At 67.3% G+C, this 55,791-nt stretch carries 56 protein-coding genes (2 of these 56 cut by a window edge); 23 read left to right on the plus strand and 33 right to left on the minus strand.

What is annotated here, in order from left to right:
- From metG to rnfB, 3 genes are all read left to right on the plus strand, one after another.
- On the plus strand, positions 1–1,434 hold the 3' portion of the coding sequence (metG, locus tag EZ304_RS05515) for a methionine--tRNA ligase (RefSeq protein WP_142806504.1). The gene continues 645 nt to the left of window position 1, outside the view; the window shows 1,434 of its 2,079 coding nt (coding positions 646–2,079); its start codon lies off the left edge, out of view; the stop codon is at positions 1,432–1,434.
- A gap of 76 nt (positions 1,435–1,510) precedes the next feature.
- A complete protein-coding gene (locus EZ304_RS05520) occupies positions 1,511–2,101 on the plus strand; it encodes an HAD family hydrolase (protein ID WP_099552090.1) in 591 nt (196 codons plus the stop codon).
- Between the two features lie 25 nt (positions 2,102–2,126).
- Positions 2,127–2,540: an Rnf electron transport complex subunit RnfB gene (gene rnfB / locus EZ304_RS05525; protein WP_099552091.1), complete on the plus strand. Its 414-nt coding sequence runs from the start codon at positions 2,127–2,129 to the stop codon at positions 2,538–2,540.
- Positions 2,541–2,590: 50 nt separating this feature from the next.
- On the opposite strand, the gene EZ304_RS05530 is transcribed toward rnfB, so the two are convergent.
- The gene (locus EZ304_RS05530) at positions 2,591–2,938 is read right to left on the minus strand and encodes a RidA family protein (protein WP_142806505.1); all 348 of its coding nucleotides are present in this window, start codon (positions 2,936–2,938) and stop codon (positions 2,591–2,593) included.
- A 192-nt stretch (positions 2,939–3,130) separates the two neighbouring features.
- On the opposite strand from EZ304_RS05530, the gene mprF reads away from it, so the two are divergent.
- Positions 3,131–5,695, plus strand: coding sequence for a bifunctional lysylphosphatidylglycerol flippase/synthetase MprF (gene mprF, locus EZ304_RS05535; RefSeq protein WP_142806506.1), 2,565 nt, complete (start codon positions 3,131–3,133; stop codon positions 5,693–5,695).
- Positions 5,696–5,790: 95 nt separating this feature from the next.
- On the opposite strand, the gene EZ304_RS05540 is transcribed toward mprF, so the two are convergent.
- From EZ304_RS05540 to EZ304_RS05555, 4 genes are all read right to left on the minus strand, one after another.
- Positions 5,791–7,137, minus strand: a complete 1,347-nt coding sequence (locus EZ304_RS05540; protein ID WP_313770302.1) for a virulence factor family protein — start codon at positions 7,135–7,137, stop codon at positions 5,791–5,793.
- 78 nt (positions 7,138–7,215) lie between these two features.
- Entirely contained in the window at positions 7,216–7,833 is a 618-nt protein-coding gene (locus EZ304_RS05545; protein ID WP_142806508.1) for a DUF998 domain-containing protein, read from the minus strand.
- Positions 7,830–8,003, minus strand: a complete 174-nt coding sequence (locus EZ304_RS05550; protein WP_088026730.1) for an oxidoreductase-like domain-containing protein — start codon at positions 8,001–8,003, stop codon at positions 7,830–7,832. Before EZ304_RS05550 ends, EZ304_RS05545 begins: the two co-directional genes overlap by 4 nt.
- A gap of 49 nt (positions 8,004–8,052) precedes the next feature.
- On the minus strand, positions 8,053–8,655 hold the full coding sequence (locus EZ304_RS05555; protein ID WP_142806509.1) for an HD domain-containing protein: 603 nt from the start codon (positions 8,653–8,655) through the stop codon (positions 8,053–8,055).
- A gap of 239 nt (positions 8,656–8,894) precedes the next feature.
- Here EZ304_RS05555 and EZ304_RS05560 point away from each other — a divergent pair, with 239 nt between their 5' ends.
- The gene (locus EZ304_RS05560; RefSeq protein ID WP_142806510.1) at positions 8,895–10,046 is read left to right on the plus strand and encodes a transglutaminase-like domain-containing protein; all 1,152 of its coding nucleotides are present in this window, start codon (positions 8,895–8,897) and stop codon (positions 10,044–10,046) included.
- Between the two features lie 6 nt (positions 10,047–10,052).
- Here EZ304_RS05560 and EZ304_RS05565 read toward each other — a convergent pair whose 3' ends face one another.
- The gene (locus EZ304_RS05565) at positions 10,053–10,388 is read right to left on the minus strand and encodes a zinc ribbon domain-containing protein YjdM (RefSeq protein WP_099552098.1); all 336 of its coding nucleotides are present in this window, start codon (positions 10,386–10,388) and stop codon (positions 10,053–10,055) included.
- 181 nt (positions 10,389–10,569) lie between these two features.
- Here EZ304_RS05565 and EZ304_RS05570 point away from each other — a divergent pair, with 181 nt between their 5' ends.
- The 3 genes from EZ304_RS05570 (at position 10,570) to EZ304_RS05580 (ending at position 12,648) form a co-directional block, all read left to right on the plus strand.
- Entirely contained in the window at positions 10,570–11,931 is a 1,362-nt protein-coding gene (locus EZ304_RS05570; RefSeq protein WP_142806511.1) for an Hsp70 family protein, read from the plus strand.
- A gap of 271 nt (positions 11,932–12,202) precedes the next feature.
- The gene (locus tag EZ304_RS05575) at positions 12,203–12,454 is read left to right on the plus strand and encodes a YkgJ family cysteine cluster protein (RefSeq protein WP_005410565.1); all 252 of its coding nucleotides are present in this window, start codon (positions 12,203–12,205) and stop codon (positions 12,452–12,454) included.
- 11 nt (positions 12,455–12,465) lie between these two features.
- Positions 12,466–12,648: a hypothetical protein gene (locus tag EZ304_RS05580; RefSeq protein ID WP_005410566.1), complete on the plus strand. Its 183-nt coding sequence runs from the start codon at positions 12,466–12,468 to the stop codon at positions 12,646–12,648.
- Between the two features lie 49 nt (positions 12,649–12,697).
- Here EZ304_RS05580 and EZ304_RS05585 read toward each other — a convergent pair whose 3' ends face one another.
- Genes EZ304_RS05585 through EZ304_RS05595 form a run of 3 tightly spaced genes read right to left on the minus strand, consistent with a single transcriptional unit; the run spans position 12,698 to position 14,698 of the window.
- Positions 12,698–13,579, minus strand: a complete 882-nt coding sequence (locus tag EZ304_RS05585; protein ID WP_142806512.1) for a DUF4097 family beta strand repeat-containing protein — start codon at positions 13,577–13,579, stop codon at positions 12,698–12,700.
- Positions 13,580–13,589: 10 nt separating this feature from the next.
- Positions 13,590–14,123 carry a hypothetical protein gene (locus tag EZ304_RS05590; protein WP_099552102.1) on the minus strand — a complete coding sequence of 178 codons (534 nt, stop codon included), beginning with the start codon at positions 14,121–14,123 and terminating at the stop codon, positions 13,590–13,592.
- The gene (locus tag EZ304_RS05595; protein WP_099552103.1) at positions 14,120–14,698 is read right to left on the minus strand and encodes an RNA polymerase sigma factor; all 579 of its coding nucleotides are present in this window, start codon (positions 14,696–14,698) and stop codon (positions 14,120–14,122) included. The genes EZ304_RS05590 and EZ304_RS05595 overlap by 4 nt, the downstream gene beginning before the upstream one ends.
- A 126-nt stretch (positions 14,699–14,824) precedes the next feature.
- On the opposite strand from EZ304_RS05595, the gene EZ304_RS05600 reads away from it, so the two are divergent.
- Together EZ304_RS05600 and EZ304_RS05605 are read left to right on the plus strand one after the other, a co-directional pair.
- Entirely contained in the window at positions 14,825–15,004 is a 180-nt protein-coding gene (locus EZ304_RS05600) for a hypothetical protein (RefSeq protein WP_142806513.1), read from the plus strand.
- 36 nt (positions 15,005–15,040) lie between these two features.
- The gene (locus tag EZ304_RS05605) at positions 15,041–15,634 is read left to right on the plus strand and encodes a mechanosensitive ion channel family protein (RefSeq protein ID WP_134528567.1); all 594 of its coding nucleotides are present in this window, start codon (positions 15,041–15,043) and stop codon (positions 15,632–15,634) included.
- A gap of 648 nt (positions 15,635–16,282) precedes the next feature.
- Here EZ304_RS05605 and EZ304_RS05615 read toward each other — a convergent pair.
- Complete coding sequence (locus tag EZ304_RS05615) at positions 16,283–16,549, minus strand: DksA/TraR family C4-type zinc finger protein (RefSeq protein WP_142806515.1); 267 nt, start codon at positions 16,547–16,549, stop codon at positions 16,283–16,285.
- A gap of 170 nt (positions 16,550–16,719) precedes the next feature.
- Positions 16,720–17,277 (minus strand): DUF2058 domain-containing protein, encoded by a 558-nt coding sequence (locus EZ304_RS05620; protein WP_099552106.1) that lies wholly within the window; start codon positions 17,275–17,277, stop codon positions 16,720–16,722.
- 62 nt (positions 17,278–17,339) lie between these two features.
- Between EZ304_RS05620 and EZ304_RS05625 the strand changes: the two genes are divergently transcribed.
- The 3 genes from EZ304_RS05625 to EZ304_RS05635 all read left to right on the plus strand — a co-directional run bounded on the left by EZ304_RS05625 (position 17,340) and on the right by EZ304_RS05635 (position 20,279).
- A complete protein-coding gene (locus EZ304_RS05625; RefSeq protein WP_010482861.1) occupies positions 17,340–17,840 on the plus strand; it encodes a M48 metallopeptidase family protein in 501 nt (166 codons plus the stop codon).
- A 47-nt stretch (positions 17,841–17,887) separates the two neighbouring features.
- On the plus strand, positions 17,888–18,586 hold the full coding sequence (locus EZ304_RS05630) for an RNA pseudouridine synthase (protein WP_099603914.1): 699 nt from the start codon (positions 17,888–17,890) through the stop codon (positions 18,584–18,586).
- 103 nt (positions 18,587–18,689) lie between these two features.
- The gene (locus tag EZ304_RS05635) at positions 18,690–20,279 is read left to right on the plus strand and encodes a phospholipase D family protein (RefSeq protein ID WP_099552124.1); all 1,590 of its coding nucleotides are present in this window, start codon (positions 18,690–18,692) and stop codon (positions 20,277–20,279) included.
- Between the two features lie 10 nt (positions 20,280–20,289).
- On the opposite strand, the gene EZ304_RS05640 is transcribed toward EZ304_RS05635, so the two are convergent.
- The gene (locus EZ304_RS05640) at positions 20,290–21,366 is read right to left on the minus strand and encodes an HDOD domain-containing protein (protein WP_142806516.1); all 1,077 of its coding nucleotides are present in this window, start codon (positions 21,364–21,366) and stop codon (positions 20,290–20,292) included.
- Positions 21,367–21,644: 278 nt separating this feature from the next.
- Between EZ304_RS05640 and EZ304_RS05645 the strand changes: the two genes are divergently transcribed.
- Positions 21,645–22,742, plus strand: a complete 1,098-nt coding sequence (locus EZ304_RS05645; protein WP_099552109.1) for a Glu/Leu/Phe/Val dehydrogenase dimerization domain-containing protein — start codon at positions 21,645–21,647, stop codon at positions 22,740–22,742.
- 45 nt (positions 22,743–22,787) lie between these two features.
- On the opposite strand, the gene EZ304_RS05650 is transcribed toward EZ304_RS05645, so the two are convergent.
- Positions 22,788–25,634: an autotransporter serine protease gene (locus tag EZ304_RS05650; RefSeq protein WP_142806517.1), complete on the minus strand. Its 2,847-nt coding sequence runs from the start codon at positions 25,632–25,634 to the stop codon at positions 22,788–22,790.
- 183 nt (positions 25,635–25,817) lie between these two features.
- Between EZ304_RS05650 and EZ304_RS05655 the strand changes: the two genes are divergently transcribed.
- The 3 genes from EZ304_RS05655 to EZ304_RS05665 all read left to right on the plus strand — a co-directional run bounded on the left by EZ304_RS05655 (position 25,818) and on the right by EZ304_RS05665 (position 28,027).
- The gene (locus tag EZ304_RS05655; protein ID WP_142806518.1) at positions 25,818–26,993 is read left to right on the plus strand and encodes a thiolase family protein; all 1,176 of its coding nucleotides are present in this window, start codon (positions 25,818–25,820) and stop codon (positions 26,991–26,993) included.
- A 124-nt stretch (positions 26,994–27,117) separates the two neighbouring features.
- Positions 27,118–27,459, plus strand: a complete 342-nt coding sequence (locus tag EZ304_RS05660; RefSeq protein ID WP_004153024.1) for a hypothetical protein — start codon at positions 27,118–27,120, stop codon at positions 27,457–27,459.
- A 157-nt stretch (positions 27,460–27,616) separates the two neighbouring features.
- Positions 27,617–28,027, plus strand: a complete 411-nt coding sequence (locus tag EZ304_RS05665) for a hypothetical protein (protein WP_006461120.1) — start codon at positions 27,617–27,619, stop codon at positions 28,025–28,027.
- A 279-nt stretch (positions 28,028–28,306) separates the two neighbouring features.
- Here EZ304_RS05665 and EZ304_RS05670 read toward each other — a convergent pair whose 3' ends face one another.
- The 10 genes from EZ304_RS05670 to rlmD all read right to left on the minus strand — a co-directional run bounded on the left by EZ304_RS05670 (position 28,307) and on the right by rlmD (position 37,330).
- The gene (locus tag EZ304_RS05670) at positions 28,307–29,944 is read right to left on the minus strand and encodes an acyl-CoA dehydrogenase family protein (RefSeq protein ID WP_142806519.1); all 1,638 of its coding nucleotides are present in this window, start codon (positions 29,942–29,944) and stop codon (positions 28,307–28,309) included.
- Between the two features lie 61 nt (positions 29,945–30,005).
- Positions 30,006–30,269 (minus strand): hypothetical protein, encoded by a 264-nt coding sequence (locus tag EZ304_RS05675; RefSeq protein ID WP_106551010.1) that lies wholly within the window; start codon positions 30,267–30,269, stop codon positions 30,006–30,008.
- A gap of 181 nt (positions 30,270–30,450) precedes the next feature.
- Complete coding sequence (locus tag EZ304_RS05680) at positions 30,451–31,716, minus strand: FAD-dependent oxidoreductase (RefSeq protein WP_142806520.1); 1,266 nt, start codon at positions 31,714–31,716, stop codon at positions 30,451–30,453.
- A gap of 102 nt (positions 31,717–31,818) precedes the next feature.
- Positions 31,819–32,025 (minus strand): cold-shock protein, encoded by a 207-nt coding sequence (locus EZ304_RS05685; protein WP_005410590.1) that lies wholly within the window; start codon positions 32,023–32,025, stop codon positions 31,819–31,821.
- Between the two features lie 88 nt (positions 32,026–32,113).
- The gene (locus tag EZ304_RS05690) at positions 32,114–32,860 is read right to left on the minus strand and encodes an S-methyl-5'-thioinosine phosphorylase (protein WP_099552119.1); all 747 of its coding nucleotides are present in this window, start codon (positions 32,858–32,860) and stop codon (positions 32,114–32,116) included.
- 82 nt (positions 32,861–32,942) lie between these two features.
- Complete coding sequence (locus tag EZ304_RS05695) at positions 32,943–33,497, minus strand: hypoxanthine-guanine phosphoribosyltransferase (RefSeq protein ID WP_005410592.1); 555 nt, start codon at positions 33,495–33,497, stop codon at positions 32,943–32,945.
- Positions 33,497–34,504, minus strand: coding sequence for a beta-N-acetylhexosaminidase (gene nagZ, locus EZ304_RS05700; protein ID WP_142806521.1), 1,008 nt, complete (start codon positions 34,502–34,504; stop codon positions 33,497–33,499). Before nagZ ends, EZ304_RS05695 begins: the two co-directional genes overlap by 1 nt.
- Positions 34,505–34,667: 163 nt before the next feature.
- A complete protein-coding gene (locus EZ304_RS05705; protein WP_142806522.1) occupies positions 34,668–35,363 on the minus strand; it encodes a DsbA family oxidoreductase in 696 nt (231 codons plus the stop codon).
- Positions 35,364–35,476: 113 nt separating this feature from the next.
- Complete coding sequence (locus EZ304_RS05710) at positions 35,477–35,962, minus strand: CYTH domain-containing protein (RefSeq protein WP_049421258.1); 486 nt, start codon at positions 35,960–35,962, stop codon at positions 35,477–35,479.
- 33 nt (positions 35,963–35,995) lie between these two features.
- A complete protein-coding gene (rlmD, locus tag EZ304_RS05715) occupies positions 35,996–37,330 on the minus strand; it encodes a 23S rRNA (uracil(1939)-C(5))-methyltransferase RlmD (protein ID WP_142806523.1) in 1,335 nt (444 codons plus the stop codon).
- A 127-nt stretch (positions 37,331–37,457) separates the two neighbouring features.
- Between rlmD and EZ304_RS05720 the strand changes: the two genes are divergently transcribed.
- Entirely contained in the window at positions 37,458–38,186 is a 729-nt protein-coding gene (locus EZ304_RS05720) for a hybrid sensor histidine kinase/response regulator (protein ID WP_142806524.1), read from the plus strand.
- Between the two features lie 600 nt (positions 38,187–38,786).
- On the opposite strand, the gene recO is transcribed toward EZ304_RS05720, so the two are convergent.
- The 9 genes from recO to rpoE form a co-directional block, all read right to left on the minus strand.
- Positions 38,787–39,506, minus strand: a complete 720-nt coding sequence (recO, locus tag EZ304_RS05725) for a DNA repair protein RecO (RefSeq protein WP_099555388.1) — start codon at positions 39,504–39,506, stop codon at positions 38,787–38,789.
- An 18-nt stretch (positions 39,507–39,524) separates the two neighbouring features.
- Positions 39,525–40,421 (minus strand): GTPase Era, encoded by an 897-nt coding sequence (era, locus tag EZ304_RS05730; protein WP_005410599.1) that lies wholly within the window; start codon positions 40,419–40,421, stop codon positions 39,525–39,527.
- A complete protein-coding gene (rnc, locus tag EZ304_RS05735; RefSeq protein WP_019662167.1) occupies positions 40,418–41,098 on the minus strand; it encodes a ribonuclease III in 681 nt (226 codons plus the stop codon). Before rnc ends, era begins: the two co-directional genes overlap by 4 nt.
- Complete coding sequence (locus EZ304_RS05740; RefSeq protein WP_099555386.1) at positions 41,088–41,471, minus strand: DUF4845 domain-containing protein; 384 nt, start codon at positions 41,469–41,471, stop codon at positions 41,088–41,090. The genes rnc and EZ304_RS05740 overlap by 11 nt, the downstream gene beginning before the upstream one ends.
- Positions 41,472–41,523: 52 nt before the next feature.
- Positions 41,524–42,318, minus strand: a complete 795-nt coding sequence (gene lepB / locus EZ304_RS05745) for a signal peptidase I (protein ID WP_049429924.1) — start codon at positions 42,316–42,318, stop codon at positions 41,524–41,526.
- A gap of 54 nt (positions 42,319–42,372) precedes the next feature.
- Positions 42,373–44,166 carry a translation elongation factor 4 gene (gene lepA / locus EZ304_RS05750; protein WP_185959242.1) on the minus strand — a complete coding sequence of 598 codons (1,794 nt, stop codon included), beginning with the start codon at positions 44,164–44,166 and terminating at the stop codon, positions 42,373–42,375.
- 179 nt (positions 44,167–44,345) lie between these two features.
- Complete coding sequence (locus tag EZ304_RS05755) at positions 44,346–45,881, minus strand: DegQ family serine endoprotease (RefSeq protein WP_142806526.1); 1,536 nt, start codon at positions 45,879–45,881, stop codon at positions 44,346–44,348.
- 74 nt (positions 45,882–45,955) lie between these two features.
- On the minus strand, positions 45,956–46,837 hold the full coding sequence (locus tag EZ304_RS05760) for a sigma-E factor negative regulatory protein (RefSeq protein ID WP_142806527.1): 882 nt from the start codon (positions 46,835–46,837) through the stop codon (positions 45,956–45,958).
- A complete protein-coding gene (rpoE, locus tag EZ304_RS05765; RefSeq protein ID WP_005414197.1) occupies positions 46,834–47,454 on the minus strand; it encodes an RNA polymerase sigma factor RpoE in 621 nt (206 codons plus the stop codon). The genes EZ304_RS05760 and rpoE overlap by 4 nt, the downstream gene beginning before the upstream one ends.
- A gap of 235 nt (positions 47,455–47,689) precedes the next feature.
- On the opposite strand from rpoE, the gene EZ304_RS05770 reads away from it, so the two are divergent.
- The 4 genes from EZ304_RS05770 to EZ304_RS05785 all read left to right on the plus strand — a co-directional run bounded on the left by EZ304_RS05770 (position 47,690) and on the right by EZ304_RS05785 (position 52,763).
- Positions 47,690–49,753 (plus strand): 3-hydroxyacyl-CoA dehydrogenase NAD-binding domain-containing protein, encoded by a 2,064-nt coding sequence (locus EZ304_RS05770; protein ID WP_142806528.1) that lies wholly within the window; start codon positions 47,690–47,692, stop codon positions 49,751–49,753.
- Between the two features lie 650 nt (positions 49,754–50,403).
- A complete protein-coding gene (locus EZ304_RS05775; RefSeq protein WP_049427674.1) occupies positions 50,404–51,267 on the plus strand; it encodes a pirin family protein in 864 nt (287 codons plus the stop codon).
- Between the two features lie 120 nt (positions 51,268–51,387).
- Positions 51,388–52,107, plus strand: a complete 720-nt coding sequence (gene aqpZ, locus EZ304_RS05780) for an aquaporin Z (RefSeq protein WP_142806529.1) — start codon at positions 51,388–51,390, stop codon at positions 52,105–52,107.
- Between the two features lie 197 nt (positions 52,108–52,304).
- Positions 52,305–52,763: a hypothetical protein gene (locus EZ304_RS05785; protein ID WP_142806530.1), complete on the plus strand. Its 459-nt coding sequence runs from the start codon at positions 52,305–52,307 to the stop codon at positions 52,761–52,763.
- Positions 52,764–52,954: 191 nt separating this feature from the next.
- Here EZ304_RS05785 and EZ304_RS05790 read toward each other — a convergent pair whose 3' ends face one another.
- On the minus strand, positions 52,955–53,806 hold the full coding sequence (locus tag EZ304_RS05790) for a pirin family protein (protein WP_142806531.1): 852 nt from the start codon (positions 53,804–53,806) through the stop codon (positions 52,955–52,957).
- Positions 53,807–54,021: 215 nt separating this feature from the next.
- Here EZ304_RS05790 and EZ304_RS05800 point away from each other — a divergent pair, with 215 nt between their 5' ends.
- On the plus strand, positions 54,022–55,791 hold the 5' portion of the coding sequence (locus tag EZ304_RS05800; protein ID WP_142806533.1) for a carbon starvation CstA family protein. It continues 312 nt past the right edge of the window; 1,770 of the gene's 2,082 nt are visible here — the first part of the coding sequence; it begins with the start codon at positions 54,022–54,024; its stop codon lies beyond the right edge, outside the window.

The following is a 55,791-nucleotide window of genomic DNA, read 5'->3' on the forward strand; positions in this document are numbered from 1 at the left end:
CTCGGTGAATGGCTCAATGCCGAAGGTGGCCTGCGTGCATGGGACATCTCGCGCGATGCGCCGTACTTCGGTTTCCAGATTCCCGGCCAGCCGGGCAAGTACTTCTACGTCTGGCTGGATGCGCCGATCGGCTACCTGTCCAGCTTCCAGACCCTGTGCGGCAGGATCGGCGAGGACTTCGAAGCACACCTGCGTGCCGGTACCGCCACCGAGCTGCACCACTTCATCGGCAAGGACATCGTCAACTTCCACGGCCTGTTCTGGCCGGCGGTGCTGCACGGTACCGGCCACCGCGCGCCGACCCGTCTGCACGTCAACGGCTACCTGACCGTGGACGGCGCCAAGATGAGCAAGTCGCGTGGCACCTTCGTGATGGCGCGTACCTTCCTCGACGCCGGCCTGGAACCGGAAGCGCTGCGTTACTACTACGCGGCCAAGTCCGGCGGTGGCGTCGACGATCTCGACCTGAACCTGGGTGACTTCATCGCCCGCGTCAACGCCGACCTGGTCGGCAAGTTCGTCAACCTGGCCAGCCGCTGCGCCGGCTTCATCAGCAAGCGCTTCGATGGCCAGCTGGCCGCGCAGCTGCCCGACGCGGCGCAGTACCAGCGCTTCGTCGATGGCCTGGCGCCGATCCGTGAAGCCTACGAGCGCAACGACCCGGCCGCGGCGATCCGCCTGACCATGACCCTGGCCGACGAAGCCAACCGCTACATCGACGACGTCAAGCCATGGGTGATCGCCAAGCAGGAAGGCGCCGATGCGCAGCTGCAGGCCGTGTGCAGCCAGGGCCTGAACCTGTTCCGCGTGCTGGTCACCGCCCTGAAGCCGGTGCTGCCGGCCACCGCCGCGCAGGCAGAGGCCTTCCTGGCCGCACCGGTGAACGACTGGACCGACCTGGCGCAGCCGCTGCTGGGCCACCGCATCACCGAATACACCCCGCTGTTCACCCGTATCGACCCGAAGAAGATTGACGCCATGATCGACGCCTCCAAGGACACCCTGCAGCCGGCCGCTGCCGCCGCTCCCGCCGCCAAGACCGAAGCGGTCAAACCCGCACCGGCACCGGCCAAGGAAGAAGCCAGCAGCGCCGATGCCCCGGCCTACATCGGCATCGACGATTTCGCCAAGCTCGACCTGCGCATCGGCAAGGTGCTGGCCTGCGAGTTCGTGGACGGTTCGGACAAGCTGCTGCGCTTCGAACTGGATGCCGGTGAACTGGGCAAGCGCCAGATCTTCTCCGGTATCCGCGCCAGCTACGGCGAGCCGGAAAAGCTGGTCGGCCGCAGCGTTGTGTTCATCGCAAACCTGGCCCCGCGCAAGATGCGCTTCGGCCTGAGCGAAGGCATGATCCTGTCGGCCGGTTTCGACGGCGGCGCGCTGGCGCTGCTGGACGCCGACAGCGGCGCACAGCCAGGCATGCCGGTCCGCTGATGCCTGCAGCGGGCGTGGTTGCGGCCACGCCCGCCGGCAGCACCGGCCACGGGGCAACGCGATGGGAGGCAACGGAATGGAACTGGCGCTGTTCGACTTCGACCACACCGTGACTACCTGCGATACCTATGGCCGTTTCCTGCGCCGCGTGGCCACCGCCGAACAACTGGCGCAGGCGTGGTGGAAGGTCGGCCCGTGGCTGCTCGCGTACAAGCTGAAGCTGATCTCGGCCGAACGCATCCGCGTGCGCGTCACCCGCCTGACCTTCAGCGACCGCCACAGTGACGACATCGCCACGCTGGCGGCCGGCTTCTCGCGTGAGTTCCTGCCCGACGTGGTGCGCCCGGAAATGCTGGAGCAGATCCGCTGGCACAAGGAACAGCAGCACACTGTGGTGATCGTGTCCGGCTCGCTGGACCTGTACCTGCGGCCGTGGTGCGAGCAGCTGGGTCTGCAGCTGATCTGCAACCGGCTGGAAAGCCAGGACGGACGCCTGACCGGTCGCTATGCCGGTGGCGACTGCGGCCCGCGCAAGGTTGAGCACATCCGTCGCCAGTTCGATCTGTCGCGTTACGTGCGCATCCATGCCTACGGCGACAGTTCTGAAGACAAGCCGATGCTGGCGCTGGCCCACGAGCGCTGGTTCCGTGGCAAACCCCTGAAATGAACCCACCGCGCAGCCTTCGCCACGCATGAGCCTGATCCCGCCCCTGACCGAACGCCTCGACCGCCTGCTGCCGCAGACCCAATGCGGGCAATGCGGCTACGACGGCTGCCGCCCGTACGCACAGGCGATGGCGCGTGGCGAAGCAGGCGTGGACCGCTGCCCACCGGGTGGCGATGCCGGTGCACGGGCGCTGGCGCAGGTGCTGGGCGTCCCGGCGATTCCGTTCGATCGTTCGCGCGGCCAACACAAGGCGGCCCAGGTGGCGTTGATCGTGGAAGCCGACTGCATCGGCTGCACCAAGTGCATCCAGGCCTGCCCGGTGGATGCCATCGTCGGCGGCGCCAGGTACATGCACACGGTCATTGCCGATCTGTGCACCGGCTGCGAGCTGTGCATTCCACCATGCCCGGTGGATTGCATCGAGCTGGTGCGCCTGTAACAGGGGGCAGATCCCTTTCCGCAGGAAAGGGATCTGCCCCCATCCCGCAGTTACGGCACGGCCGCCGTCACCACGATCTCGACCTTCCACTCGGCATGAGCCAGCTTGGCTTCGAAGGTTGCGCGGGCGGGGGTCGCGCCCTCGACCACCCACTCGTCCCACGCCTTGTTCATGCCGTCGAAGTCGGCCATGTCGGCCAGGAACACTTCGGCGCGCAGCACGTGCTGGCGATCACTGGCCACCAGCGCCAGCAGCTTGTCGATCTCGGCCAGCACCTGCCGGGTCTGCCCGGTGATGTCCTGGCTGGTGTCTTCCGGAATCTGGCCGGAGAGGTAGGCGACCTTGTTGTACACGGTCATTTCGGACATGCGCGGTCCGACGTCGTAACGCTCCATCATGGGCGTGGCTCCTGCGGGTGATCAGGCCTGCATTGTCCTCCAAACCGGTCAACGATGGGTGCAGGGCAGCCATCCACGCACGGGCACTACCGGCTTCCGACAGCGGCGCTGGTCAAATGCCAGCGACAGGCGCACGATGCGCCACGGCTGCATTGACACCGCCCTCGCCCTCCCTGACGCACGCTTGCGCCGATGACCGAAACCACCGACCCCGCCACCGCTCCCTCCACCCCGGCATGGAAGCGGGTCCTCACCATCGTCGTCCCGCTGCTGATCCTTGCGCTGGCGCTGCACGGCCTGGCCAACGAGTTCGATGAGAACGGCTACCGCGCCATCCGCCATGCCTTCCACCAGCTCAGTGGCGCGCAGATCGCACTTACTGTCGTGCTGGGCCTGGCCAGCTATGCCTGCCTGATCGGCTTCGATGCCATCGGCCTGCGCCGCAGCGGCATCCGCGTGCATCCGGCGCGCATCGGCATTACGGCGTTCCTTGCACACACGCTTGGCCAGACCGTGGGCTTTGCCGCGCTGACCGGCGGTGCGGTGCGCCTGCGCGGCTATCGCACCGCCGGCCTGGACCTGGCGCAGATCGGCCAGGTCGTGCTGATGAGCACGCTCGGCTTCGTGTTCGGTGCCTGGCTGCTGATCAGCGTGGCACTGTGCATGGAGTCGGCGGCCGCGGCACTTGCACTGCCGCTGGACCCGGATGCGGTGCGCGTGGTCGGCATCGTCGCGCTGCTGGCCTATGCGGCCACCCTGCTGCTGGTCGGCCGCGATGGGCGTCAGTTCAGCGTGCTCGGCCATGCGCTGTGGCTGCCCGACCGACGCACCATGATCGGCGTCACCGTGCTCAGCGTGATCGAGCTGGTGCTGGCCAGCGCCGCGTTCTATGTGTTGCTGCCGGATTCGACGCCGACCGGCCTGCCCGGCTTCGTTGGCCTGTACCTGGTCGCGGTGCTGGCCGGACTGGTGTCGACCGTGCCCGCCGGCCTCGGCGTGTTCGAATGGAGCCTGCTGAAGCTGCTGCCACAGGTCGCACCAGCTGCGGTGCTGGCTGCGGCGTTGATCTACCGCGTCACCTACTACGTGCTGCCGCTGCTGCTGGCCACCCTGCTGGCACTGGCGCCGGCGCTGCGGCAACCGCTGCAGGCCAGTGCCGGGGCAACCCGTGCCGGCTGGAACGCACTGCGGCCGTGGCTTCCGCAGATCATCGCGCTGGCGGTGTTCAGCATCGGTGCTGCACTGGTCATCGACGGCACATTGCCCACGCCGCGCCGCCACCTGCTCAACGCATCACTGCCGATCCTGGAGACCTCCCATCTGATCGGCAGCCTCAGCGGCGTCGCCCTGTTGCTGATCGGCCAGGGCCTGGCCCGGCGCAGCCATGCCGCGTGGATGCTGGCGATGGCCGTGTGCGTGATCACCCCGTTGCCACTGTGGCTGCGCGGTGGCCAACCGTTGATCGCGGTCTCCGCCCTGCTGGTGGCGATGGCGCTGTGGGCTGCGCGCCGCGAGTTCTATCGCCAGGGCGCGCTGCTGGATGAAGCATGGTCGTGGCCATGGCTGCGCAACCTCGGCCTGGTGCTGGTGGCGGTCACCTGGCTGTTGTTCTTCACCTACAGCCATGTCGAATACCAGAACGAGCTGTGGTGGCAGTTTGCGATATCCGGCAACGCACCGCGTGCGCTGCGCGCCCTGCTGGTGGTCGCCATTGCACTGGTGATGTTCGGCCTGGCGCGGCTGCTGCACAGCACCCGCAGCCCGCTGCCACCGGCCGACGAAGCCACGTTGCGGTCACTGGCCCCGGTCCTGGCCGGTGCCACCGACACCCAGGCCTGCCTGGTGCTGACCGCCGACAAGGCGGTGCTGCGCGATGACGCCAAGCAGGGCTTCGTGATGATGCAGCGCTACGGCGGATCGCTGATCGCGATGGGCGATCCGGTCGGCCCGCCCGAGGTCGCGCGCGCGCTGATCTGGCGCTTCCGCGAGGAAGCCGACCGGCTCGGCCTGCGCCCCGTGTTCTACCAGATCGGCGAGACTTACTGGCAGACCTATCTCGACCTTGGCCTGGGCCTGGTCAAGCTGGGCGAGGAAGCGATCGTGCCACTGCACGACTTCGGCCTGGAAGGCCGCGAACGCGCCGACCTTCGCCAGGCCTGGAACCGTGGCAAGCGCGGGGGCCTGACGTTCCGCGTGGCACCGGTGGAAGGGGTTCCCAGCCTGCTTCCGCGCCTGCACGCGATCTCCAACGCGTGGCTGGAAGACAAGGCCGGCGACGAGAAGGGGTTCTCGCTGGGCAGCTACGATCCCGATTACCTGGCGCGCTTCCCGGTGGCACTGGTCGAAGCCGAGGGCCAGATCGTGGCATTCGCCAACCTGTGGCAGGCCCCGGCCGGTGCCGAGCTGTCGGTGGACCTCATGCGCCACGTCAACGAGGCACCGAAGGGCACGATGGACTTCCTGTTCATCGAGCTGTTCCTGTGGGGACGCGCGCAGGGCTATGCGCGCTTCTCGCTGGGCATGGCGCCGCTGTCCGGGCTGGCCCAGCATCGCCTGGCAGGGCGCTGGAACCGGCTGGCCGGCCTGCTGGCACGGCATGGCGAACGCTTCTATGGCTTCAGTGGCCTGCGCCGCTTCAAGTCGAAGTTCGACCCTCAGTGGCGGCCGCGCTATCTCGCCGCACCTGGCGGCATGCACCTGCCGGCTGCGCTGCTGGATGCCACGCGTTTGATCTCGCTGGACCCGCGGCGGAACTGACGCCCCGCACCACCCGGTAGGTGTCGACCTTGGTCGACACGCCAGCGCCGACCAAGGTCGGCATCTACCAACACGCTGGCCAGCGTGGCCCGGCGCTACGCGCCGCCCTTGAGGATCACTTCGGCCAGGCGGTCGTAATCACCATTGAAGTGATGGTCGCCCGGCAGCTTCACCTTCTGCACGCCGTCGCTGGCCGGCAGGTCCGGGCACAGCGCGTCGTCATCCTTGTCGCCATACACGCAGAGGGTCTTCGCCGCCGGCAGCTTCGCCACTTCCGGCGCGATCGGCAGGCCGTCGCCGCCGCCACCCAGCCAGTTGCTGACATGGAATTCGAAGTCCGCCTTCCTGCCCACCGACAGCAGCACGATACGGTCCAGCGCCTCGCGGGTGCCGGCATCAAGCTGGTTGATGGTGGCCGGCAGCACGTCGGCACCCTGCGAGAAACCGATCAGCATCACCTTGTCGCGATGCCACTGCTGGCGGTAGTGATCGATGATCTTCTGCAGGTCAGTGGCGAAGCCCTTCGGCGTGCGCTCGCTCCAGAAGTAGCGCAGCGAGTCGATGCCGATCACGGCCACGCCATGTTCGTTGAGCGACGATGCCACGTCCTTGTCCAGGCCGGCCCAGCCGCCATCGCCGGAAACGAACACGGCCAACGTGTCGCCATTGCCGGCAGCGGGCACCTCCACTACGGGCAGGCCCTTCAGCGCGGCCGGGGGCGGTGCCAGGCTGACGCCCACCTGCGCGCCCATCACCCGCGCCGCCGCCACCAGGCCCGGTGAAGCATCGCCGCGTGCGGTGCGCTTGAACTCGCGCGCCACCGCCACCTGCTGCACGAAGCGGCTGGCCTCGCCAACCTTGCAGCCATGGTCGCCGGCGGCGCTCAGCCACGGGAAATTCAACTCGGCAGGCTGCAGCTTGTTGTGCTTCACACCGTCGCCACAGACCATGCGTTCGTGGCTGTGGTCCGGGCAGAAGCCGGTGGTCAGCAGGCCGGCGAACACCTGGGTGTCGGCTTGCGCGGCCAGCGTGTAGGCCATCTCGGCGCCTTCGCCATCACCACCGACCAGCGGCAGGTGGTAGCCGGGCAGATGCAGGGAGGCCTGCAACCAGCGCGAGAAGTTCTCGACGTCGCCGGAACCGAACGAACAGGTCGGATCACCCTCGCGCTTGAGCACGCTGCGCAGGTGCGCGATGTCCACGGCAGCGACCATCGCGCCATCGGCACGCAGGGCCTCGATCGGAAGGCGGCTGGTATCACCACCGGCGGTCGGTTCATGGAACCAGATCACCACCCGCTGCGGCGTGCCGGCCGGCAGGTGCACCGGAATCTGCTCGAACCGCCCGTGGCTGAACTGCTGCACGTTGGCCGCCGCCATTGCCGGCAGCGCTGCCAGCGCCAGAACCACACCCATTGCCCTGCCCAGCCCTGCACGCTTCATATCGCATCCCCGATGGAATGCGCACACGATACGCCGCCGCCGCGTGCACGGCACGTACCGGCGCAGGCCGTTGGGGATTCAGTGGGCCGCGGTACGGCGACCGCGCTGGTACAACGCCAGCGCCAGGTACAACAGCCAGCCCACGATCACCACGATCACAGCCTTCTGGCCCAGCCCGCGTGGCGGACCGCCGCGCCACAGTACGTGCAGCCACAACAGCACGAAGGCCAGCCAGGCCCAGCCCCAGAGCAGGCCGGCGGCAGACTGCCAGCCCGGTTCGCGGCGCAGGTACCAGGCCTGCAGCAGCATGCCGACGCTGGCGCAGAGGAATGCGGTGTTGGCCGCCACCCCATGGATGAACGGCGCCAGCAGTGGCGTGGCGTCGGGCAGCCAGCTGTCACCGATGGCGACCGTCGCCAGCCCCAGTGCGGAGACAGTGAACAACAGCGGCGCCGCCGCGCTGCGCCGTGGGCCGATGCTGCCGCGATACAGCGCAATGCCAAGCACCGCGATGGCCAGCGCCAGCAGGCAGTACGCAGCGCGCAGCACCAACCCCCACGGCCCGTGCAGGTAGAGGCTGAGCGTGGCCCGCACCCAGTCCAGATCGCTGCGTGCGAACTGGGTCCACAGCGCTGTGGCGGCGAACAGCAGCAACGCCACCAGTGCCAGCACTGCCGCCGGGCGTGCACGGCTCATGGCGCTGCCTCCGGATGCCGTGCCTTCCATTCGGCCAGCGCCTTGCGATAGCGCTGCAGCTCATCGGCATACAGATCCAGCACGCACAGCGGACAGCCGCTGCCACAGCACTCGTTGGGACCGGGCTCTTCGGGGGGCAGCGGGCGGGGATCGGGATCAGGGACGGACACAGTCGGAAGCGACAATCGGTGGAAGCAGGCCCCAGTGTACCGGGCTGGCTCAGCGGGCCAGCTGTCGGCGCAGGTTTTCCCGCGCGGCTGCGTCCAGGCGCTGGTGGAAGAAGTCACTGAGGAAGATGCGCGGCGCCCGCAGCAGCCCCTGCAGGAAACGGCGACGCCCGGCGCGGTACAGGAAGCCCGGCACGACCCCCTTGTACTCTTCGGCCACGCCACGATCGTAAGCAGCGAACACCGGCTCGGGCGCTGCCAGGATCGCCATGTCGCAGTCCAGGAACAGCGCGGCCTCGGCATCAACGTCGTCCGGGCCCAGATCACCATGACGGGCGGTCAGCAGGATCAACTGCTCGACCCGCGCGGCGTCGACGCCGGCCAGTTCCGGGGCCCCTGCGATCGCCTGCAGGGCCAGCGCCGCCGAACGCGCTTCGTTGTCCTTGCGCCCCGCCACATAGATCGCGTCATGGTAGAGCACGGCCAGGTACACCTCGGCGGGCCCCTGCCAGCCCGGGCCGTCAGCCACGTCCTGGCAGTGCTGCAGCACCGCGCGTACGTGTCCGAAGTGGTGGTAGGCGCGGGGCGGCGTTGCGTAGCTGTCCTGCAGCGCCTGCCACTGCGCTGGCGCCAGCGTCAGCGGAGAGAAATCCATACCCGGATCATCCCGCCTGCGCTGCCCTGCGGCAAGCTGGTGGTTTTTTCACCATGCACTCACAACGCTTGCCCGGTGAGGCCTGGACCCGGTTGTCCACAGCTTTGTCGAGCGCTGGTCCACATCGGTTGTGGATGAATCAGGGTGCCGCCACGCGCCGACCAACGGTCACTGCAGCGCGCCGCCGCCGGGTCTACACTCGCTGCAGGCGGGAGCGCCCGCCGCTGCCGGGAACTGTCATGTACCGCCCTGCCGCCCACATCTTCGTCGTGGCCCTGGCCGCCTTGATGGCCGCGCCACTCTGCGCACAGGACCGCCCGCGCACCGATGCAATCCCGCCCATCGGAAGCATCACCCCGGCGGAAATTCCCTCACCGGAACAGGTCTTTGCGATTCCTCCCGCAATGCGCGCGATGCTGCAGGCGCAGGTGATGGACCGCAGTTCATCGCGCGAGCAGCGGCTGCAGGCGCTGGTGGAAATGATCTTCGGCCGGCAGGGACTGGACCTGCAGTACGACGCGAACGCAACCTACACCGTGGGCGAAGTCTGGCAGCAGCGCCGCGCCAATTGCCTGGCCTTCACGCTGATGTTCGTGGCACTGGCGCGCGAGGCTGGCATCCAGGCCCGCGTGCAGGAAGTCGGCCAGGTCGTGTCCTGGTACCAGGACCAGGACGCCGGTGTGGTCTACAGCGTGGGCCACGTCAACGCGGGCGTGGAGATCGCGGGGCGTTACGCCACGGTCGACCTCGATCGCAACGTGCTCTACGACCGCCACGGCCCGCAGCCGGTCAGCCGCGCGCGTGCACTGGCCCACTTCTACAACAATCGTGGTGCCGAGCGCATGGCCGAAGGAGACCTCGTCGGCGCCCGCGCGTTCTTCGATGCCTCGGTCGTGCAGGATCGCGCGTTCCCCTCGGTCTGGAACAACCTGGGCGTGCTCGACAACCGTGAGGGCAACACCGATGCGGCGCGGCAGGCACTGGACCGCGCCCTGCGCCTGGACGGCCGCCAGGATGCGGCGCTGACCAACGCCAGCGCGCTGTACCGGCGGCTGGGGCTGGATGCGCAGGCCAATGCACTGGCGCGCCGCCTGGCATCGGTGCAGCGCGAGGATCCGTTCGCGCAGTACATGCTGGGCACGCAGGCCGAACAGGCCGGAAAGCTGGCCGAAGCCATCCGCTATTACCGGCAGGCCGTGCGCCTGTATGACACCGCGCACCAGTTCCACTTCGGGCTGGCGCGCGTGTATTTCCTGTCCGGCCAGCTCGAGCGCGCCGACCGTGAACTGACCCGCGCGCGGCTGCTCGGCGGTGCACCGGAGCAGGCACGCTACCAGGCCAAGCTGGACAGCCTGGCCCGCTGGCGCGCGCAGCAGCAGGCCAGGCGCTGAGACCGATCAGGCCTTCTTGAGGAAGCAGGTCTTCAGGACCAGGCCCTTGATCTTGTCCGAGTTGCCTTCGATGTGCTCGGCATCATCGTCAACCAGGCGGATGTTGCGGATCACGGTGCCCTGCTTGAGCGGGATCGAAGACCCCTTCACCTTCAGGTCCTTGATCACGGTGACGGTGTCGCCGGCCTGCAGGGTATTGCCGTTGCTGTCACGCACGACCAGGGTCGAACCGGCGCTTTCCTCGGCGGTCCATTCGAAACCGCAATCGGCGCAGATCCACAGCGCGCCATCGGCATAGGTGTTTTCCAGGGTGCACTGCGGGCAGGCGGGAACAGACGACATCGGCAAGTACCTCCAAGTGAATCAACAGCCGCCATTGTAACCGGCTGGCTTCCCTGCCCCTTTTCCGGACAGGCTCCGGGCTGGCCACTGGACCCGAACCAGAACAGCACGCCCCTGGAACTTGCAGTCGGCGGCGAACTGCAGCAGAGTGCGCGGCCCCTGACCGCCCCCGGAACTCCCCATGCGCCTCGGCATCGACTTCGGTACCAGCAACTCCGCCGCCGCCATCGTGCATGAGGGGAAACTGCTGCCGATCCGCTTCGGCGATGCCGAGCAGTTCCGCACCAGCGTTTATTTCCCAGGCGTGGTGCCCGATCCGGACGACTTCCAGCTCGATGACGGCCAGGAGCACCAGCTGCAGCAGATGATCGACAGCGCCGCGCGCGCGGCCCGTGCCGCCGGCCAGGAACGCACGCCACAGGCACTGCGCCGGGAAGCCCTGCGCGCACTGCGCCGGGAATGGATGGAGGCCCGTGCCGGCAAGGAACGCAGCGCCAGCGACCTGCTGCAGAACGCAGTCTACGGCGACGAAGCGCTGGAAGCCTATTTCGAGGAACACGAAGGCAACCTGGTGCAGAGCCCGAAGTCGATGCTGGGCTACAACCTGCACCCGCGCGCCAAGCAGACCATCACCGGCATCGCCGCGCACATCCTCGAGCACATCCGCCTGACCGCCAGCGCCCAGCTCGGCCAACCACTGCGCTCGGCCCTGCTCGGGCGCCCGGTGCAGTTCCGCAGCTCGATCGGCGCGGCCGGCAATGACCAGGCGCTGGACATCCTGCGCGAGGCTGCCACCCAGGCCGGCTTCGACCAGATCGATTTCCTCGAAGAACCCGCGGCGGCGGCCATGCACTACCACGCCGAAAGCCGCGAGCGGCACCAGGCGGTGATCGTCGACATCGGCGGCGGTACCACCGATATCGCGCATGCCGAAGTCGGCGGAAACGACGCCCCGCGCATCCACCGCGCCTGGGGTATCGCCCGCGGCGGTACCGACATCGACCTGGCCCTGAGCCTGTCCAGCTACATGCCGCTGTTCGGCCGCGGCATCACCCGCGTGCCCGCCCACCACTACGTGGAAGCGGCCACCGTGCAGGACATGACCCGCCAGCGCGACTTCCGCCAGCACAAGTACGACCATGTCGACGACCCGTGGGGCACGCGCCTGCAGGCCCTGCAGGACACCGGCAATACCGCCCGCCTGTACCGCGACGTCGAGCGCGCCAAGATCGCCCTCAGCGCCGCCAGCGAGCATCGGAGCACGCTGGACTACATCGCCCGCGACCTGCATGCCGACAGCAGCGCCGATGGCCTGGCCGGCGCCGCCCATGGCTACCTGGAGCAGATCCGCGAGCTGCTGGCCCAGGTCCGCAGCGACATCGGCGGCGACCCGGATGCGGTGTTCCTGACCGGCGGCATGTCCCGTGCCGGCTACCTGCGCCAAGCCGTGGCCGAGGCCTTCCCGGGCGCCCGCATGGTCCACGGCGAACCCTCGCTGGGCGTGGTCCAGGGCCTTGCGCTGGCGGCAGCCAGCCAGGATTAACAAAACGTTACGCGGTCTAAGTTACTCTTGGTCGGCTAGAACCCCGCTGCACCTTCCACCGGCCACGCCGGTGTGTGTTCACAGTGCAGCCTGGCCCGCCCTGCGGGCCTAGCGGCCATGCCTTCCTGGCTCGTTCATGGTCCGCGCAGCACCTGAGCCGCCATCGAGACCCGCTTTGGGCACCCGCCAGGCCCCTGTGGCCTTACAACCTGACGCAACACCTGCACCCGTCGACTGCCGCCGTTGTGACGCGGTCTGTTGCCGGCTGCCCGTGCTGCTGCAGCCCGGCGACCACGTGCCTGGCCAGTTCCTGTCACGCGACACCCACGGCCGTGCCGTGATGGCGCGCAACGAGGAAGGCTGGTGCGCGGCGATCGATCCCTATCACCTGCGCTGCACGATCTATTCGCAGCGCCCGGCGATCTGCCGCCAGTTTTCGATGGGCGGCGATGACTGCCGCCGCGAGCGGCAGGACTACCTGCGCCAGGCCGACGCCTGGGCGCTTTCCTCCCCTTCCACCTGACAGGAGCAACCATGCCCCGCAAGGCAAAGACCCCCGCGAAGGCCAGCAACAGCATCCGCAGCGAACGCAAGGGCGCGGCCGCCAGCACCGTGGTCAGCAGCGATTCGATCGCTTCGGACCTGGCAGCGTTCCGCAAGGCCGGTGGCAAGATCGAAGTCCTCGGCACCACCTGGGCGCTGAAGAAAGCCAGCTGACCCAGTACTGACCGCGGCGGCGCTGCCGCCGCGGCCTGCCGGACCGTGCTCAGCGGTCCAGCCGCACCCGCACACTGCCCGAATGCGACTGGATGCGGATGTCTCCATCACCGCCGCCCAGACGCGTATCGAGATGGCTGCCCGGCCCATAGCGCGGCCGCTCCACCTGACCGGCATCGCTGTTGATCGAGCCGCTGAAGCTGTTCACCGACAGCTGTGCCGACACCGTGCGCGGCAGGCTCAGCGTGACCGAGGCACTGACCGATTCGACATTGACGCGGCCGCCGGGCGCCAATCCGGCTGCTGCCAGGTCGATGCTGCCCGAGACGGTCTCCACCGCCAGCCGCTGCACGCGCCCGGCGTCGACCTCGACCCGTCCGGATACCGTCTGCGCACCGATATCACCGGACACGCCGCCGCCGGCCTCGATCCGGCCACTGACGGTGTTCACATCCAGTTTTGGCGTCTGCAGGCGTGCGCTGACGCTGCCACTGACCGTGTTGAGCTTGCTGTCACCACTGCGGCCAGATGCGCTCAGGCTGCCGCTGACCGTGTCGGCCTGCAGCCGTCGCACGTCGATGCCGCTGATGTCCTGGCTGGCGCTGACCGTGCTCAGCAACAGCTCCACCGAGCGCGGCACGTTCAGCACCAGCGTGGCCCCACCGTTGTTGTTGCGGCGCGGGTATTCGATCTCCCAGCGCACGCGGTTGGCGCTTTTCTCCTGCCGCAGCTGCAGGCCGTCGCTGAGCGTGCCGGTGAGCTGCACGTCATTGCGGTCCCAACCACGCACGGTCACCTTGCCGGCGACGTTGCTCAGCTCGATGCGACCGCCCGCGGCCAGGGTATGCCGCTCGTCGATGCGGGTGTCGGCCAGCGCCACGGCAGGGGCCAGCAGCAGCGCGACACAGCAGGAAATCAGGGTTCGGGTCATGGCAGTCTCCTCAGGTCGTCAAGCCGGACTCGGCGGCATAGGCCGCCTGCCGGGTCAGTTCCAGCCGCAGCGTGTAGGTACGCTTGAGCTGGCCAAGCAGGTGCGGCGCACGCGGGTCCTGCGCCAGGGCGGCACGGATCTGCGCCGCGCTTTCATCCAGTTCATGCAGGGCCGGCTGCCATTCCGGCGCCCGGCCATCGGGCAGCGCGGCCACGGCCTGCTGGTACTGCTCGGTCATCGCCGCGGCCTGCAGCTGCAGGGCGGACGGCACCGGCGTGTCCAGCTGCGCATGCCGCCACGGCGCCACCGCATACACTGCCAGGCTGGCTGCCAGCGCAGCCCCCACCGGCAGCCACCAGCGGCGTCGCGAACGCGCAGGCAGGGCCACCACGTTGTCCGCTGGCGCAGGTGCTGCCTGCGGTTCACGCGGTGGCAGCCGGGCGGACAGACGCGCCCAGCCATCGGCGGGTACATCGCGCTCGTTTGGCAGCGCGCGCAGCCGGGCCAGCAGGTCGTGATCGGAATCGTGTTCGTGCGTACTCATGTCATGTCTCCCAGCCGTGCGCGCAACAGGCCGCGCGCACGATGCAACTGTGCCTTGGAACTGCCGACAGCCATCTGCAGTTGTTCGGCGATTTCCTGGTGTTTCCAGCCCTCGATGTCGTGCAGTACCAGTACCGCACGCGCCCGTGGTGGCAGTGTCGACAGCGCGCGCTCAAGATCGCGCTCGGTGCCGGCACAACGGTCATGCACCGCCAGTTCCTGCAGGCCGCCGTCGATATCATCGAGGCTGTCGTGGTCCTGCCCGGCAGCCCGGCCGCGCAACTCCATCAGCGCGGCGTTGACGCCCAGCCGATGCAGCCAGGTGGACAGGCTGCTCTCGAAACGGAACCCTGGTAGTGCTTTCCAGGCCTGCAGGAAGGCCTCCTGCAGCGCATCCTCGGCACGTGCCTGCTGGCCGCCACACAACCGCCACAGGACAGCGAATACACGCGGCGCGTGACGCCGGTACAGCAGTTCGTAGGCAGCGGTGTCGCCCGCAGCCGCCGCCCGCACCAGAGCGGGTTCGTCGACGGCGTCGTTGGCGGCAGGCAGCGCGGGCATGGTGGTGTCGAGCATATCGCTTGGATGCGGCGACCCGGAAAAAGGTTTAGAGCCGATCGACGACCGATGCCATGCAACCTTTTCGACGGCTGCTGCATCCATGGAAGGTCCTTCGCGAAATTGCCGTCCAGGAGTTGTGCCATGTCCAGCCCATCCTGCGCCGCCCTGCTGGTGATCACCGCCTGCGTACTGCTGCAGGCATTGGGCCTGTCCTTGCAGCTGCGTCCAGAAAACGGCCGCACCTGCTTGCAGCAGCACCGCCAGGAGCTGGTCTGTCTGGCCTGGACTCCGGCGGTCGAATCCACTGCACGCGCCGGGTAACATCGAAGGCCGTTATTGCCACCTGTCGTCGCCCCCATGATGTTGTCGCTGAAGGATCACCTGCCGGCCTGGACCCACCCTTGGCTCCACGACGCGGGCATCGCCGTGAAGATCCTGCTCACCCTGCTGGCCGCGTGGCTGCTGCGGATGCTGGCACGGCGCTTGATCCGCCGCTTCGCCGAGCACTACACGCTGCCGCCGGAGATGGCGATGGGTGCGCGCCGGATCAGCAGCTTCGTGGTCTATTTCAGCGCAGTGCTGTACATCCTCAGCCTGCTCGGCGCATCGCCGTCGGTACTGTGGACCGCGTTCACCGGCTTCGCGGCCGTGGGCGCAGTGGCCTTCTTCGCGGCCTGGAGCGTGCTGTCCAACATCTTCTGCACGCTGCTGATCTTCACCACCCGCCCGTTCCGCCTGCATGACTACATCGAGGTGCTGGAGAACGGCGAGAAGCCGGGCCTGAAGGGGCGGGTGATCGACGTGAACCTGATCTACACCACGCTGCAGGAAACCGGCGACGGACACGAAGGCACGGTGCTGCAGCTGCCGAACAACCTGTTCTTCCAGCGCACGGTGCGGCGCTGGCGCGACCCGGCACAGGCTCCCGGTGGCATCCAGGGCGACGGCTGAGGGTGGTTTTCGGCAGGGCTGCGCCCTGCACCCGCTACGAGCTGGAGCAACAGCACCAGCAACAGCCGAAGCAACGGCAAAAGCTGGCTTCCTGCGGGATGGCGGGATGGGTCCGGTGGCGGGAGACGCCGTAAACCCGTCCATGGGGGCTTGGCCGCGGCATCCATGCCGCGGACACTCCCGCCACCGGACCCACCCCGCCTTCGACAGATTTCCGCGATCTGCCGGAACAACGCATTGCCCTGGTGGGTGTCGACCTTGGTCGACACGGTGGATCCACGCCATGCGTGGATGACTCATTCGATATCTGACAGATGTGTCGACCAAGGTCGACACCTACCAGCAGCCGCTGTAGAGCCGAGCCATGCTCGGCTCAAATCGTTCCGATATCGAAATTTTCGATTTCAATGGAGACTTATCCACACACGGTGGAATCTACCCGATCGCGGAAATCTGTCAGAGGCGGGGCGGTGTCGGCTTGCGGGGTGTCAGCCGCATGGATGCGGCTGCCAAGCCTACAAGGACGTACTTGCGGCGTCCCCGCAATCCGACACCGCCCCGCCACCCCACGGAACGCCAGCTCTTGCCGTTGCTCAGGCTTGAAGGCTTCGGCAGGTGCAGGGCGCAGCCCTGCAATAAAACACCCCTTTACCTCAGCTGGCTGTCCTTGCTGCCACGCCAGTTGTAGCCGGCATGCGCCTGTTCTTCGTCGTCATGCGCCTGCTGGCACGCCACGCACAGTCGAACACCAGGCACAGCCTGACGCCGCGCCAACGGAATCGGCGCGTCGCATTCCTCACAATGTTCCAGACCCGGGCCCTCGCGCAGCTGGCGCCGCGCGCGGGCAATCGCATCGTCGACGGTGGCGTCGATCTGGTCCTGGACCGCGCCGTCTCCCGCCCAACCGGTGGCCATGGCCATCCTCCGCAGGTGTGTCGCCTGATATGGGGACGATACACCCGCGCACAAAGGAGCAGACCTGTGTTGAGCCGAGCCATGCCCGGCTGATCTTCAGCAAGATGAGCAGAACATGGAGGGTTTCAATCAAGCCGATTGCGGCTTAATCCCCTCCGTCCCCTTTTTGCTTACCAGACCAGGTCGTCGGGTACCTGGAACTGGGCGTAGTAGGCGTCGTCCTCGGCGTTGCCGGTGGAGATCTCGGCAGTCGAGCCCGGCTGGCCGTGGTCAACGATGATCGCTTCGGGCGCGCGCTCACGCACCTTTTCGGCGGCGGCACGCGGCAACAGGGCGTAACCGTCGCCGTGGGCAACGATGACCAGTACGCCGACCGACAGCGCCTTGCGCAGCTTGGGGTCGATCAGCAGGGTGCGGATCGCCGCGCCATCGCTGAAGCGATACTCGTCGTCGCCCTTGTGGGGCACGGCATGGGCGGTGATGATCTGCCGGGCCTGGGCCTTCTGTTCAGCCAGCTTGGCCTGGGCGTTGCGCTCGGCGGCCAGCGCGCGGTCGCGCTCGACCTTCTCGGCGCGGGCCCGTTCAGCCTCGCGCTGGACCTCGGCCGAGGTCGATTCGGCCTTGCCCTGGCGGGCCTTGGCCTGCGCGCTCGCGGCAGCGCTGGCCTGCGACTTCTTGGCCAGGCCGGCCTTGAGCAATTGTTCCTGCAGCGCGTTGGGCTTTGCCATGGTCGATGCATACCGCGTGTAATCTTGGATGCCCCATTCTACCGACGCCCCGCCGCCCCTGCATGGCAGTCCTGAAGTACCTCACCGGCTATCCCGAACCCCTGGTCGCCCAGGTCAGTGACCTGCTGGCGCAGGGCAAGCTCGGCCCCTGGCTGCAGCAGCGCTATCCCGACCCGCACGAGGTGCGCAGCGATCGCCAGCTGTACGACTACACCCAGGACCTGAAGGACCGCTACCTGCGCAAGTCGGTGCCGCTCAACAAGGTCTGCTACGACAACACGCTGGAAGTGATCAAGCACGCGCTGGGTACCCATACCGCCATCTCCCGCGTCCACGGCGGCCGCCTCAAGGCCAGCCGTGAGATCCGCATCGCGACCGTGTTCCGCCAGGCGCCGGCAGCGTTCCTGCGCATGATCGTGGTGCATGAGCTGGCCCACCTGAAGGAAGCCGACCACAACAAGGCCTTCTACCAGCTGTGCCAGCACATGGAGCCGGACTACCTGCAGCTGGAGTTCGATACCCGCCTGTACCTGACCGAGCTGGCCAACCGCGGCCAGCGCTGACCGGCCGCAGCAGCTACACTGCGCGCCCCCTGCCTGACCTTTCCGCCATGGAACCGATCCGTCTCGACAAACGCCTGTCCGCCCTGCTCGGCATCCCGCGCGGCGAAGCGCGACGCTACATCGAAGGCGGCTGGGTCACGGTCAACGGCGAGGTGGTGGAACAGCCGCAGCGCCCGGTCGATGACAGCGCCGAGATTGTGGTGGCCGAGCAGGCCAGCGATGAAAAGGCCGAGCGCGTCAGCATGCTGCTGCACAAGCCGGCCGGCGTTGCCGCTGAGACCCTGTGTGCGCTGGTCAGCAGTGACAGCCGCAGCGAACTTGATGCCAGCGACATCCGTCCGCTGCAGCGCCATTTCCACGGCCTGCAGCTGGCCGCCTCGCTTCCGGCCAGCGACAGCGGCCTGGTGGTGGTCAGCCAGGATCCGGCCACGCTGGCCCATCTGCAGCGCAATCTGGGCCGCACCGAACAGGAATACCTGATCGAAGTGGCCGAAGGCGGTCCCGAGCGCGGCCCGTGGTTGATGGCGCGGCTGCAGCAGGAATCGGGCGGCGCCAAGGTCAGCTGGCAGAGCGAGCAGCGCCTGCGCTTCGCGGGCAAGGGCCTGACGGCCAAGGGCCTGCGCGTGGCGGTCACCGCTGCCGGCCTGCAGGTGACGGCCGTGCGTCGGCTGCGTATTGGCCGCGTGGCACTGGGACCGCTGCCTGCGGGGCAGTGGCGTTACCTGGGCAGCGACGAGCGGTTCTGACCGCGAAGCCCCTGTCATCCACGCATGGCGTGACGTTGTCTGAAGAAGCCATCCACGCATGGCGTGGATCTACGGCGATGGGCCTGTTGGCTTTCATCCACGCATCGCGTGGCTCTACCATCGGGGCATGAGCCTGCCCAAGCCCCTGTGGCGACGCCTGCTGCGCGTCGCTGCACTCATCCTCGCCGCGCTGTTGCTGCTGGTCCTGTCCGGGCTGCTGCTGGCCGACCACCTTACGCCGCAGGCGCAGGGCGCCCCTTCGCACGTCCTGCCGCTGCAGCCGGCGCAGACCCGCATCGACCAGCAGATCGTGCCGCTGCAGGACGCACACCCGGGGCAATCGGGCGTGGCGTTCCTCAGTGATGGCATGGATGCCTTCGCCGCGCGCGCGATGATCACCGCCCACGCTGGCCGCAGCCTGGACCTGCAGTACTACATCTGGCACGACGACCTGATCGGCCACCTGATGGCCAAGGCGCTGTATGACGCCGCCGAGCGCGGCGTGCGCGTGCGCATCCTGCTCGATGACATGAACGCCAAGGACAAGGACGCGCTGATGATGGCGCTCGATGCGCATCCGAACATCGAGATCCGCCTGTACAACCCGTTCCGCAACCGCAGCGGCGTCGCGCGCACGCTTGAACTGGTGCAACGCGCCTTCAGCGTCAACCACCGCATGCACAACAAGAGCTGGATCGCCGATGGCCGCATCGCGATCGTCGGCGGCCGCAACATCGGCGAGGAATACTTCAGCGCGCGCGACGATGTGAACTTCCAGGACCTGGACCTGGTCGTGGCCGGGCCGGCGGTGCAGCAGGCCAACCAGATCTTCGACGACTACTGGAACAGCAGCGCGGCGATCCCGATTGCCGCGCTGGCCTCATACACCGATGCACAGTTGCGGCAGCTGGTGCGGCAGTCAGACCTGGATGCGATGCATGCCCGGGCACAGCCCTACCTGCAGCGCGTGGCCGAATCGCGCGCCCTGCAGCGGCCCAGCCCGGAACCGCTGCACTGGAGCGCGAACGTGCGCATCGCCTCCGATCCGCCGATGAAGCACCGCGGCGATGATCGCCGTAGCTGGCTGGTCAGTACGCTCAGCGACGAACTGCACAGCACCCGCAGCAATGCGCTGTTGATCTCCCCCTACTTCGTGCCTGGCGATGATGGCGTGCAGGCGCTGTCGGCGCTCGCGGCGCGTGGTGCGCAGGTTGGCGTGGTCACCAACTCGCTGGCCGCCAACGACGTGGCCGCAGTACACGGCGGCTACATGGGCTACCGCGTTCCGCTGCTGAAGGCCGGCGTGCAGCTGTACGAACTGAAGGCACACGGCAGGCCCGATACCAGCCTGTTCGGCAGTAGTGGGGCCAGCCTGCACACCAAGGCGTTCGTGGTCGATGATCGCCGCGGTTTCGTCGGCTCGTTCAACCTCGACCCGCGCTCGGCCTATCTCAATACCGAGATGGGCGTGCTGTTTGACGACCCGGTGCTGGGGGCACAGCTGCGCAACGAGTACCTGCGCCTGGCCAGCCCGGAACACAGCTGGTGGTTGACGCTCGGCCACGACGATGGACTGCGCTGGCTGGAACGGCAGCCACCACCGCACTGGGTGGAAACCGAGCCCGGTGCCAGCCTGGGCAAGCGCTGGACCGCGCGCGTGATCAGCTGGCTGCCGGTGGAATCGCAGCTGTAACGCCCAACCCTCAGTGCACCGGACCAACCTCTTCCTGGCCGGCTTCATCCCGCGTTTCCACGCTGCGCCCATGCAGACGCCGCCAGATCCAGCGCAGCGCATGCGGTGGCGCCGACGGCAGTTGTTCGAGCAGGGCCAGCATGCGGCTCTGGCTGGCATGTCCATGCCGGCACAGCAGGCTGGCCGCCGCCGCCGCGCTGGCCAGACGCAGGCTGTCGGCGAGTGGGCCATCGGCCTCCGGCGCCAGTGCCTGGTGCACGGGCTCGGGCAGCTCCCAGGCTGCAGCCACGCGTTGTGCCAGCGGCAACGACCATTGCTGCAGCAGTTGCAGGGCCAGCGCCGGCTCCACGGTTTCGTCGCGCGCCTGCGCTTCCTGCAGCAACTGGCGCATCACCAGCGCTGATCCCAGCCCCTGCACCAGGCCCAGCCACTGCGCAGCGAAGGCATCGCCGAAGGTGACCGTGCGCGCGTGATCGGCGGCCGCACGCGAAGCCAGCAGAGCGTGTTCCCAGATGATCGTGCTGAACTGCGGAAACATGCCGCACTGCACCTGCATCACCGGCTGCACCAGCACCGCGCTGATGATCTGGCGCACGCCCTCGGTACCGACCAGGGTCACCGCACGCTGCAGGCTTTCCACCGGCCGCTCATGCACCTTGTAGGCCGGGCTGTTGGCGATGCGCAGCAGATTGCCGGTCAGCACCGGGTCCTGGCCGATGATCGCCGCCATCACCCGTGCCGAGGCGGCATCGTCGTTGACGGTCTGGATCAGCTGCGGCAGCAGTTGCGGGCGTCGCGGCAGGTGCCGGGCGGCCCAGTCACGATCCTGCAGCGCGCGCGCCACCGCTTCGCCCAGTGCCGGGTCCTGGACGGGGGCAGGCTCGCCGGCCAGCCGTGGGTACAGGGCCAGTGCGTGCAGGCCGCGCTGCAGGTGCGCGGCGATCTCACCGGCCTGCAGGGCCTCGCCCTGCAGGCTGGCTGCGGCAGCAGCGACGGCCTGTCGCGATGCGGCCGCCAGACGCAACGGAGCCGCCCCGGTCGAGCGCGCCAGCCAGGCGCGCAGCGATCGCCACCAGGCCGGCGTCATCGCCGCCCGCCCTGTCGTTGTGGTGCCCTTGCCGTCACTGACCGCCCTGCCTCTTCACGCGAATCCGGCCACCCGCCGTCGTCGCAGCATCGGCCGCACTTTCATCTTCTTTAACCGGAAGGTCGCCGATGTCGACGGCAGCGGCCGGGGGAATGGACTAGAATGGCGCCGCGCGACCCGTCCCCCTGCACTGACGACGTCGCTTTTTTTGTTTTGGGACCCTACCGTTCACTGGCCGTTCGCTGCAGTTCGCCGCTGTTCGTGCCATCGGAGACGCCATGCTATTCGAAACCCTCGCCACCACCGGCCACGAACAAGTGGTGTTCTGCCACAACCACGATGCCGGCCTGAAGGCGATCATCGCCATCCACAACACCACCTTGGGCCCGGCCCTGGGCGGTGTGCGCATGCGCCCCTACGCCAGCACCGAGGAGGCGCTGGCCGATGCGCTGCGGCTGAGCCGGACGATGACCTACAAGAATGCACTGGCCGGCCTCAACGTGGGCGGCGGCAAGGCGGTGATCATCGGCGACCCGAAGACGGACAAGACCGAGGTACTGTTCCGCGCCTTCGGCCGCTACGTAGATTCGCTGGGCGGCCGCTACATCACCGCCGAGGACGTTGGCACCGACGTCAACGACATGGAGAACATCTACCTGGAGAGCCAGTTCGTGACCGGCGTGCACCAGGTCCATGGTGGCTCCGGCGATCCGGCGCCTTTCACGGCCTACGGTGCACTGCAGGCACTGATGGCGTCGATGCGCTTCAAGTTCGGCCATGAGGAAGTGGGCAAGACCAGCATCGCGGTGCAGGGCCTGGGCCACATCGGCATGGAACTGGTGAAACTGCTGCGTGACCGCGGCGCCAAGCTGTATGTCACCGACCTGGACAGTGCGCTGGTTGATCGTGCAGTCAGCGATTTCGGCGCCGAAGCGGTCAAGCCGGACGAGATCCACGAGGTGAACGCCGATGTGTTCGCACCGTGTGCACTGGAAGGTGCGATCAACGCCGACACCCTGCCGCGGATCAAGGCCAAGATCATCTGTGGTACCGCCAACAACCAGCTGTCGAGCCTGGAGATCGGCGACGAACTGCATGCGCGCGGCATCCTTTACGCCCCGGACTACGCGGTCAACGCCGGCGGCGTGATGAACGTGTCGCTGGAAATCGACGGCTACAACCGCGAACGCGCGATGCGCCTGATCCGCAGCATCTACCACAACCTCACCCGCATCTTCGAACTGTCGCAGCGCGAGAACATCGCGCCACAGCGTGCGGCCGACCGCATTGCGGAAAGCCGCATCCTGTCGATCGGCAAGCTGAAGATGCCGCTGGGGCGCAGCACTCCGCGCCTGGGCAACCTGCGCGGCGGCTGAGGCTGCAGACGTCGCGCCGGGAGTCTTCCCGGCGCGACCGATTCCTCAGAACCCGGTGCTGTAGCGCACCGCAGCCTGCCGCGCGCCCTCGCCACCGATACGCTGGCCAAAGCCCAGGCTCAGGCGGCCATTACGGCCCCACCACGACTCCAGCGCCACGCCTATCAGCGCACTGCCACGCGGCGCATTCCAGCCTGCCAGCGGCGCCCATGCATCGACGCCGACGAAACTGGCCTGCCAGTCCGCATCCGCACCATCAAGCCGCTGCTGCCATTCGGCATGCCCACGCAGCATCCAACGCCCCCAGCCGCGCTCGCCGCGGATACCGGCCAGCATCTGGCTGCGCTGCGAGCGATTGGCATCACCCCGCAGGCCGAAGCCAAAGCCGCCGAGTTCATTGAAGGCGTCAGTATCCACACGCGTGGTGCTGGCACCGAGGTAGGGCGTCAACGATGCGCCCGCACGCCCCAGTCGGTACCCGCCCTCCACGCTGGCACTGCTGAAACGGCCACCGTACCGCGCAGAAACGCCATAGGCGCCCGCACCGAGCAGCAGCTGACGATCCAGCGCGCGGGTGAACTGGCCGCTGCCGACCTGGGCCAGAGCATAGCCACGCCCCAGATTCCAGCCGGCGTACAGCTGCGCCTGCGCCTGGCGGTCACGCCCGCGATCACCGCCGAAACTGCTGCCACCATTGCTGCGGGTTTCGCCAAAGGCCACACCCATCAACCCATTGCTGCCCAGCGGCAGGTCCTGACCGGCCATCCAACCGCGGCTGTCGGCGGCATTGCCGGCAAAGCTGCCCTGCCCGGCCTCGCCCAACGCGCTCTGCCAGGTACCCCGCAGGCGCGGCGTGGCCTGCACACGATCGAAGCGTTCGGCGATCGCACGCCGCGACATGTCGATGCTGTCGAAGGTGGCGGCCTCGGCGCGGGCATGCGCCTGGCCGGACAGGCTCTGCAGGCTGTCGGCCAGGCCCTGTTGGCCCCCTCCGGCCCACTGCAGCGCACCGGCTGCCGCACCGAAGGGCGATCCCTGCAGGCCGGTGTTGCCGTCGAGCACTGCGAATGCGCCTTCCAGGCGCTGCGCGGCCACCTGCGCAGAAGCGCTCAGGCCGCTGGCCGCGGCGGTGACGTTGACCTGGGTCACGTTCAACCAGGCGTTGTTGCGGTCGTAGCCATACGTGGGGGCCACCAGGGTCAGTCCCTGCAGGCCGGTGGAAGTGGCCTCGGTACTGAAGATGCCGTTCAGCCCCCCCGCGGCGTGGATGAGGTCCTGGCGGGTTCCGTTCTGCGGCACATAGCCGGAGACGAAGCCATGCACGCGCACACTGCCATTGATCGTTGCGCTGCCGGTGACCTGCAGCGCGTTGGCGCCAAGGGCGATCATCAGCTGCGCGCCGGGATGCTGGGTATAGTTGCCCTCGATGGTGCCGGTGGTGTTGCCGGTGGTGAGGAACACGCTGCCGCCGTTGACCACATTGCCGATCACCCGCGGCGTGCCACCGTTGAACTGCAGACCGGTGGAATCCGGATCAGGCTGGGCGAGGATCGTCACGTTGGAACGGATCACGCCACCGTTCTGCAGCGTCAGGATGCCGCGCTCGACACGGGTGGCACCGGTGTAACCGTTGTTGCCGGTCAGCACCAGCTTGCCGTCTCCCTGCTTGACCAGGCCACCGCTGCCGGTGATGTCGTTGCTCCACGTCGAACCGGTCGAGGCCACATCCACACTGGCGGTCACATCACCCCAGTCGAAGCGGCCGGGACCATTGATCGCGCGACCGATGTCGAGCAGGCCATAGCCGAACACCGGATCCACACCGGGCGCACCGATGTCCTTGGCGGTACCCAGCAGGGTCTGCCGCACCAGATCGTTGTTGAAGTAGGGGAAGCGCTGCCAGACCAGCGCAGCCGCACCGGAGATCAGCGGCGCGGCGAACGACGTACCGTAGTTCCAGTAGTAGCTGCCACCATTGGCATCCGGGTAGACCGCGCTGCCTGGCGCCGCCAGGCAATAGCGGGCCGCCTGGCCGCAGGCATTCGAATAGCTGGCCAGCGCGCCCGGCGTGAACGGGTCCACCGCCGTGGCCACCAGCCAGCCGCGCTCCAGATCGGCCGCCGGAAGCGTGCCTGCCACGCCCTTCTGGCTGGGCAGCGCGGCCAGGCTGCTCGGCTCGCTGCGGCCGTCATTGCCGGCGGCGAACACCACCAGGCCGCCGTGATTGATCACGAACGGCCGGTATTCGGCGGCCACCTGCGCCGTGGTGGGCAGATCGGTCCAGTACAGGCCACCCCACGAGTTGTTCATCACCTTCACGTTGTAGCTGATCAGGTCCTGGTGGACCTGGGCCACACCCAGTGGCCCACTGAAGGCATTGCCATTGCCACTGCCGTCATCGGTCGGCGGCTTGTCGGAAATGATCCGTGCCGAGACGATCTGCGCACCTGGCGCAATACCGCCCGGCCAGGTTCCCACTGCCGCGCCAGCGGCGAGGCTGGCCACGGCGGTGCCATGCCCGACCACGTCATCAACCCCCAGGTTGTTCCTGGCCGGATCGATGTAATTGAAGTTGGCCAGCACGCGACCATTCAAGGCCACCGCGTTGCGCTGCACGCCCGAATCGACAATGCCGATGCGCACGCCCTGCCCGGTCAGGCCTGCGGCCTGTGCGGCACGCGCGTTGGTGACTGAAAGATGCGCATCAAAGGCCGGCTCCTGCGGCTTGACCGGTGGTGGTGTCGTCGGGGGAGGCGTGGTCGGAGGTGTCGGCGTGGTCGGGGGCGGGTCGACACGCACGTTGCTGCCGCCTCCGCCGCCTCCACCACAGGCCGTCAGCGCCATCGCCAGCGCGGTTGCCAGCACAGACCTCACCATCATCGTGCGTTCCATCGATTCCTTCCCGTGAACGTTGGCCTGCCTTCATCCCGGCAGGCGTTCGGCGCCGCACAGCGGCAGCCCTCCCCGACCCTCTATACTTGGGCCGACCCCCACGCAGTCTGCCGGGAAACCGGGGCGCATCCAACAGCCTCCGGTCTCCTTTCCGAACATTGCTTACGCATCAACGAGATTGCCATGTCCAACATCGTCATCGCCGCCGCCAAGCGCACCGCCATCGGCTCCTTCCTCGGCCAGTTCAACGGCGTGCCGACCCCGACCCTCGGCGCGGCCGCCATCGCCGCCGCGCTGGAACAATCGGGTGTCCCGGCCAGCGACGTTTCTGAAGTCCTGATGGGCTGCGTGCTGCCGGCCAACCTCGGCCAGGCGCCCGCCCGCCAGGCTGCGATCGCCGCCGGCATTCCGCTGTCGGCCGGTGCCACCACGCTGAACAAGGTGTGCGGCTCGGGCATGAAGACCATCATGCTCGGCCATGACCTGATCAAGGCTGGCTCGGCCAGCATCGTGGTCGCCGGCGGCATGGAATCGATGTCCAACGCCCCGCACATGCTGCCGAACTCCCGTACCGGCAACCGTTTCGGCAACTTCCAGGCGGTCGACCACATGGCCCACGATGGCCTGGTCAACGCCTACGACGGCAAGGCCATGGGCGAATTCGCCGAGTGCGCGGTGGACAAGTACCAGTTCAGCCGCGAAGAGCAGGACGCCTATGCGATCGAGTCGGTCAAGCGTGCGCAGGCTGCACAGGCCAATGGTGCATTTGCCGATGAAATCGTCGCGGTGAAGGTCGCCACCCGCAAGGGTGAGGTCGAGCTCGCTACCGACGAGCAGCCGGGGCGCTCCGACATCGCCAAGATCCCGACCCTGCGCCCGGCCTTCAAGAAGGATGGCAGCGTGACCGCGGCCAGCTCCTCCAGCATCTCCGACGGCGCCGCCGCAGTGGTGCTGCTGACCGAAGAGGACGCTGCCGCGCGAGGCATCACGCCGCTGGCCCGCATCGTCGGCCACGCCACCCACTCGCACGAACCGGAGTGGTTCACCACCGCCCCGATCGGCGCGCTGCACAAGCTGCTGGACAAGACCGGCTGGTCGCTGGACCAGGTCGATCTGTTCGAAATCAACGAAGCCTTCGCTGTGGTGGCGATGGCCCCGATGCGCGAACTGGGCATCCCTCACGACAAGCTCAACGTGAATGGCGGCGCCTGCGCACTGGGTCATCCCATCGGTGCCTCGGGCGCACGTCTTGTGGTGACCCTGGTCAACGCTCTGCGCACGCGTGGTGGCAAGCGCGGCATTGCCACCCTCTGCATCGGCGGCGGCGAAGCAACGGCAATCGCCATCGAATTGATTTAAAAAGATTTAACGATGATTTCGCAAAAATGAATGCGGGATCGCTTGACACCCAATCTTGGCTTGTCATCATGTTGTCGGCGCGCAGCATGCGCGTTGCCTAATTCTAACGACGAGGATTTACACAATGAGCATCAACAAGCTGCTGGTCGCGATGTCCCTGGCTCTGGCCCTGGCCGCCTGCTCGAAGCAGGAAGCTGCCCAGGACGCCGCTGCTTCGGCCAACGAAGCCGCCACCGAAGCCCAGGCTGCTGCCGACCAGGCCGCCGCTGCTGGCGCCCAGACCGCCGACGCTGCCCAGCAGGCCGCTGACACCGCCGCCACCGCTGCTGACGCTTCGGTCGACGCTGCTGCCCAGGCTGGCGCTGCTGCCACCGACGCCGCTGCCGGCGCCGCTGCTGACGCTGCCAAGGCTGCTGAAGGCACCGCTGAGAAGGCCAAGGACGCTGCTGAAGAAGCCAAGAAGTAATAACTTCTTTCTTCACGCTGTTCTGGAAAAGCCGCTGGTTCGCCAGCGGCTTTTTCTTTGCGTGGATGTCGGCGATCAAGCCCCTGCATCGCGACCCGGTCTTCACAACGGCATGAATAGGCTGGCGTCCCCATCCATTGCAGTGCCGGAGACCGCCATGAAGATTCGTCCGATCACCACCACCCTGCTGGCCGCCTCCCTGCTGCTGGCCCTGGCCGCCTGCAAGGGCCCGGAAGCCGAACAGGCCAAGCAGGACGCGCAGCAGGCGGCCGACAGCGCCGGCGCTGCCGCCCGCGACGCCGTCGACAAGGCTGCTGCTGCCACCCGCGAAGCCGCCGACAAGACCGCAGCCGCTTCCGAGCAGGCCGCCGCCGATACCCAGCAGGCGCTGGACAAGGCCGCAGACGCCACAGCCAACGCCGCCGACAAGGCCAAGGACGCCGCAACCGACGCCGCTGCGCACGCCAGCGACGCCACCGCCAACGCCGCGCAGAAGGTCGCCGACAAGGCCCGCGATGTCGCCAATGACGCGAAGGCAAATGCCGCCAAGGAAGAAGCCAAGCACTGAGGTGTACCTGCAGCCGAGCATCGCCTCGGCGCTACAGGAAAAGCCGCGGCACTGCCGCGGCTTTTCTGCTTTTCGCTCTCCGCTCTTTCTGTTGATTCCGTGGTGGACGGCACGGAAACCGTCCAAGGCCGTGCGAGTGGGTTGCGCAGGGGTGTCCGCGGCATGGATGCCGCGGCCAAGCCCCCAAGGACGGGTTCACGGCGCCCCCTGTGCAACCCACTCGCACGGCCACTGCCGATATCAGCGCCCACCACGAGGGGCTCCGCCGTTGGCCGCTCCCTACGGCAACGCGCGCGCCAGCATCGCCGACAGATCCAATCCCGCCGGCAGCGTCCCGAATGCCAGCCCATGCTCCCTGTCCAACCGGCTGCGCACGAACGCCTCCGCCATTGGACTGCGCGCACGCAGCAGCAGCGCCGCCTGCAGCAGCAGCGCAGTGCGCTCGCAGAACAGCCGCGCCTGTGATTCCTCAGGCGCCGGCGCCGCTGCCCAACGCTGCAATGCAGCTGCATAACGCGCATCGAGATCGGCCACTGCGGCCAGCTCGCTGCGCAATGCCGCCATCGCCTCCGGCTCGCGTGACAGCGCGCGCAGGACGTCCAGGCACTGGATGTTGCCGCTGCCTTCCCAGATCGAATTCAACGGCGCCTGGCGGTACAGCCTCGGCAGCATCGACTCCTCCACGTAGCCCGCACCGCCCAGGCATTCCTGCGCTTCGTTGACGAAGGACGGCGCGCGCTTGCACAGCCAATACTTGCCCAGTGCGGTCCCCAGCCGTGCCAACGCGGCTTCGCTGGCATCCTCGCCGGCGCGATCCACCGCCCGCGCGATGCGCATCGCCAACACGGTTGCCGCTTCCGACTCCAGCGCCAGATCGGCCAGCACATTGGCCATCAACGCATGCTCCACCAACAACTTGCCGAAGGTGCGCCGATGGCGTGCATGATGCAGCGCCTGCGCCAGCGCCATGCGCATCTCTGCGGCCGCACCCAGCATGCAGTCCAGGCGGGTCATCATCACCATGCCGATGATGGTCGCCACGCCACGCCCTTCTTCGCCCACACGCCATGCCTGCGCGCCACAGAACTCGACCTCGCTGGACGCATTGGCCCAGTCGCCAAGCTTGTCCTTCAGCCGCATCAGCCGGAACGCATTGCGGTCACCGTCGGCCAAGCGGCGCGGCATCAACAGGCAGGTCAGTCCGCCCGGCGCCTGTGCCAGCACCAGGAAGCCATCGCACATCGGCGCGGAGAAGAACCACTTGTGGCCGACCAGGCGGTAGCGTTCGCCATCGATCGGTTCGGCCCGCGTGCTGTTCGCGCGTACGTCCGAACCGCCCTGCTTCTCGGTCATGCCCATGCCCAGAGTGATGCCGGCTTTGTCCGCCACGGGCACATCACGCGGGTCATAGACCGGCGCGCCGGCCTTGCGCGCCCATTCGGCCAGATGCGGCTGCGACTGAAGCACTGCCACCGCCGCATGCGTCATGGTCAAGGGGCAACTGGTGCCGGCTTCGGCCTGGTGGTGCAGATAGCTCAGTGCCGCACGCGCCACATGCGCGCCGGGCTGCGGCTCATGCCAGGACAAACCCGCCACGCCATGCTGCTTCGCTGCGGCCATCAGCTGGTGGTACGCAGGGTGGAACTCGACCGCATCTATGCGATGGCCCTGCGCATCGTGCGTGCGCAGGCGCGGGCGATCACGGTTGGCGTCAAAGCCGAGCCGGTACAACTCGTCGCCGGCCAGTGCTCCATATGCGGCCAGCCGCGGCGCGAAACTGCCCGCCCCCTCGCGCTTCACCGCTTCCATCAACGCTGCATCATCGGTCCACAACTGGCGACCGGCGAAGGGCGGTGGCTGGTTCAGCACCACATGGGTTTCAAAGGGGGCATTCATCGCGTTGCCTGCTGCGGTCATCGGCGCATCCTGCACGGAGGGGTGGTGACCGATTCTGCCGCAGACCGCGTCCGTGCCGTGTTCAGCCGCCGCGGGCCAGCGCCACCGGTGCAAGGCCGATATCCACGTCGCTGCCCGGCCGGCGAACCGCCGGCAGCTCCAGCAGCATCTGCGCCGCACATCGGCGGATATAGCCGTGGTGCTTGTCGGCCGCATGGCTGATCAGGCTGCCGACATGGAATTCGAACACATCCTCCAGTACGTCGGGCTGGTCCTCGTGCAGCATCCGCAGCAGACCGCGCAGCTTGCAGATTTCCGATTCCAGCTCTTCGACCGCGAACAACATGGCGTCCTCCTCTTCAACATCAGCGGCTCATCCGGGCCGCAGCAGGCGGCGACGGCAGGGCCGCCCGGGGCCATGCGCGATGTTGATCACGGAAAGGAAAACGGGCGACGCGGCTGTCGCGTGCTCCCCCCTTCTCGCACATCCGCAGTGAGGCAACCGTTAATTCCCGTGACGGTGCGCTTCACGCATCAGCGGTAATCACGCTGATGGGTGACATCGCCACGGTAGCCATTGCGTCGATGAACGCCGGATCCACCGCGAGCGAACCGAACCATCCCTGCTGCGTGCCACTGAGCACGCGCAGCATGTGGCCACGGCCTCCGGGCAGGCGCCCCATCGGGCCCAGCAGCACGTCGCGCGCCTTCGCCCAGGCATCGCGGTCAGACTGGAACAGCGGCGTCAGCCAACGGCTCCAGCGCTGGTAGACCGCTACGTGCGCCCTGCGTTGCGCCTGGTACGCCTGCAACGCTTCGGCACCACAGCCATGCCTGCGAACGGCATCGCGCAATGCCAACGCATCGAGCAGCGCCATGTTCACTCCCTGCCCCAGCTGCGGGCTCATCGCGTGCGCGGCATCCCCTGCCAGCACCATGCGGCCCTGGTGCCAGCGCGTCATCACTGCATCGCGATAGACCGCGCGCGCCAGCTGGCCAGCATCGCGCAGGTGGGCAAAGCGCGCACTGGCCTGCGGCCACAGCGCATGCAGCTCGTCCAGCCAGGGCGTCATGCCATCGGCCTGCCAGCGCTCGAAGTCGGCGCGTGGCAGGCTCCAGAAGAAGCTCAGGCGCGGCATGTCATCGCCGGGACGCGTACCGACCGGCAGCAGGCCGATCATCTTGCGCGCGGCCACGTAGCGCTGCCGCAGCTCCTGCACGTGCGGCCAGTCTTCGGCCGGCAACAGGCACCACAGCGCCCCCCACGGATACACGCGGTCCAGCCCGGCACCGCCGGCGATCGTGCCGCGCAGCGCAGAGGCCGCGCCATCTGCGGCCACCACCAGATCGAACGGGCCGTGCGCGCGCCCTTCGCTGTCGCGCAGGCGCCCGTGCTCAGCATCCACCTCGGTGATGGTGGTACCGGCATGCAGCTGGCCAAGCCCGCCACGGGCATCATCCAGCAGCGAGAACAACGCCCCACGCTGCATGCCCAGTCCGTGCAGGCGCGCATCCAGGCCGTCGTAGCGCATGTCCATCACCGCGCGCTCGCACGGCGTGTCTCCATACAGGCGGTGCACCGGCGCGGCATGCGCGCGCACCGCATCCAGCAGACCCATCTGCCACAGCACCTGCAGGCCGCTGGGCTGCAGCAGGAAACCGGCACCCACCGGCCCCGGCGTGGGCACGCGTTCGAAGATCTCCACCTCGTGGCCGTCACGGGTGAGCAGGATGGACACTGCCTGTCCAGCGGTGCCGTAGCCAATCACGGCGATACGCAGTCGTTCCGTCATGACCGCATTGTGCCCGAGACGGGTGGATCGCGAGCGGGTCGCGGGCACGCCGCGCAAAAAAAACCCCGCCGAAGCGGGGTTTTCAACGCACTGTCGAGTGGATCACTCGGCCGGCGTGATGTTCGAAGCCTGGGCGCCCTTCGGGCCCTGGGTCACGTCATAGGTGACACGCTGGCCTTCCTGCAGGCTGCGGAAGCCCTTGGAGTTGATGGCGGAGAAGTGCGCGAACACGTCGGCGCTGCCATCCTCCGGCGAGATGAAGCCAAATCCCTTGGCGTCGTTGAACCACTTGACGGTACCGTTCGGCATGGTGATGCGAGACCTTATGCAATGAATGGGTGGTGTACGCTGAACCCGCGCACAAGCTGAGTATGCAAAGCTTGCTCGGGGAAGACAATCACCCCCGCGCCAATTCGCCCACCAGTTCCGGAAGTCCGTTGCTGGCCGCCTGTACGTTGGCCAGCACTTCGGCCATCGTAATCTCCTCGCCATCACCACAGCCGGCAGCCCAGTTGGCGATGATCGCCAGGCAGGCATAATCCAGCCCCAGCTCACGTGCCAGCGCGGCTTCCGGCATGCCGGTCATACCGACCAGGTCACAACCGTCGCGACGCATGCGGGCGATCTCGGCGATGGTTTCCAGGCGTGGGCCCTGCGTCGCGCCGTAACAGCCACCGTCATGGACCGTGACACCGGTCACTTTGGCCGCCGCCAGGATCTTGCTGCGCAGCATCGGCGTGTACGGGTGGCCGAAATCGACGTGGACCACGTCGCTGCCTTCTTCTTCACAGATGGTGCTGATGCGGCCCCAGGTGTAGTCGATGATCTGGTCCGGGCAGGCCAACACGCGCGGACCGAAATCCTCGGTGATGCCGCCGACCGTGTTCAACGCCAGCACGCGCTGCGCGCCCAGCTGCTGCAGCGCGGCCAGGTTGGCGCGGTAATTGATCTTGTGCGGCGGCAGCGAGTGGCCTTCACCATGGCGCGCCAGGAACGCAACGCGATGGCCGAGCAGCGTGCCCACGCGCACCGGACCGGACGGGCGGCCGAAGCGGGTGTCGACCTCGTGGGTCTGCACGTCGTCGAGCTTGGCCAGGTTGTAGACACCGGTACCGCCGATCACGGCCAGGGCGATCTGTTGCATTCGAAGCACTCCATGAAAAGACGAACGCCGGCACCCGAGGATGCCGGCGATGGGAAAAGGCGCGCCGCAGGCGGCTGCGCGGTTATTCCTTCATTGCGTAGATGGCCGGCACGCAGCGCAGGGTTTCGTTGACGTCCATGCCGAAGCCGAACACATAGCGGTCCGGCAGTTCGATGCCTGCGTAATCGGCGGTCACATCCGGCAGCGCCCGGTCGTGCTTCTTCACCGTCATCGCGGCGATGCGCACATCGGTCGCGCCCTGCTCCAGGCACCAGGTGCGCACGCCCTGCAGGGTGTAGCCCTCGTCCAGGATGTCGTCGACCAGCAGCACGCGGCGGCCGAACAGCGAGGTGGCCGGCTTGTGCTTCCAGACCAGGTCGCCGCCGGTGGTTTCGCCACGGTAGCGGGTGGCGTGCAGGTAATCGAACTGCACGTCCTGCCCGCGCGCACCCAGTTCCAGCGCCAGCTGGCCGGCGAACGGCAGCGCGCCGTGCATGATCGACAGGAACAGCGGCACCTCGCCCTTGTAGTCGCGCGCGATGGCGTCGGCGATACCGGCAATGGCCTTGTCGATGGTGGGGCGGTCGACCAGCAGGTCAGCCTGGGCCAGGGCCTGGGAAATGGTGAGGTTGGGCATCAGACGGTTCTTCCAAGGGTTTCAAGCAGACGGGTTTGGGTGTCGCCATGGCGGGCATCGGCCAGCAGGCCATCCCAGCCAAGCGCGCCGCGGCCGATCAGGCCCAGCAGCGCAGCGGTATTGAGGGAGCGCCCCTGCACCGCGTGCAGGGCTTCATCAACCAGCTCCGGGTGGCAGACCAGCACCACGTCGCAGCCGGCATCCAGATGGGCGTGCACGCGCGCCGGCACGCCGCCGGCACTGTGCGAGGCAGCCATGCCGATGTCGTCGGAGAACACCACGCCACGGAAGCGGAGCTCGCCGCGCAGGATGTCCTGGATCCAGCGCGGCGAGTAACCGGCCGGTTCCGGCGCCACCTGCGGGTAGATCACGTGCGCCATCATCACCGCGTCGGCACCGGCGGCGATCCCGGCCTGGAACGGCACGAGGTCCTGCGCGCGCAGCTCGTCCAGCGCGCGCGGGTCGATCGCGGTATCCACGTGGGTGTCTTCCAGCACGGTACCGTGGCCGGGGAAATGCTTGAGCGTCGCGGCCATGCCGACCGAATGCATGCCACGCACGTAGGCGGCGGTGAATGCGGCCACCACCTGCGGGTCTTCACTGAAAGCGCGGTTGCCGATGGCACGGTTGCCACGGCCGAGATCGACCACCGGGGCGAAGCTCAGGTCCACGCCGCTGGCGCGTACCTCGCTGGCCATCAGCCAGGCATGCCGTTCGGCCAGTGCCAGGGCCTGCTGCGGGTCGGCGGCATACAGCGCACCAATGTCCTGCAGTGGCGGCAGATCGCTGTAACCCTCGCGGAAACGCTGTACGCGGCCGCCTTCCTGGTCCACGCAGATCAGCTGCGGGCGCGGCGCGGCGGCGCGGATGGCCGCGCTCAGATCGGTCACCTGCTGGCGCGAGGCGAAGTTGCGCTTGAACAGCACGACCCCGGCCACGGCATCGTGCTGCAACCAGTCACGTTCCTGGGCAGTCAGTTCGGTGCCGGCAACGCCGATCAGCAGCATGGTCGATCTCCACAACGCGCGCCCGCATGGCGCAGTGCCGCATTGTCGCAGAACCGGCCGACAGGCGCAGTGGTCAGAAAAAGGGGACGGAGGGGATTAAGGCGCAATCGGCCCCTACGGGCTGGATACGTCTTGATTCCCTGCGTCCCCTTTTCGGGGCCGGTCAGACCTTGCAGCCGTCCGGGCCGCAGGCCTCGTCGCCATCGGCGGGCGACTCCAGCGCGCCCTGCTCGGCGGCGATCTGGCGCAGGGCGTTGGCGAAGGCCTCGGGGGGCTGCGCCCCGGAAATGGCCCACTTCCCATCGATGACGAAGGTCGGCACCGAAGAAACGCCCAATGCATGGGCCTGCGCCAGCTTGGCTTCGACCTCGGCCAGGCCGCGGTCGGACGCCAGCATCTGCGCGATTTCGCCGGCATCAAGGCCGCCCGCCACGCCGGCCTTGATCAGCACCGAGGGGTCGGCCAGGTTCTGGCCCTGCTCGAAGTGGGCGCGGAACAGCGCCTCGCCCACCGCATCCTGCACGCCGTGCTGCCCGGCCAACCACAGCACCCGGTGCGCCGGCAGCGTGGTCACCCGCACCTGGCCCTGGCTGAAGTCCATCGGCAGGCCTTCGGCCCGCGCGGTGGTCTGGGTCTGGCCAAGGATCTGCTCGGTGCGCTCGACGCCACCGAACTTGCGCACGTAGGCCTCGCGCAGCGGCACCGGGGTAGCGTCCGCGTCCGGGTCCAGCTGGAACGGCTGCCAGTGGATATCGAGTTCAGGCGCGTTTGCGCCCAGCAACTGCACGCCCTGCTGGAAACGATGCTTGCCGATCCAGCACCAGGGGCAGACCACGTCGGAGTAGATGTCGATTCTCATCCCCACGACATGGGGCCCGCCCTGCTCGATAAAAGGGGACGAAGGGGATTAGGTCGTTTCCCGCACAGGTGGGGTAAAGACGACTTAATCCCCTCCGTCCCCTTTTTGGGGGTTCACCACTCTGAATACGGATGACTGGCCAGGGCAACGTTGTAGTAGCGGGCGTCATCAGTGACTTCGGCGCCCACCCAGTCCGGCAGGTCGATCGCCTGATCGGCGCTGTCCAGCTCGACCTCGGCCACCACCAGGCCGGCGTTGTCGCCGAGGAATTCATCCACTTCCCAGGTCAGGCCGGCGTGCTCGACCAGATGACGGCGCTTGTCGATCAGGCCGCCAACACAGAGCGCCAGCAGCGCGCGCGCATCGTCCACCGGGATCGGGTAGTCGAACTCCTGCCGGGTGTGGCCGATGGTGCGCGACTTCAGGTTCAGCGCAGCGTGATCGCCTTCGATGCGGACCCGCACCGACGCGTTCTGGGTGCCACGGTCGAGCGCGCCCATATCGTTGATGTAACCCTGCGCCATCGGGATCACCCGATGCGCGGCGGCACGCCAGCCATCACTGCTGACGAGGAATTTGCGTTCGATTTCGATGCCCATCGCGCCATTATGCGCGATGGGCATGACAGCCGATCAGCGCTTTTCGAACACCGCGATGCTTTCCACGTGCGCGGTGTGCGGGAACATGTCCATGGCGCCGGCACTGACCAGGGTGAAGCCCTGTTCGTTGACCAGGTAGCCGGCATCGCGTGCCAGGGAGCCCGGATGGCAGCTGACATAGACGATGCGCTTGAACTGCTTCAGCGGCAGCTGCTGCAGCACTTCGATCGCGCCCGAACGCGGCGGGTCCAGCAGCAGCTTGTCGAAGCCCTGGCGCATCCACGGGGTGCTGCGCTGGTCCTGGGTCAGGTCGGCGCTGAAGAACTGCGCGTTGGCCAGGCCATTGCGCTCGGCATTCTCACGGGCACGCGCGACCAGGCCGGCATCACCTTCCACACCGACCACTTCGCGCACGCGGCGCGCCAGCGGCAGGGTGAAGTTGCCCAGGCCGCAGAACAGGTCCAGCACGCGTTCTTCCTCACCCGGTTCGAGCAGGTCGAGGGCGTGGGCGATCATCTTCTCGTTGAGCTTGGCGTTGACCTGGATGAAGTCCAGCGGGCGGAACGCCAGTTCGACATCCCACGGCGCCAGCCGGAACGACAGCGGCACGCCCTGCCCGTCCAGCGGCTGCACGGTATCCACGCCACCGGACTGCAGGTAGATCACAAAGCCATGCTGCTGACCAAAGGCGGCCCAGGCGGCGCGGTCGGCATCGCTGAGCGGCTGCAGGTGGCGCACGGTCAGCACCACGGCCTGGTCACCTGCGATGAACTCGATCTGCGGGATGTCGCGCTTGCCATCGAGCGATTCGATGAAGGACGACAAGGCCTCGACCTTGGTGCCGATTTCCGGGATCACGGTCAGGCACTGGCTGAGGTCGGCGACGAAACGTGGGTCCTGTTCACGGAAGCCGACCAGGGTCTTGTCCTTCTTTTCGACCCGACGCACCGAGAACCGGCCCTTGCGGCGGTAGCCCCAGCTCTCGCCGACCAGCGGCGCCAGCACGGCACCCGGCTTCACGTGGCCGATGCGCTCCAGGTTGTCCATCAGCACGCGCTGCTTGGCGACGATCTGCTGGTCTTCGTCCAGGTGCTGCAGCACGCAGCCGGCGCAGGTGCCGAAGTGGGGGCACTTCGGGGTCACGCGCTGCGGCGAGGCCTGCAGCACTTCCACCGTGCGCGCTTCGTCGAAATGGCGGCTGCGGGCGGTCTGTTCGGCCATGACCACCTCACCCGGCAGCGCGCCGCTGACGAAGGTGACCTTGCCGCCCTCGCCTTCACGGCGGGCGACGCCGCGACCATCATGGCTGAGGTCGAGGATCTCGGTCTGGAACGGGGTACGGTCGATGCGGGAGCGGGATCGGGCCACGTGGCAACAGGCTGCGGGCAAAAATGGGGGCGTATTGTCGCAGATCCTGACCGGCAGGGTCCGGACCCGCTTGCGCCCGCCGCCGCCGTGCTTGATGATTGCAACAGCTGACATGGAGGCAGCCCTGATGCAGATGACCCCGCGGGCCAGCCGGCCCCGCTTCCTGCTTGTCGAGGACGACATCATCAGCCGCGGTTTTTTCAAAGCGGCGTTGGAAACGTTACCGGCGGACGTGGACACCGCAGACTCATTGGCCAGTGCGCTGGCCAGCGCCGAGCCCGGCGCGCATGACCTGTGGCTGATCGACGTCAACCTGCCGGACGGCAACGGCGCGCAGCTGCTGCGTGAACTGCGCCGTTCGCACCCCGATACCCCGGCGCTGGCCCATACGGCCGATGGCGACACCTCCATTCATGCCCGCCTGCGCGAAGCCGGCTTCAGCGACACGCTGGTCAAGCCGCTGGGCCGCGACCAGCCGCTGAAGGCCGTGCGCCGCGCACTGGTGAACAGCCCGGCGGGAATCTTCGTTGCCCCGGCTCCGGCAGCGGTCGAGCTGCAGGTGCAGGACTGGGACGAGACCGCGGCACTGGCCGCGCTCAATGGCCAGCGCAATCACCTGATCGCCCTGCGCGAGCTGTTCCTGGCCGAGCTGCCGGGGGTGCGAGACGCAGTCGAGCAGGCGGTGGACCAGCATGACGAGCGCCAGCTGCGCAGCCAGTTGCATCGGCTGCAGGCGAGCTGCGGCTTCGTGGGGGCAGCACGGTTGGGACGGGCGGTGCGCCAGTTGCATCATGCGCCGGAATCCGGGCAGGCCCAGGCTGGGTTCCGCGCTGCGGTGGCTGCCCTGCTGCATTGAGGGTTGGTCGGCAGGGCTGCGCCCTGCACCCGCAGAGGCTTCAAACCAAGGCAACGGCAACAGCAAAAGCTGGCATTCCGTAGGTTGGCGGGGCGGTGTCGGAGTGCGGGGACGCCGTGAACCCCGCTCCGCGGTCCGGCCCAGCCGCTGGCGACTGTGCGTTCGGGCGCTTGCGAAGCAGTGCTTCGCAAGCAAAGCGCCCTCACCCATGGGGGCTTGTCAGCCGCATCCATGCGGCTGACACCCCGCACTCCGACACCGCCCCACCTCTGACAGTTTTCCGCGATCGGGTAAATCCACGCCATGCGTGGATGAATCTCGGTCAGATATCGAAATCAATCAGGGGTCGGATCCGTTTTCCGGAGGAAAACGGATCCGACCCCATGCAATTCCGACAGCTCGCAAGAATCTGTCGAAGGCGGGGTGGGTCCGGTTGAGGGGGCGTGAGCCGCATGGATGCGGCGACCGAGCTTACATGGACGTACTTGCAGCGTCCCCCTCAACCGGACCCATCCCGCCATCCCACGGAATGCATGCTGTTGCTGTCGCTGTCGCTTTGGCCTCGGCAGGTGCAGGGCTGCAGGCCCTGCCGGACACCCCCTACCTGCGGGGCGCGAGCTGCTCGAGCATTTCCCAGGACTTCAGGCCGCGCGGCCCGAGGTGATGGGCCAGCACCCGCCGCATCGGCAGGCGCAGGCTGGCCAGGTCAGCGGCATCGGGCTCTTCGTCGGCCGCCAACGCCAGCAGCGCCGAGCCAGTGGCCGCCGCCCGGCGTTCCCCACCGCGCTCGCTCAGCAGGCGCTGCGCGCCTTCCTGCGGATCCAGTTCGTAACGTGCCGCCGGGTCGATCGGCTGGCCGTCGCTGGCACTGTCCAGTTCGAAACCCAGGCCCAGTGCGGTCAGCAGCTCACGCTCGAAACGACGCAGCGTCCAGGCCAGGCCGGCACCGACCGCCAGCCGCGCGCGCGCTTCGCCATAGGCCAGATACAACTCGGGCAACGGGTCCTGGCGGGGCGCCAGGCGCAGGGTCAGTTCACTCAGGTAGAAGCCGGCCAGCATCGCCTGGCCGACCAGCCTGGGTGCCGCATCCAGCGCTTCGGCGCCGCGCAGCTGGGCCAGTTCACCGCGCTGCTGGGCACTGAAGCGGATCCACTGCAATGGCTGCAGGGCAGCACGCAGCACCTGCCCCTTCGCCGTTGACACACCACGTGCGAGCAGGCCGATGCGGCCATGCTGCGCGCTCAACACTTCGACCAGCAGGCTGGTCTCGCGGTAGGCCCGTGCATGCAGCACGAAGCCGGTGTCGTCCTCGATCATCATCGAAGCGACCGCAACGGCTTACTCGTAACCGAAGGCCTTCAGCGCGGCCTCGTCATCGGACCAGCCTTCACGCACGCGCACCCAGGTCTCCAGGAACACCTTGGCCCCGAACAGACGCTCCATCTGCAGGCGGGACTTGGCGCCGATCTCCTTGAGGCGGGCGCCGCCCTTGCCGATCACGATGGCCTTCTGGCCTTCGCGCTCGACCCAGATCACCGCACCGATGCGCAGCAGGTTGCCGTCCTCGGTGAACCGCTCGATCTCAACGGTGGTGGCGTAGGGCAGCTCTTCGCCAAGCTGGCGCATCAACTGCTCACGTACCAGTTCGCCGGCCAGGAAACGCTGGCTGCGGTCGGTGATCTCGTCCTCGCCGAACATCGGCGGCGCTTCCGGCAGCAGCTTCAGCACGTCGCGCACCAGCGCTTCCAGGCCGTTGCGCTTCTGCGCCGAGATCGGATGCACGGCGGCAAAATCACGGCCCTCGGTCACCTGCTGCAGGAACGGCAGCAGCGCGCCCTTTTCCTTCAGACGGTCGATCTTGTTGACCACCAGCACCACCGGAATGCCGGCGTCGCGCAGCACATTGAAGGCCAGGCTGTCTTCTTCATCCCAGCGACCGGCCTCGATCACCAGCAGGCCAGCATCGACGCCCTCCAGCGAGCCACGCGCGGCACGGTTCATCACCCGGTTCATCGCCCGCTTCTGCACCTTGTGCAGGCCGGGGGTATCAACCAGCACCAGCTGGCCTTCCGGGTAGGTGGCGATGCCCAGCAGGCGATGACGCGTGGTCTGCGGGCGGTTGGAAACGATGCTGACCTTCGCACCGACCAAGGCATTGGTCAGGGTCGATTTGCCCACGTTCGGGCGGCCGATGACGGCCACGCTGCCGCAATGATGAGGGGTTTGTTCGCTCACTTGGAATCCAGTTGTTCTAGGACGGCCGCAGCCGCCTGTTGTTCGGCAAGCCGCCGCGAGGCGCCTTCGCCCTCGGTGCTGGCAGCCGGGTCGGCTACGTTGCAGCGTACCCGGAAGTGCTTGGCGTGGTCGTCACCGGATTCTGACACCAGTTCATACTGCGGCAACGCCTTCTGTCGGGCCTGCAGCCATTCCTGCAGGCGGGTCTTGGGGTCCTTCTCGGGCCGGCCGGAGGCCGGGAGTGCCTCGATCGATGCGCTGAACCAGGGCAGTACCACCGCCCGGCAGGCCTCGAAGCCGGCATCCAGGTAGATCGCAGCCACCACGGCTTCCACCGCGTCGGCCAGGATCGAGTCGCGGCGATGACCGCCGGACTTCATTTCGCCCGGGCCCAGGGTCAGCCGCTCGCCCAGTTCCAGGCTGCGCCCGATCACCGCCAGCGCGCCTTCACGCACCAGCTCGGCACGGGCACGGGTCATCGCCCCTTCGTCAGCCTTGGGCCAGCGTCGGTACAACGCCTCGGCCGCCATCATGTTGACGATGCTGTCGCCGAGGAATTCCAGGCGCTCGTTGTGCGGCGCACCGGCACTGCGATGCGTCAGCGCCTGCTTGAGCAGGGCCGGATCGCTGAAGGCATGACCAATCAGGTCGCCACGTTGGATGAATTTACTGGGCACCGCTTCGTGTCAGGTCCTGGGAAGAATCGAATTTGCCAACCACATCGAGATTGCCGATCAGCTGACGGCGCACTTCGTAGTTGACCTTGAGGGTCCAGCCATTGTCGCGGCGATCGAACTTCACGTTGGCCGGCTTCACATTGTCCGAGTAGTTGATGTACAGGCGCTTGAAGAACAGGTCCTGGATCCGCGACGGCTCCATGCTGCCCACGCCCGGCTCGTTGGCCAGGCTCTTCATCGCCGAGCGCACGGCGTAGTACTCCTGGTACATCGGGAACAGCTTCATGCCGATGTAGAGGAAGAAACCGACCACGATCAGGACCGTCAGGAACGAGGTCAGGGTCATGCCGCGCTGCGCGTTCATCGTCTTCATTGCGTTCTCCCCAGATACGCGTTGGATGTGAAAATACTCAGTTGCCGCCCGGTCAGTTGATGCTCGAGCCGATCCGCGACGGCTCGAAGCCATCCTTGCAGAACCAGCCCTGGCAGTTCAGCCAGATCAGGAACGCCTTGCCGCGCAGGTTCTCTTCCGGCAGCAGGCCCCAGAAACGGCCATCGTCGCTGTTGTCACGGTTGTCGCCCATCACCAGGTACTTGCCGGCCGGCACGGTCCACTGGCCCTGGCCACGCGGGTAGTCGGTCTCCAGCACGGTGTGGGTGCGGCCCGGCAGGTGCTCGACCAGCAGGTTGGCGCCTTCGCCCTGGCCCTTGTGGCCGGCGTAGATGCCCTTGTTGTCGTACTTCAACGGCTCGCCATTGAGGGTCACGCCGTCGCCTTCGAAGACCACGGTGTCACCCGGCACGCCGATCACGCGCTTGATGAAGTTCTCGCCCTTGGCCGGGTCGTTGTCGCTGTGGCCGGGGAAGTGGAACACCACCACGTCGCCACGCGAGGGCTCGCCGAACGGCACGATCTTGGTGTTGCTGATCGGCAGGCGCAGGCCGTAGGAGAACTTGTTGACCAGGATGAAGTCGCCGATCAGCAGGTTCGGCATCATCGAGCTGGACGGGATCTTGTACGGTTCGGCAATGAAGCTGCGCACGATCAGCACGATCGCCAGCACCGGGAAGAACGCACGCGAGTAATCCACCAGCACCGGCTCGGAATCGAGCAGGCCGGCGCGCTGGGCGCGACGCTTGGCGAGGTAAAGCTTGTCCGCAAGCAGGATCAGGCCTGAGGCCAGGGTCAGCACGACCAGGAGGATCTCAAACAGTTTCATTCAGGGTCCTTTGCAACGTCACCGGACGACCGGCCCCGCAGGGCCGGTGCGGGATTACTTGTTGTCCATCTGCAGCACGGCCAGGAACGCTTCCTGCGGGATCTCCACACGACCGACCTGCTTCATGCGCTTCTTGCCTTCCTTCTGCTTTTCCAGAAGCTTCTTCTTGCGCGAAACGTCGCCACCATAGCACTTGGCCAGCACGTTCTTGCGCATGGCCTTGACCGTGGTACGGGCGATGATCTGCGAGCCGACCGCCGCCTGGATGGCGACGTCGAACATCTGGCGCGGAATCAGGTCCTTCATCTTCTCGCACAGCTCGCGGCCACGGCGGTCGGCATGGCTGCGGTGCACGATCAGCGACAGCGCGTCGACCTTGTCGCCGTTGATCAGCACATCCACGCGCACGAACGGGCCGGCGTCAAAGCGCACGAAGTGGTAGTCCAGCGAGGCATAGCCACGGCTGACCGACTTCAGCTTGTCGAAGAAGTCCAGCACCACCTCGGCCATCGGCAGTTCATAGCTGATCTGCACCTGGCTGCCCAGGTAGTTGATGCCGATCTGGCTGCCGCGCTTTTCTTCGCACAGCTTGATGATGTTGCCGATGTACTCCTCGGGAGTGAGCACGTTGGCACGGATGATCGGCTCGCGGATCTCCTCGACCTGGTTCACCGGCGGCAGCTTGGCCGGGTTGTCCATGTTGATGATCGAGCCATCGGTCTTCAGGACTTCATACACCACCGTCGGCGCGGTGCTGATCAGGTCCAGGTTGTATTCGCGCTCCAGGCGCTCCTGCACGATCTCCATGTGCAGCATGCCGAGGAAGCCGCAGCGGAAGCCGAAACCCATCGCCTCGGAGCTTTCCGGCTCGAAGCGCAGCGCGGCATCGTTCAGGCGCAGCTTGTCCAGCGCTTCGCGCAGGTCCGGGTAATCCTCGGCATCGACCGGGAACAGGCCGGCGAACACGCGCGGCTGCATTTCCTGGAAACCCGGCAGCGGCTTTGGTGCCGGGTCGCCGGCCAGGGTCAGGGTGTCGCCAACCGGCGCGCCGTGCACGTCCTTGATGCTGGCGGTGACCCAGCCCACTTCACCGGCACGCAGCGCCGGCAGCACTTTCCGCTTCGGCGTGAACACGCCGACGTTGTCGACCTGGTGGTTGCGGCCGGTGGACATCACCTGCAGCTTGTCACCGGCCTTGATCTCGCCCTGCATCACGCGCACCAGCGAGACCACGCCCAGGTAGTTGTCGAACCAGGAGTCGATGATCAGCGCCTGCAGCTTCTCGGTGTCGCGCGGCGCCGGCGGCGGAATGCGATGCACGATTGCTTCCAGCACGTCCTGCACGTTCAGGCCGGTCTTGGCGCTGACCGGCACGGCGTCGGACGCGTCGATGCCGATCACGGCCTCGATCTCGGCCTTGGCACACTCGATGTCGGCGGTCGGCAGGTCGATCTTGTTGATCACCGGCACCACTTCCAGGCCCTGCTCCACCGCGGTGTAGCAGTTGGCCACCGACTGCGCTTCCACGCCCTGGGCCGCATCGACCACCAGCAGCGCGCCTTCGCAGGCGGCCAGCGAGCGGCTGACTTCATAGGAGAAGTCGACGTGGCCGGGGGTGTCGATGAAGTTCAGATGGTAGGTCTGCCCGTCCTTGGCCAGGTACGGCAGCGACACCGACTGCGCCTTGATCGTGATGCCACGCTCGCGCTCGATCGGGTTGGAGTCGAGCACCTGCGCTTCCATCTCGCGGGCCTGCAGGCCACCACAAAGCTGGATGATGCGGTCGGCCAGCGTGGACTTGCCGTGGTCGACATGGGCGATGATGGAGAAGTTGCGGATGTTCCGCATCGAATCAGAAGACATAGGTGGCGGCGGCGCGCGGCGTCGTCAGGGTAACGGTCGATTATCGCATGCCCGGCGCCCCACCGCGAAAGCGGCCTCATCAGGCCGGGCCCGGAATGGCCGAAGCCCCGCCAGGGCGGGGCTTCGGCGGCGGACAAGGGCCGCGGGGCGGCCCCGGGCGACCCTTACTGGCCGGCCTTCACCGCCACAAAGGCGCTGTTGCCGTTGCCGGTGCGCACCAGCAGCATCACCACGTCGTCCTTCTTGTAGCTGGACAGCGCCCGGTTCAGGCCCTCCACGCTGCCGACCGCGGTGCGGCCGACCTGCAGGATCACCATGCCAGGAGACAGGCCGGCATCACGCGCCGCCTGGCCCTTGACCCCGGTGATGCGCACGCCTTCGTTGCCGTCCAGCCCGAACTGCTTGCGCTGCGGCGCGGTCAGGTCGCTCACGTCCAGTCCCAGCAGGGCATTGGCACCGGCCTGCGGTGCCGCATCGGGCCTGGCGGCAGCCGCCGCACGGGCATTGCCCTGACCGTCTTCGCTCAGCGCCGTGAGCGTGGCGCTGAGATCGCGCGGCTTGCCATCGCGGATCACCCCCAGGGTGACCCGGCTGCCCGGCGCCATCGCACCGATCAGCGGCGGCAGGTCGGACCAGCTGTTGACCGGGCTGCCGTTGACCGAACGCACCACGTCGCCGATCTGCACACCGGCCTTCTCCGCGGCACTGCCAGCGACGATCTGGTTGACCAGCGCGCCGCGGCTGTCGGGCAGGCCCAGGCCCTGCGCCTTCAGCGCATCGATCGGCTCGACCACCGCACCCAGCTGGCCACGGGTGACCTTGCCGCTCTTCTTGATCTGCTCGACCGCGCTCATCGCCAGGTCGATCGGGATCGCGAAGCTGATGCCCATGTAGCCGCCGGAGGCGGAGAAGATCTGCGAGTTGATGCCGACCACTTCGCCACGGGTGTTCAGCAGCGGACCACCGGAATTGCCCTGGTTGATCGCCACGTCGGTCTGGATGAACGGTACGTAGCGCTGGTCGGCGCCACCGGTGCTGCGGCCCAGTGCACTGACGATACCGGCGGTGACCGAGTGGTCGAGACCGAACGGCGAGCCGATCGCGACAACCCACTGGCCCGGCTTCAGCGTGTTGGAATCGCCGACGCGCACGGTCGGCAGGTTCTTGCCATCGATCTTCAGCAGCGCCACGTCGTACTGCTGGTCGCTGCCCACCACCTTGGCGTTGAACTCACGGCTGTCGCCCAGCTTGACCTTCACGTCGCTGGCGTCGGCCACCACGTGGTAGTTGGTCAGCACATAGCCGTCGGGCGAGATGATGAAGCCCGACCCCATGCCACGGCCCTTGATGCTGGGGCCACCGTCCTGCCCACCCGGCCCCTGCCCCGGCATCGGGAAGTCCGGGCCGAAGAAGCGGCGGAAGAACTCCGGCATGTCGTCGTCACCGCCCATCGGGCCCCGCGAAGCCTGGCGGTTGTTGCGGACGATGGTGGTGTCGACGTTGACCACGCCCGGCCCGACCTGTTCAACAAGGTGGGTGAAATCGGGCAGGCCGGTAACCAGCGGCTGTGCCGGCGCCCGCGGCGCGGCGGCCGGGGCAGCCTGGGCCGGGGCGGCCGGAGCCGGGGCCTGCGCGCAGGCCATCAGCGGCAGGGTCAGGGCCAGCAGGCCAATGGCCTGCGTGCGGAATCGGGGAGTCATCGGACGGCAACCTCCGGATCGGATGGAAAGAGGAATACGGACCCCGCCGACGGCGGGGCGTGAAAGCACCCGGCTCAGTCGCGCGGGCGCGGCGGCACCGGCAGGTCGTCCTGCAGGCGCGGCTCGAACGGGTAGAACGCGGCGCCACCGGTATGGGCCGGGAAGCTGGCATTGAGCGCGCCGCCGGCGGCAGGCGCCAGGCTGGAACGCGGCCACGGCCGGGCCTGCAGCCCACCGACCTCACCAAACGGCATGTTGCGGCCGGCATTGGCCGGTACGGTCGGGGTCAGCGGCGCCTGCGCAGCAGCCACTGCGCGTTGCGACAGGTCCTCACGCTGGGCGGCACGCGCGGCCTGCTGGCTGCGGGTGGCACTGGCGCGGCGGGTATCCTGGCGGCGACTGGCAGCGGCCATCGCCAGGGCGGGAGCCGCCGCCACGGCCATCGCGGCAGTGTCTGCAGAGGCCTCGGTCACCGGGGCAGGGTCGGTCGGCACGGTCGGCAGCTCTGCCTGGCTGGCGATCACCTGTGGTGCCAACGGCTCGCCCGGGGTGGCCTCCTTCAGCTTCTCACCGCCCATGAACAGTGCCACCGCCGCCACCGAAGCGGCCAGTGCGGCACCACCGCCCCAGGCCCGCCAGCCACTGCGACGCACCTGACGGCGCGGCTCGGCCTGCGGCGCAGGCTCGGCGGCGATGGCGGCAGCCACGGCGGCACTGAACCCGGCCGGCGCCAGCGCCGACGCCTGCCCGCGCATCACATCGCCCAGCAGCTGCCAGCGCTCCTGGCAGCCGGCCAGTTCGGGGTCATGCTCCATCCGGCGCAGCAGGAAGCGCGCTTCATCGGCACCCAGCTCGCCATCGACCAGGGCCGACAGCTGCTCCCGATGGCGCTGGTCCAGGCGCTGCCCGGCGGGCGATTGATGGTTCTGCGATTCGTTGAACGGATTACTGGTCATACGCGGCTCTTCTCACGGGTGGCGCTGCCGATGTCCAACAGCGGCCGGAGTTCGGTGTCGATCGCCTCGCGCGCCCGGAAGATCCGTGAACGCACGGTGCCGATCGGGCACCCCATTTTCTGCGCGATTTCCTCGTAGCTCAGGCCTTCCACCTCGCGCAGGGTGATCGCCGACCGGAGCTCTTCCGGCAGCGCGTTGACGGCCTTCATCACCGTCTGTTCCAGCTCCTGGCGCATCAACTCGCGTTCGGGCGTGTCGGTGTCGCGCAGGCGCGTACCACTGTCGAACTGTTCGGCATCGCCGATGTCGATGTCATCGGTCGGTGGCCGTCGATTGTGTGAAGCCAGGTAGTTTTTGGCGGTATTCACGGCGATTCGATGCAACCAGGTTGAGAACTGGGCATCGCCACGGAAACTTCCGATCGCGCGATAGGCACGGATGAAAGTGTCCTGGGCGACGTCCTGACATTCGCTCCAGTCGGCGATGTAGCGACCGACAAGGGCCACCACGCGATGCTGGTACTTGCGCACCAGGACATCGAACGCGGCGCTCTCGCCGTGCTGCACGCGCCGGACCAGTTCCAGATCCAGCTCCTGTGGTGTATCAACCTCGGCCATGAGGGGCCGCACTCCTGTCAGCCCAACCGACGTCGGGCAATGAGACTGCCAATCCCGGGAAAAGTTCAGTCGCCGATCACCCGGCGCCGCACCAGCTTTTAACCACCGTTCCGTTAGCGTCCCGGTCCACGGCCATGGATCCGGGGTCGCCACTCCCCTGCTATTGGGATTTGACGCGGGGGAAACAACCTCTGGATCATAGCCGCTTCTCCATACACAACCGGATGGAACGTCCATGCTCTCAGGCTTCGATGGTCTCCGCTTCAGCCACTGGCACCCCGAGATCCGCGACGACGGCGTGGTGGTCCTCTCCCTGGATCGTCAGGACAGCAGCGTCAACGCGATGTCGCAGGACGTGCTGCTGGAACTGGGGGACCTGCTGGAACGCATCGCGCTGGACCCGCCCAAGGGCGTGGTGATCCAGTCGTTGAAGAAGGCGGGGTTCATTGCCGGCGCGGACCTGAAGGAGTTCCAGGAGTTCGACCGTCGCGGCACCGTCAACGATGCCATCCGCCGCGGCCAGTCGACCTACCAGAAGCTGGCCGAGCTGCCCTGCCCCACCGTGGCGGCCATCCACGGGCACTGCCTGGGCGGCGGCACCGAGCTGGCACTGGCCTGCCGCTACCGCGTGGCCTCCAATGACAGCAGCACCCGCATCGGCCTGCCTGAAACCCAGCTGGGCATTTTCCCCGGTTGGGGCGGCAGCGCGCGCCTGCCGCAGCTGGTGGGCGCCCCGGCGGCGATGGACATGATGCTGACCGGCCGCACCCTGTCGGCGTCGGCCGCGCGTGGGATCGGCCTGGTCGACAAGGTAGTGGCACCGGCGGTGGTGCTCGATACCGCCGTGGCGCTGGCCCTGTCCGGCACCACCCGCCCGTTCAAGCAGCGCGCCACGGCCTGGGCCACCAACACCTGGCTGGCCCGCACCCTGCTGGCGCCGCAGATGGTCAAGCAGGTGGCGCGCAAGGCAAAGAAGGACCAGTACCCGGCGCCGTACGCACTGATCAGCACCTGGCAGCGCAGCGGCGGCAAGCCGATCCAGGCACGCCTGGATGCCGAACGGCGTGCGGTGGTGAAGCTGGCCAGCACGCCGACCGCACGCAACCTGATCCGCATCTTCTTCCTCACCGAGCGCCTGAAGGGCCTCGGCGGTGGTGATTCGGGCATCCGCCACGTGCACGTGGTCGGCGCCGGCGTGATGGGCGGCGACATCGCCGCGTGGGCCGCCTACAAGGGCTTCGACGTAACCCTGCAGGACCGCGAGCAGCGCTTCATCGACCCCGCCATGGAACGCGCGCAGGCGCTGTTCGCCAAGAAGGTGCGCGACGAGAGCAAGCGCCCAGCGGTGGCCGCACGCCTGCGTGCCGACCTGGAAGGCAACGGCGTGGCCGAGGCCGACCTGGTGATCGAAGCGATCATCGAAGACCCGGAGGCCAAGCGTGCGCTGTACCAGACGCTGGAACCGAAGATGAAGCACGACGCGCTGCTGACCACCAACACCTCGTCGATTCCGCTGGTGGAACTGCGCGACCACATCCAGCGCCCGGCGCAGTTCGCCGGCCTGCACTACTTCAACCCGGTGGCGCAGATGCCGTTGGTGGAGATCATCCATCACGACGGCATGGCGGCGGAGACCGAGCGCCGCCTGGCCGCGTTCTGCAAGGCGCTGGGCAAGTTCCCGGTGCCGGTGGCAGGCAGCCCGGGCTTCCTGGTCAACCGCGTGCTGTTCCCGTACATGCTGGAAGCGGCCACCGCGTATGCCGAAGGCATTCCGGGCCCGGTGATCGACAAGGCGGCGGTGAAGTTCGGCATGCCGATGGGCCCGATCGAACTGATCGACACCGTGGGCCTGGACGTGGCCGCCGGCGTCGGCCGCGAGCTGGCGCCGTTCCTGGGCCTGCAGATTCCCGCCGCACTGCAGACGGTGGAACCGGACAAGCGCGGCAAGAAGGATGGCCAGGGCATCTACACCTGGGAAAACGGTAAGCCGAAGAAGCCGGACGTGGCCAGCGATTACCAGGCCCCGACCGATCTTGAGGACCGCCTGATCCTGCCGCTGTTGAACGAAGCGGTGGCGTGCCTGCATGAAGGCGTGGTGGCCGATGCGGACCTGCTGGATGCGGGCGTGATCTTCGGCACCGGGTTCGCCCCGTTCCGCGGTGGCCCGATCCAGCACATCCGTGCGGTGGGTGCCGATGCGATCGTCGAGCGGTTGAAGGCGCTGCAGCAGCGCCACGGCGACCGCTTCGCCCCGCGCGCGGGCTGGGACAATCCCGCCCTGCGCGAACCGGTGGTTTGAGTCTATCGGCCGGGCCTGCGGCCCGGCACCCGCAGAGGCAACGTCAAGTTCCACAGCAGAAGCCAGAGCCAAAGCGGCTCTGGCTTTTCTGTTTGTTGGGCGGGGAGGTGCGGGCAGGCAGGACACGCCGTAAACCCATCCATGGGGGCTCGATGGCGCCATCCATGGCGCCAACGGTCCTGCCTGCCCACACCGCCCCACCCCTGACAGTTTCCCGGTGACGGTGGGTGAACTGCGATGGCTGGTAGGTGTCGACCTTGGTCGGCACGGATCATTACGAACTGGTGGGTGTCGACCTTGGTCGATACCAGGAGCGAAGCGACCGGCGTTTGATTCTGACTTTGTTTTTCTTTTTTCTTCTCCGTGGCTGGACGCACACGAAAACTGTCAGAGGTCGGGCGGGTGGGTTGCGCAGGACCGTTGGCGCCATGGATGGCGCCATCGAGCCCCCATGGATGGGTTTACGGCGTGTCCTGCGCAACCCACCCGCCCGGCCAAGCGCGGCTTGTGCTTGTGCCTTCAGCGACCAAGCAACCAGCCACGAGGGGCTGCGCCGTTGGCTGGAACAACCTGTTACCCATACGGGGCATGTGTCCGTCACAGCTGCATGCGATGCTGGCCACCTGATCCCTGCCAGCGAGAACGCCCGCATGACTACCATCATCGCCCCGCGCGTGCACGACATCGGCGGACTCGAAGTCCGTCGCGCCGTCCCCACCCTGCAGGCCCGCAGCATCGGCTCGTTCGTGTTCGTCGACCAGATGGGCCCGGCACTCATGCACCCCGGTACGGCCATCGACGTGCGTCCTCATCCGCATATCGGCCTGGCCACGGTCACCTACCTGTGGTCGGGCGCCATCGGCCACCGCGACACCCTGGGCTCGGATCAGGTGATCCGTCCCGGTGACGTCAACTGGATGACCGCCGGCCGCGGCATCGCCCATTCCGAGCGCACGCCGCAGCCGGACCGCGATCACGACAACCCGATCCACGGCATGCAGACCTGGGTGGCCCTGCCGAAATCGCATGAGGAAATCGAACCGGCGTTCTACCACCACGCCGCGGCCACCCTGCCGGAGCAGCGCCGCAACGGTGCCTGGCTGCGCGTGATCGCCGGCCGCGCCTATGGCGAGGAATCGCCGGTGAAGGTGTTCGCCGACACCCTCAACGTGGCGATCGATCTCGACCCGGATGCGGAAATCGACATCGACGACGGCCACCGCGAACGCGCGTTGTACATCCTCGAGGGCGAGGCGCAGCTGGATGGCGTGGACATCCCGGCGCAGCACCTGGTGATCCCGGAAGCCGGCGCACGTGGCCGCCTGCGTGCGAAAACGCCGGTGAAGGCGATGCTGTTCGGCGGCGAGCCGCTGGATGGCCCGCGTCACCTGTGGTGGAACTTCGTATCCAGCTCGAAGGAGCGCATCGAGCAGGCCAAGCACGATTGGGAAGCCGGCCGCTTCGGCACCATTCCGGGCGACGACAAGGAATTCATCCCGCTGCCGCAGTACTGAACATCGCGTGTTGCACACATCCGAAGGTGTATCCCTGCACCCGGCGTTGACGCTACAGTCACCCGCTGATCACTGAAATGTGACATAAATCACACTTTCGCCGTCAAAGGAGTGCAACACATGAGCATGGGTAAACGCTTGTCCGCCGAGTTCCTCGGCACGTTCTGGCTGGTTCTGGGTGGCTGTGGCAGTGCGGTGCTGGCCGCCAAGTTCGGTGGCGACGGCAATCCGCTGGGTATCGGTTTCCTCGGCGTGGCGCTGGCCTTCGGCCTGACCGTGGTGACCGGCGCCTATGCGTTCGGCCATATCTCGGGCGCGCACTTCAATCCGGCGGTCAGTGTCGGCCTGTGGGCTGGCGGTCGTTTCCCGACCAAGGACCTGATCCCCTACATCATCGCCCAGGTGGCTGGCGGCCTGGTGGCCGGCTTCATCCTGCTGCAGATCGCTTCCGGGGCCAGCGGCTTCGCCATCGACGGCAGCCAGGCCGGTGCGTTCGCCAGCAATGGTTATGGCGCGCTGTCGCCCGGCGGTTACAGCGTGGCGGCGGCCTTCCTGTGCGAAGTGGTGCTGACCGCAGTGTTCCTGATCGTGATCATGGGTTCCACACATGGCAAGGCACCGGCTGGCTTTGCGCCGCTGGCGATCGGCCTCTCGCTGACCCTGATCCACCTGATCAGCATCCCGGTCACCAACACCTCGGTGAACCCGGCCCGCTCCACCGCCGTGGCCTTCTTCGCCGGCAGCGGTGCGGTCAGCCAGCTGTGGCTGTTCTGGGTCGCCCCGCTGCTGGGCGGCGCGATCGGCGGCATCATCTACAAGTGGATCGGCAACGACCGCTGAGGCCTGTGCGGACCATTGCGGCCGACCTTCGGCCGCAATGGTTACGCTTGCAACCGCAATTTGTGCGATCGCTCACGTTCCGTTAAGGTTGAGTTGACCGTCCGTGCACATGCCGGCCGGGGGTGGCATCCGGGGATGGGATGCCAAGGCTGCCGGTCCATCCGGCGGAGCCAACGACACACCACCTTGGGGGATGCATGAAGTTCGCGCCTGTAGTGTTGTCGAGCCTGCTGTTCGCTGTGGCCCAGGCCGCCGCGCAGGCTCCCACCGAATGTCCTTCATTGCCGGCCAGCAGCGGCCTGCAGTGGCAACAGCAGGCACAGGCCGATTTCCTGGTCTGCCGCGCCAGCACCGGCGATGGCCGCGAGGTACTGAGCCTGATGCTCAGTGCGCGCGATCCCAACCTTCCATTGAACCGCTCGCTGCGCCAGGAAAAAGGCAGCTTCGGCGGTGAATCGCTGTACTGGTACCAGCCCGATCTGGGAGGCCAGCAGCCGCCCGGCTATGCCGAGCGCCGCATCAGTGTGGTCAAGCTCGACAAAGGGCGTTACGCGCAGATTTCGCTGTATCCGGACAGCGCGCAGGAACTGGGCTCGCTGCAGCAGCTGGCGCAGGGCATGAGCCTGACCCCGTCGGCCGTGGCTGCCGGGAACTGACGATGGCGGGGATGACTGCCTGGCAGCATCCCCGCAGCATCCGGCACGCGGGACGTCCGCCGGGCATGGCCCGGCGGCGTTACCGGTTTCTTTCGCCGGGCATGGCCCGGCGGCGTTACCGGTTTCTTTCGCCGGGCATGGCCCGGCGGCGTTACCGGTTTCTTTCGCCGGGCATGGCCCGGCGCAATCCCTCAGAACTTGCCTTCCTGGAAATCGACGAAGGCCTGCATCAGTTCCTGCCGCGTGTTCATCACGAACGGTCCATGGCGCATCACTGGTTCGCGCAACGGACGACCGGCCACCAGGATCAGCCGTGCACCCTCGCTGCCGGCCGACAGATGCAGCTGCTCACCGCCCCCCAGCACCGCCAGTTCCTGACGGGCGACGTCGCGCGCCGCGTCCTGCTCACCCACCGTCACCGCACCTTCGAACACATACGCAAAGGCGTTGTGCCCTTCCGGCAACGCATAGGTCCAGGCGCGATCCGGGGCCAGCGTGATGTCCAGGTACAGCGGATCGGTGGCCGGCTGCACGATCGGGCCCTGCGTGCCATTCACGTTGCCGGCAATCACCTTCACGTCCACGCCCGCTTCCGGGTGCGCCACCGGAATCCGCTCAGGGGCGAATTCCTGGTACTTCGGATCCGTCATCTTCTCTTTCGCCGGCAGGTTCACCCACAGCTGGAAGCCGCGCATCTGCCCGCTTTCCTGCTCGGGCATTTCCGAATGCACCAGGCCACGGCCTGCGGTCATCCACTGCACGCTACCCGGGGTCAGCAGGCCCTCATTGCCGTGGTTGTCGCGATGCCGCATGCGCCCGTCGAGCATGTAGGTGACGGTCTCGAAACCACGATGCGGATGCTCCGGGAAGCCGGCGATGTAGTCCTCGGCACGGTCCGTGCCGAATTCATCGAGCAGCAGGAATGGGTCCAGGTCCGGCAGCGTGGGGCCGCCGATGACGCGGGTCAGGCGCACGCCGGCACCGTCGGAGGTGGGCATGCCACGGATGGTCCGCAGCACGCGGACCGGTTCGGGAAAGCTCATGGCGACTCCTGTTGGATGGATGCCACTGAAGATGGACGCCACACGGCTGCGCGCCAATGGACGGCGCCGCAACCGATTGTTCCATCCCTGATGTTCGCTGCACGTCAGCACATCAAGCGTACGACCAAAGTACTACCGCAGATTCGTCCTGTGCCAATTGACCCTGCCGAGGGCACGCGGGACTCTTTGACTGTCTTTCCGGGAGAGAGCACCTCATGAAAGGGTTTTCCAAAATTGGCTGGGCAGCACTCGCCCTGCTCGGCGCCTTCTGTCTGGGCACCGTGGCCTTGCGCCGCGGCGAACACATCAATGCGCTGTGGATCGTCGTCGCCGCAGTTTCGCTGTACCTGGTCGCCTACCGTTTCTACAGCCTGTTCATCGCCAACAAGGTGATGCAGCTGGATCCGACCCGGGCCACCCCGGCGGTGATCAACAACGATGGCCTGGATTACGTGCCGACCAACAAGCACGTGCTGTTCGGCCACCATTTCGCTGCGATTGCCGGTGCCGGCCCGCTGGTCGGCCCCGTGCTGGCCGCGCAGATGGGCTACCTGCCCGGCCTGCTGTGGCTGGTGGTGGGCGTGGTGCTGGCCGGCGCGGTGCAGGACTTCGTGGTGCTGTTCCTGTCCAGCCGCCGCAACGGCCGTTCGCTGGGCGATCTGGTACGGGAAGAGATGGGCCAGGTACCCGGCACCATCGCGTTGTTCGGCGCGTTCCTGATCATGATCATCATCCTGGCAGTGCTGGCGATGGTGGTGGTCAAGGCGCTGGCCGAAAGCCCGTGGGGCATGTTCACGGTGATCGCGACGATGCCCATCGCGATCCTGATGGGCGTGTACATGCGTTACATCCGCCCCGGCAAGATCGGCGAGATCTCGGTGGTCGGCCTGATCCTGCTGCTGGCCGCGATCTGGTACGGCGGCAAGGTCGCCGCCGACCCCGTGTGGGGCCCTGCGTTCACCTTCACCGGCACCCAGATCACCTGGATGCTGATCGGCTACGGCTTCGTCGCCTCGGTGCTGCCGGTATGGCTGCTGCTGGCCCCGCGTGACTACCTGTCGACCTTCCTCAAGATCGGCACCATCATCGCGCTGGCCATCGGCATCCTGGTGGTGATGCCGGAACTGAAGATGCCGGCGCTGACCCAGTTCGCCGCCAGCGGCGATGGCCCGGTGTGGAAGGGCGGCATGTTCCCATTCCTGTTCATCACCATCGCCTGCGGTGCGGTGTCCGGCTTCCACGCGCTGATTTCCTCCGGCACCACGCCGAAGCTGCTGGCCAATGAAGCGCACATGCGCTACATCGGCTACGGCGGCATGCTGATGGAATCGTTCGTGGCGGTGATGGCACTGGTCGCGGCCTCGATCATCGATCCGGGCATCTACTTCGCGATGAACAGCCCGGCGGCGGTGATCGGTGCCGATGCCGCATCGGCGGCGCACTACATCACCAACACCTGGGGCTTCACCATCACGCCCGAGCAGCTGACCGCGACCGCGGCGGCCATTGGTGAACCGACCATCCTGCATCGCGCAGGTGGCGCACCGACACTGGCGGTGGGCATCGCGCAGATCCTGCACGAAGCGATTCCCAGTGGCAGCGACGCGATGATGGCGTTCTGGTACCACTTCGCGATCCTGTTCGAAGCGTTGTTCATCCTCACTGCAGTCGACGCTGGCACCCGTGCGGGCCGCTTCATGCTGCAGGACCTGCTGGGCAACTTCGTACCGGCGCTGAAGAAGACCGAATCGTGGACCGCCAACATCATCGGCACCGCCGGCTGCGTGGCGCTGTGGGGCTACCTGCTCTACACCGGCGTGGTCGATCCGTTCGGTGGCATCCAGACGCTGTGGCCGCTGTTCGGCATCTCCAACCAGATGCTGGCCGGCATCGCGCTGATGCTGGGCACGGTGGTGCTGTTCAAGATGAAACGTGACCGCTATGCGTGGGTGACGGCGGTGCCAGCCATCTGGCTGCTGATCTGC

This window comes from Stenotrophomonas maltophilia (assembly GCF_006974125.1).
Taxonomy (GTDB): Bacteria; Pseudomonadota; Gammaproteobacteria; order Xanthomonadales; family Xanthomonadaceae; genus Stenotrophomonas; species Stenotrophomonas maltophilia_O.

Coding starts and splice junctions, on each gene's coding strand:
- EZ304_RS05520 (WP_099552090.1), top strand. CDS start 1,511: ATGGAACTGGCGCTGTTCGACTTCGACCACACCGTGACTACCTGCGAT.
- rnfB (WP_099552091.1), top strand. CDS start 2,127: ATGAGCCTGATCCCGCCCCTGACCGAACGCCTCGACCGCCTGCTGCCG.
- EZ304_RS05530 (WP_142806505.1), bottom strand. CDS start 2,938: ATGATGGAGCGTTACGACGTCGGACCGCGCATGTCCGAAATGACCGTG.
- mprF (WP_142806506.1), top strand. CDS start 3,131: ATGACCGAAACCACCGACCCCGCCACCGCTCCCTCCACCCCGGCATGG.
- EZ304_RS05540 (WP_313770302.1), bottom strand. CDS start 7,137: ATGAAGCGTGCAGGGCTGGGCAGGGCAATGGGTGTGGTTCTGGCGCTG.
- EZ304_RS05545 (WP_142806508.1), bottom strand. CDS start 7,833: ATGAGCCGTGCACGCCCGGCGGCAGTGCTGGCACTGGTGGCGTTGCTG.
- EZ304_RS05555 (WP_142806509.1), bottom strand. CDS start 8,655: ATGGATTTCTCTCCGCTGACGCTGGCGCCAGCGCAGTGGCAGGCGCTG.
- EZ304_RS05560 (WP_142806510.1), top strand. CDS start 8,895: ATGTACCGCCCTGCCGCCCACATCTTCGTCGTGGCCCTGGCCGCCTTG.
- EZ304_RS05565 (WP_099552098.1), bottom strand. CDS start 10,388: ATGTCGTCTGTTCCCGCCTGCCCGCAGTGCACCCTGGAAAACACCTAT.
- EZ304_RS05570 (WP_142806511.1), top strand. CDS start 10,570: ATGCGCCTCGGCATCGACTTCGGTACCAGCAACTCCGCCGCCGCCATC.
- EZ304_RS05580 (WP_005410566.1), top strand. CDS start 12,466: ATGCCCCGCAAGGCAAAGACCCCCGCGAAGGCCAGCAACAGCATCCGC.
- EZ304_RS05585 (WP_142806512.1), bottom strand. CDS start 13,579: ATGACCCGAACCCTGATTTCCTGCTGTGTCGCGCTGCTGCTGGCCCCT.
- EZ304_RS05590 (WP_099552102.1), bottom strand. CDS start 14,123: ATGAGTACGCACGAACACGATTCCGATCACGACCTGCTGGCCCGGCTG.
- EZ304_RS05595 (WP_099552103.1), bottom strand. CDS start 14,698: ATGCTCGACACCACCATGCCCGCGCTGCCTGCCGCCAACGACGCCGTC.
- EZ304_RS05600 (WP_142806513.1), top strand. CDS start 14,825: ATGTCCAGCCCATCCTGCGCCGCCCTGCTGGTGATCACCGCCTGCGTA.
- EZ304_RS05605 (WP_134528567.1), top strand. CDS start 15,041: ATGATGTTGTCGCTGAAGGATCACCTGCCGGCCTGGACCCACCCTTGG.
- EZ304_RS05615 (WP_142806515.1), bottom strand. CDS start 16,549: ATGGCCACCGGTTGGGCGGGAGACGGCGCGGTCCAGGACCAGATCGAC.
- EZ304_RS05620 (WP_099552106.1), bottom strand. CDS start 17,277: ATGGCAAAGCCCAACGCGCTGCAGGAACAATTGCTCAAGGCCGGCCTG.
- EZ304_RS05625 (WP_010482861.1), top strand. CDS start 17,340: ATGGCAGTCCTGAAGTACCTCACCGGCTATCCCGAACCCCTGGTCGCC.
- EZ304_RS05630 (WP_099603914.1), top strand. CDS start 17,888: ATGGAACCGATCCGTCTCGACAAACGCCTGTCCGCCCTGCTCGGCATC.
- EZ304_RS05640 (WP_142806516.1), bottom strand. CDS start 21,366: ATGACGCCGGCCTGGTGGCGATCGCTGCGCGCCTGGCTGGCGCGCTCG.
- EZ304_RS05645 (WP_099552109.1), top strand. CDS start 21,645: ATGCTATTCGAAACCCTCGCCACCACCGGCCACGAACAAGTGGTGTTC.
- EZ304_RS05650 (WP_142806517.1), bottom strand. CDS start 25,634: ATGGAACGCACGATGATGGTGAGGTCTGTGCTGGCAACCGCGCTGGCG.
- EZ304_RS05655 (WP_142806518.1), top strand. CDS start 25,818: ATGTCCAACATCGTCATCGCCGCCGCCAAGCGCACCGCCATCGGCTCC.
- EZ304_RS05660 (WP_004153024.1), top strand. CDS start 27,118: ATGAGCATCAACAAGCTGCTGGTCGCGATGTCCCTGGCTCTGGCCCTG.
- EZ304_RS05665 (WP_006461120.1), top strand. CDS start 27,617: ATGAAGATTCGTCCGATCACCACCACCCTGCTGGCCGCCTCCCTGCTG.
- EZ304_RS05670 (WP_142806519.1), bottom strand. CDS start 29,944: ATGACCGCAGCAGGCAACGCGATGAATGCCCCCTTTGAAACCCATGTG.
- EZ304_RS05675 (WP_106551010.1), bottom strand. CDS start 30,269: ATGTTGTTCGCGGTCGAAGAGCTGGAATCGGAAATCTGCAAGCTGCGC.
- EZ304_RS05680 (WP_142806520.1), bottom strand. CDS start 31,716: ATGACGGAACGACTGCGTATCGCCGTGATTGGCTACGGCACCGCTGGA.
- EZ304_RS05685 (WP_005410590.1), bottom strand. CDS start 32,025: ATGCCGAACGGTACCGTCAAGTGGTTCAACGACGCCAAGGGATTTGGC.
- EZ304_RS05690 (WP_099552119.1), bottom strand. CDS start 32,860: ATGCAACAGATCGCCCTGGCCGTGATCGGCGGTACCGGTGTCTACAAC.
- EZ304_RS05695 (WP_005410592.1), bottom strand. CDS start 33,497: ATGCCCAACCTCACCATTTCCCAGGCCCTGGCCCAGGCTGACCTGCTG.
- nagZ (WP_142806521.1), bottom strand. CDS start 34,504: ATGCTGCTGATCGGCGTTGCCGGCACCGAACTGACTGCCCAGGAACGT.
- EZ304_RS05705 (WP_142806522.1), bottom strand. CDS start 35,363: ATGAGAATCGACATCTACTCCGACGTGGTCTGCCCCTGGTGCTGGATC.
- EZ304_RS05710 (WP_049421258.1), bottom strand. CDS start 35,962: ATGGGCATCGAAATCGAACGCAAATTCCTCGTCAGCAGTGATGGCTGG.
- EZ304_RS05720 (WP_142806524.1), top strand. CDS start 37,458: ATGCAGATGACCCCGCGGGCCAGCCGGCCCCGCTTCCTGCTTGTCGAG.
- recO (WP_099555388.1), bottom strand. CDS start 39,506: ATGATGATCGAGGACGACACCGGCTTCGTGCTGCATGCACGGGCCTAC.
- EZ304_RS05740 (WP_099555386.1), bottom strand. CDS start 41,471: ATGAAGACGATGAACGCGCAGCGCGGCATGACCCTGACCTCGTTCCTG.
- lepB (WP_049429924.1), bottom strand. CDS start 42,318: ATGAAACTGTTTGAGATCCTCCTGGTCGTGCTGACCCTGGCCTCAGGC.
- lepA (WP_185959242.1), bottom strand. CDS start 44,166: ATGCGGAACATCCGCAACTTCTCCATCATCGCCCATGTCGACCACGGC.
- EZ304_RS05755 (WP_142806526.1), bottom strand. CDS start 45,881: ATGACTCCCCGATTCCGCACGCAGGCCATTGGCCTGCTGGCCCTGACC.
- EZ304_RS05760 (WP_142806527.1), bottom strand. CDS start 46,837: ATGACCAGTAATCCGTTCAACGAATCGCAGAACCATCAATCGCCCGCC.
- rpoE (WP_005414197.1), bottom strand. CDS start 47,454: ATGGCCGAGGTTGATACACCACAGGAGCTGGATCTGGAACTGGTCCGG.
- EZ304_RS05770 (WP_142806528.1), top strand. CDS start 47,690: ATGCTCTCAGGCTTCGATGGTCTCCGCTTCAGCCACTGGCACCCCGAG.
- EZ304_RS05775 (WP_049427674.1), top strand. CDS start 50,404: ATGACTACCATCATCGCCCCGCGCGTGCACGACATCGGCGGACTCGAA.
- aqpZ (WP_142806529.1), top strand. CDS start 51,388: ATGAGCATGGGTAAACGCTTGTCCGCCGAGTTCCTCGGCACGTTCTGG.
- EZ304_RS05785 (WP_142806530.1), top strand. CDS start 52,305: ATGAAGTTCGCGCCTGTAGTGTTGTCGAGCCTGCTGTTCGCTGTGGCC.
- EZ304_RS05790 (WP_142806531.1), bottom strand. CDS start 53,806: ATGAGCTTTCCCGAACCGGTCCGCGTGCTGCGGACCATCCGTGGCATG.